The 57,671-nt window shown below is 36.3% G+C and carries 57 protein-coding genes and 2 pseudogenes (1 of these 59 running past the window's edge); 11 read left to right on the plus strand and 48 right to left on the minus strand.

Features of this window, described 5'->3' with window-relative positions; genetic code table 11:
* Positions 1–89: 89 nt before the first annotated feature.
* The 6 genes from BUB77_RS23695 to BUB77_RS23720 form a co-directional block, all read right to left on the minus strand.
* A complete protein-coding gene (locus tag BUB77_RS23695) occupies positions 90–1,037 on the minus strand; it encodes an NAD(P)-dependent oxidoreductase (protein WP_073279534.1) in 948 nt (315 codons plus the stop codon).
* 337 nt (positions 1,038–1,374) lie between these two features.
* Positions 1,375–2,196, minus strand: coding sequence for a WD40/YVTN/BNR-like repeat-containing protein (locus BUB77_RS23700; protein WP_073279536.1), 822 nt, complete (start codon positions 2,194–2,196; stop codon positions 1,375–1,377).
* A gap of 147 nt (positions 2,197–2,343) precedes the next feature.
* A complete protein-coding gene (locus BUB77_RS23705) occupies positions 2,344–2,772 on the minus strand; it encodes a hypothetical protein (protein ID WP_073279538.1) in 429 nt (142 codons plus the stop codon).
* 96 nt (positions 2,773–2,868) lie between these two features.
* Complete coding sequence (locus tag BUB77_RS23710) at positions 2,869–3,165, minus strand: hypothetical protein (RefSeq protein ID WP_073279540.1); 297 nt, start codon at positions 3,163–3,165, stop codon at positions 2,869–2,871.
* Between the two features lie 26 nt (positions 3,166–3,191).
* Positions 3,192–3,401, minus strand: a complete 210-nt coding sequence (locus BUB77_RS23715) for a hypothetical protein (RefSeq protein ID WP_073279542.1) — start codon at positions 3,399–3,401, stop codon at positions 3,192–3,194.
* Positions 3,402–3,909: 508 nt separating this feature from the next.
* Positions 3,910–5,943, minus strand: a complete 2,034-nt coding sequence (locus BUB77_RS23720; RefSeq protein WP_073279543.1) for a glycoside hydrolase family 31 protein — start codon at positions 5,941–5,943, stop codon at positions 3,910–3,912.
* Positions 5,944–6,304: 361 nt separating this feature from the next.
* On the opposite strand from BUB77_RS23720, the gene BUB77_RS23725 reads away from it, so the two are divergent.
* The gene (locus BUB77_RS23725; RefSeq protein ID WP_170866728.1) at positions 6,305–7,183 is read left to right on the plus strand and encodes an AraC family transcriptional regulator; all 879 of its coding nucleotides are present in this window, start codon (positions 6,305–6,307) and stop codon (positions 7,181–7,183) included.
* Between the two features lie 265 nt (positions 7,184–7,448).
* On the opposite strand, the pseudogene BUB77_RS30575 reads toward BUB77_RS23725, so the two are convergent.
* The 5 genes and pseudogenes from BUB77_RS30575 to BUB77_RS23740 form a co-directional block, all read right to left on the minus strand.
* Positions 7,449–7,991, minus strand: a pseudogene (locus BUB77_RS30575) (NAD(P)-dependent oxidoreductase); the annotation flags it as partial.
* Between the two features lie 18 nt (positions 7,992–8,009).
* The gene (locus BUB77_RS31055) at positions 8,010–8,219 is read right to left on the minus strand and encodes a hypothetical protein (protein WP_278277741.1); all 210 of its coding nucleotides are present in this window, start codon (positions 8,217–8,219) and stop codon (positions 8,010–8,012) included.
* 233 nt (positions 8,220–8,452) lie between these two features.
* A complete protein-coding gene (locus tag BUB77_RS23735) occupies positions 8,453–8,776 on the minus strand; it encodes a multidrug transporter (protein WP_073279545.1) in 324 nt (107 codons plus the stop codon).
* A 949-nt stretch (positions 8,777–9,725) separates the two neighbouring features.
* On the minus strand, positions 9,726–9,884 hold the full coding sequence (locus BUB77_RS30095; RefSeq protein WP_170866729.1) for a hypothetical protein: 159 nt from the start codon (positions 9,882–9,884) through the stop codon (positions 9,726–9,728).
* An 879-nt stretch (positions 9,885–10,763) separates the two neighbouring features.
* Entirely contained in the window at positions 10,764–11,999 is a 1,236-nt protein-coding gene (locus BUB77_RS23740) for an L-lactate MFS transporter (RefSeq protein ID WP_084124656.1), read from the minus strand.
* Between the two features lie 146 nt (positions 12,000–12,145).
* Between BUB77_RS23740 and BUB77_RS23745 the strand changes: the two genes are divergently transcribed.
* From BUB77_RS23745 to BUB77_RS23755, 3 genes are all read left to right on the plus strand, one after another.
* The gene (locus tag BUB77_RS23745) at positions 12,146–13,018 is read left to right on the plus strand and encodes a LysR family transcriptional regulator (protein WP_073279546.1); all 873 of its coding nucleotides are present in this window, start codon (positions 12,146–12,148) and stop codon (positions 13,016–13,018) included.
* A 181-nt stretch (positions 13,019–13,199) separates the two neighbouring features.
* Entirely contained in the window at positions 13,200–14,030 is an 831-nt protein-coding gene (locus BUB77_RS23750; protein ID WP_073279547.1) for an SDR family NAD(P)-dependent oxidoreductase, read from the plus strand.
* A gap of 64 nt (positions 14,031–14,094) precedes the next feature.
* Positions 14,095–15,135 carry a Gfo/Idh/MocA family protein gene (locus BUB77_RS23755; RefSeq protein ID WP_073279548.1) on the plus strand — a complete coding sequence of 347 codons (1,041 nt, stop codon included), beginning with the start codon at positions 14,095–14,097 and terminating at the stop codon, positions 15,133–15,135.
* Positions 15,136–15,306: 171 nt separating this feature from the next.
* Here the strand turns inward: BUB77_RS23755 and BUB77_RS23760 are convergent, their stop codons facing one another.
* The 10 genes from BUB77_RS23760 to BUB77_RS30105 all read right to left on the minus strand — a co-directional run bounded on the left by BUB77_RS23760 (position 15,307) and on the right by BUB77_RS30105 (position 24,326).
* Positions 15,307–15,573, minus strand: coding sequence for a PhzF family phenazine biosynthesis protein (locus BUB77_RS23760; RefSeq protein WP_073279549.1), 267 nt, complete (start codon positions 15,571–15,573; stop codon positions 15,307–15,309).
* A 6-nt stretch (positions 15,574–15,579) separates the two neighbouring features.
* The gene (locus tag BUB77_RS30100) at positions 15,580–16,545 is read right to left on the minus strand and encodes a sensor histidine kinase (RefSeq protein WP_170866730.1); all 966 of its coding nucleotides are present in this window, start codon (positions 16,543–16,545) and stop codon (positions 15,580–15,582) included.
* Positions 16,546–17,167: 622 nt separating this feature from the next.
* Entirely contained in the window at positions 17,168–17,872 is a 705-nt protein-coding gene (locus tag BUB77_RS23770) for a response regulator transcription factor (protein ID WP_073279552.1), read from the minus strand.
* Positions 17,873–18,179: 307 nt separating this feature from the next.
* The gene (locus BUB77_RS29590; RefSeq protein WP_139241303.1) at positions 18,180–19,421 is read right to left on the minus strand and encodes a S8 family serine peptidase; all 1,242 of its coding nucleotides are present in this window, start codon (positions 19,419–19,421) and stop codon (positions 18,180–18,182) included.
* Between the two features lie 407 nt (positions 19,422–19,828).
* Entirely contained in the window at positions 19,829–20,698 is an 870-nt protein-coding gene (locus tag BUB77_RS23785) for a PhzF family phenazine biosynthesis protein (RefSeq protein ID WP_073279554.1), read from the minus strand.
* A gap of 29 nt (positions 20,699–20,727) precedes the next feature.
* A complete protein-coding gene (locus BUB77_RS23790; RefSeq protein ID WP_073279556.1) occupies positions 20,728–21,084 on the minus strand; it encodes an ankyrin repeat domain-containing protein in 357 nt (118 codons plus the stop codon).
* Between the two features lie 253 nt (positions 21,085–21,337).
* Positions 21,338–21,682 carry a DUF7716 domain-containing protein gene (locus BUB77_RS23795; protein ID WP_073279558.1) on the minus strand — a complete coding sequence of 115 codons (345 nt, stop codon included), beginning with the start codon at positions 21,680–21,682 and terminating at the stop codon, positions 21,338–21,340.
* 349 nt (positions 21,683–22,031) lie between these two features.
* Positions 22,032–22,610 carry a Crp/Fnr family transcriptional regulator gene (locus BUB77_RS23800; protein WP_073279559.1) on the minus strand — a complete coding sequence of 193 codons (579 nt, stop codon included), beginning with the start codon at positions 22,608–22,610 and terminating at the stop codon, positions 22,032–22,034.
* A 10-nt stretch (positions 22,611–22,620) separates the two neighbouring features.
* Entirely contained in the window at positions 22,621–23,571 is a 951-nt protein-coding gene (locus BUB77_RS23805; protein WP_073279561.1) for an aldo/keto reductase, read from the minus strand.
* 596 nt (positions 23,572–24,167) lie between these two features.
* Complete coding sequence (locus BUB77_RS30105) at positions 24,168–24,326, minus strand: hypothetical protein (RefSeq protein ID WP_170866731.1); 159 nt, start codon at positions 24,324–24,326, stop codon at positions 24,168–24,170.
* A 149-nt stretch (positions 24,327–24,475) separates the two neighbouring features.
* On the opposite strand from BUB77_RS30105, the gene BUB77_RS23810 reads away from it, so the two are divergent.
* Complete coding sequence (locus BUB77_RS23810; protein ID WP_073279563.1) at positions 24,476–25,123, plus strand: Type 1 glutamine amidotransferase-like domain-containing protein; 648 nt, start codon at positions 24,476–24,478, stop codon at positions 25,121–25,123.
* Between the two features lie 21 nt (positions 25,124–25,144).
* Here BUB77_RS23810 and BUB77_RS30110 read toward each other — a convergent pair whose 3' ends face one another.
* From BUB77_RS30110 to BUB77_RS23825, 4 genes are all read right to left on the minus strand, one after another.
* Positions 25,145–25,309, minus strand: a complete 165-nt coding sequence (locus BUB77_RS30110) for a M78 family metallopeptidase domain-containing protein (RefSeq protein ID WP_170866732.1) — start codon at positions 25,307–25,309, stop codon at positions 25,145–25,147.
* Positions 25,310–25,780: 471 nt separating this feature from the next.
* On the minus strand, positions 25,781–26,452 hold the full coding sequence (hypB, locus tag BUB77_RS23815; RefSeq protein WP_073279565.1) for a hydrogenase nickel incorporation protein HypB: 672 nt from the start codon (positions 26,450–26,452) through the stop codon (positions 25,781–25,783).
* A 4-nt stretch (positions 26,453–26,456) separates the two neighbouring features.
* Positions 26,457–26,807: a hydrogenase maturation nickel metallochaperone HypA/HybF gene (locus BUB77_RS23820; protein ID WP_073279567.1), complete on the minus strand. Its 351-nt coding sequence runs from the start codon at positions 26,805–26,807 to the stop codon at positions 26,457–26,459.
* Position 26,808: 1 nt separating this feature from the next.
* Positions 26,809–29,463 (minus strand): FAD-dependent oxidoreductase, encoded by a 2,655-nt coding sequence (locus tag BUB77_RS23825; protein WP_073279569.1) that lies wholly within the window; start codon positions 29,461–29,463, stop codon positions 26,809–26,811.
* Positions 29,464–29,681: 218 nt separating this feature from the next.
* Here BUB77_RS23825 and BUB77_RS23830 point away from each other — a divergent pair, with 218 nt between their 5' ends.
* Positions 29,682–30,227, plus strand: a complete 546-nt coding sequence (locus BUB77_RS23830; RefSeq protein ID WP_073279571.1) for a TetR/AcrR family transcriptional regulator — start codon at positions 29,682–29,684, stop codon at positions 30,225–30,227.
* Between the two features lie 512 nt (positions 30,228–30,739).
* On the opposite strand, the gene BUB77_RS30920 is transcribed toward BUB77_RS23830, so the two are convergent.
* The gene (locus BUB77_RS30920) at positions 30,740–30,871 is read right to left on the minus strand and encodes a Fic family protein (protein ID WP_084124658.1); all 132 of its coding nucleotides are present in this window, start codon (positions 30,869–30,871) and stop codon (positions 30,740–30,742) included.
* 151 nt (positions 30,872–31,022) lie between these two features.
* Here BUB77_RS30920 and BUB77_RS23840 point away from each other — a divergent pair, with 151 nt between their 5' ends.
* Positions 31,023–31,472, plus strand: coding sequence for a DUF1569 domain-containing protein (locus BUB77_RS23840; protein WP_073279573.1), 450 nt, complete (start codon positions 31,023–31,025; stop codon positions 31,470–31,472).
* Positions 31,473–31,583: 111 nt separating this feature from the next.
* Here BUB77_RS23840 and BUB77_RS23845 read toward each other — a convergent pair.
* Positions 31,584–31,670: pseudogene (locus tag BUB77_RS23845) on the minus strand (DUF3852 family protein); the annotation flags it as partial.
* Between the two features lie 56 nt (positions 31,671–31,726).
* Here BUB77_RS23845 and BUB77_RS23850 point away from each other — a divergent pair.
* Entirely contained in the window at positions 31,727–31,906 is a 180-nt protein-coding gene (locus BUB77_RS23850; protein ID WP_139241305.1) for a hypothetical protein, read from the plus strand.
* Between the two features lie 65 nt (positions 31,907–31,971).
* Here BUB77_RS23850 and fliB read toward each other — a convergent pair whose 3' ends face one another.
* The 13 genes from fliB to BUB77_RS23905 all read right to left on the minus strand — a co-directional run bounded on the left by fliB (position 31,972) and on the right by BUB77_RS23905 (position 44,326).
* A complete protein-coding gene (gene fliB / locus BUB77_RS23855) occupies positions 31,972–33,108 on the minus strand; it encodes a flagellin lysine-N-methylase (protein WP_084124660.1) in 1,137 nt (378 codons plus the stop codon).
* Between the two features lie 85 nt (positions 33,109–33,193).
* Positions 33,194–33,469 carry a hypothetical protein gene (locus tag BUB77_RS23860; protein ID WP_139241306.1) on the minus strand — a complete coding sequence of 92 codons (276 nt, stop codon included), beginning with the start codon at positions 33,467–33,469 and terminating at the stop codon, positions 33,194–33,196.
* Positions 33,470–33,700: 231 nt separating this feature from the next.
* Positions 33,701–34,192 (minus strand): GNAT family N-acetyltransferase, encoded by a 492-nt coding sequence (locus tag BUB77_RS23865; RefSeq protein WP_073279579.1) that lies wholly within the window; start codon positions 34,190–34,192, stop codon positions 33,701–33,703.
* A gap of 691 nt (positions 34,193–34,883) precedes the next feature.
* A complete protein-coding gene (locus BUB77_RS23870) occupies positions 34,884–35,450 on the minus strand; it encodes a GNAT family N-acetyltransferase (protein WP_073279581.1) in 567 nt (188 codons plus the stop codon).
* Between the two features lie 361 nt (positions 35,451–35,811).
* Positions 35,812–36,459, minus strand: a complete 648-nt coding sequence (locus BUB77_RS23875; RefSeq protein ID WP_073279583.1) for a DUF5710 domain-containing protein — start codon at positions 36,457–36,459, stop codon at positions 35,812–35,814.
* Between the two features lie 668 nt (positions 36,460–37,127).
* Entirely contained in the window at positions 37,128–38,102 is a 975-nt protein-coding gene (locus BUB77_RS23880) for a hypothetical protein (RefSeq protein ID WP_073279585.1), read from the minus strand.
* A gap of 5 nt (positions 38,103–38,107) precedes the next feature.
* Positions 38,108–38,920 carry a hypothetical protein gene (locus BUB77_RS23885; protein ID WP_073279587.1) on the minus strand — a complete coding sequence of 271 codons (813 nt, stop codon included), beginning with the start codon at positions 38,918–38,920 and terminating at the stop codon, positions 38,108–38,110.
* Between the two features lie 405 nt (positions 38,921–39,325).
* Positions 39,326–41,002, minus strand: a complete 1,677-nt coding sequence (locus tag BUB77_RS23890; protein ID WP_073279589.1) for a recombinase family protein — start codon at positions 41,000–41,002, stop codon at positions 39,326–39,328.
* A 130-nt stretch (positions 41,003–41,132) separates the two neighbouring features.
* Positions 41,133–41,276: a hypothetical protein gene (locus BUB77_RS30120; protein ID WP_170866734.1), complete on the minus strand. Its 144-nt coding sequence runs from the start codon at positions 41,274–41,276 to the stop codon at positions 41,133–41,135.
* Positions 41,277–41,293: 17 nt separating this feature from the next.
* Complete coding sequence (locus tag BUB77_RS23895) at positions 41,294–42,424, minus strand: hypothetical protein (RefSeq protein WP_073279591.1); 1,131 nt, start codon at positions 42,422–42,424, stop codon at positions 41,294–41,296.
* Between the two features lie 315 nt (positions 42,425–42,739).
* Positions 42,740–42,886, minus strand: coding sequence for a hypothetical protein (locus tag BUB77_RS30125; protein WP_170866735.1), 147 nt, complete (start codon positions 42,884–42,886; stop codon positions 42,740–42,742).
* Between the two features lie 13 nt (positions 42,887–42,899).
* Complete coding sequence (locus tag BUB77_RS23900) at positions 42,900–43,517, minus strand: hypothetical protein (RefSeq protein ID WP_073279593.1); 618 nt, start codon at positions 43,515–43,517, stop codon at positions 42,900–42,902.
* Positions 43,518–43,534: 17 nt separating this feature from the next.
* On the minus strand, positions 43,535–44,326 hold the full coding sequence (locus BUB77_RS23905; protein ID WP_073279595.1) for a Rep family protein: 792 nt from the start codon (positions 44,324–44,326) through the stop codon (positions 43,535–43,537).
* Between the two features lie 993 nt (positions 44,327–45,319).
* Here BUB77_RS23905 and BUB77_RS23915 point away from each other — a divergent pair.
* Complete coding sequence (locus BUB77_RS23915; RefSeq protein ID WP_073279599.1) at positions 45,320–46,027, plus strand: hypothetical protein; 708 nt, start codon at positions 45,320–45,322, stop codon at positions 46,025–46,027.
* Between the two features lie 103 nt (positions 46,028–46,130).
* Here BUB77_RS23915 and rlmD read toward each other — a convergent pair whose 3' ends face one another.
* The 5 genes from rlmD to BUB77_RS23940 form a co-directional block, all read right to left on the minus strand.
* Positions 46,131–48,188, minus strand: coding sequence for a 23S rRNA (uracil(1939)-C(5))-methyltransferase RlmD (gene rlmD, locus BUB77_RS23920; protein ID WP_073279601.1), 2,058 nt, complete (start codon positions 48,186–48,188; stop codon positions 46,131–46,133).
* A gap of 121 nt (positions 48,189–48,309) precedes the next feature.
* A complete protein-coding gene (locus BUB77_RS23925) occupies positions 48,310–49,227 on the minus strand; it encodes a radical SAM protein (RefSeq protein ID WP_073279603.1) in 918 nt (305 codons plus the stop codon).
* Positions 49,228–49,821: 594 nt separating this feature from the next.
* Positions 49,822–50,616: a class I SAM-dependent methyltransferase gene (locus BUB77_RS23930; protein ID WP_073279605.1), complete on the minus strand. Its 795-nt coding sequence runs from the start codon at positions 50,614–50,616 to the stop codon at positions 49,822–49,824.
* 158 nt (positions 50,617–50,774) lie between these two features.
* Positions 50,775–53,324: a CoA-disulfide reductase gene (locus BUB77_RS23935; RefSeq protein ID WP_073279607.1), complete on the minus strand. Its 2,550-nt coding sequence runs from the start codon at positions 53,322–53,324 to the stop codon at positions 50,775–50,777.
* A gap of 131 nt (positions 53,325–53,455) precedes the next feature.
* The gene (locus tag BUB77_RS23940) at positions 53,456–53,740 is read right to left on the minus strand and encodes an ArsR/SmtB family transcription factor (RefSeq protein ID WP_073279609.1); all 285 of its coding nucleotides are present in this window, start codon (positions 53,738–53,740) and stop codon (positions 53,456–53,458) included.
* 491 nt (positions 53,741–54,231) lie between these two features.
* Here BUB77_RS23940 and BUB77_RS23945 point away from each other — a divergent pair, with 491 nt between their 5' ends.
* On the plus strand, positions 54,232–54,516 hold the full coding sequence (locus tag BUB77_RS23945; protein WP_073279611.1) for a hypothetical protein: 285 nt from the start codon (positions 54,232–54,234) through the stop codon (positions 54,514–54,516).
* Between the two features lie 146 nt (positions 54,517–54,662).
* Here the strand turns inward: BUB77_RS23945 and BUB77_RS23950 are convergent, their stop codons facing one another.
* Positions 54,663–55,061, minus strand: a complete 399-nt coding sequence (locus BUB77_RS23950) for a hypothetical protein (RefSeq protein WP_073279613.1) — start codon at positions 55,059–55,061, stop codon at positions 54,663–54,665.
* A 563-nt stretch (positions 55,062–55,624) separates the two neighbouring features.
* On the opposite strand from BUB77_RS23950, the gene BUB77_RS23955 reads away from it, so the two are divergent.
* Complete coding sequence (locus BUB77_RS23955; protein WP_073279615.1) at positions 55,625–55,954, plus strand: YerC/YecD family TrpR-related protein; 330 nt, start codon at positions 55,625–55,627, stop codon at positions 55,952–55,954.
* A 45-nt stretch (positions 55,955–55,999) separates the two neighbouring features.
* Here the strand turns inward: BUB77_RS23955 and BUB77_RS23960 are convergent, their stop codons facing one another.
* Entirely contained in the window at positions 56,000–56,608 is a 609-nt protein-coding gene (locus BUB77_RS23960; RefSeq protein ID WP_073279617.1) for a DUF1836 domain-containing protein, read from the minus strand.
* A gap of 198 nt (positions 56,609–56,806) precedes the next feature.
* Positions 56,807–57,671, minus strand: partial view of a family 43 glycosylhydrolase gene (locus tag BUB77_RS29275; protein WP_170866736.1) — the 3' end only. Its footprint extends 5,993 nt past the window's final position; only the last 865 of its 6,858 coding nucleotides appear in the window; its start codon lies beyond the right edge, outside the window; it ends in the stop codon at positions 56,807–56,809.

Consider the following 57,671-nt stretch of genomic DNA (forward strand, 5'->3'; position numbering starts at 1 on the left):
TTTCTCATATGTGAAATGATATCCTTTTTTATTTTATTGTAACATAACGCAGAAAAGAATCAACAGCTAATTATCAATTTGGTTGTACACTAGTATAGCTGATTGAGCTTGCTTTCAGGCTCTTCACCATTCTCTACACGTTTTATATTATTCATAAAGAAATCATATCTTTTTTTATGGAATTTTAGACCGTCAGGCATACCTGCCGTATGGGGAGTAAGTATCACATTACTTAGATTCCGAAGCTCACTATCGTTTGAAAGCGGTTCAGATTCAAACACATCCAGGCATGCGCCTGAAATATCTCTGTTTTTTAAAGCATCTATTAAATCTTTTTCATTGACAATCCCACCGCGGGCAGTATTTATAAAAAGTGCAGTATTCTTCATTTTCTTGAATACCTCTTTGTCAATCAGCTGTTTGGTTTGCGGATTCAGGGATGCATGTATAGTTACTATGTCTGATGTCCTTACAAGATTATCGAAATCCGTCATTTTCACAAAACCGTCAGGTTGTACAACGGCATTTCTAGTATAAGCCAGCACGTTCATATCAAAAACCCTGCAAAACTCAGCTACTTTTTTACCGATAGCACCAAAGCCTACAATTCCAATCGTTTTGCCTTTTAATTCGCTTCCTGTGTAGTCCAATTGATTTTCATCTATCCTGTTTTTCATGAAATTATCAAGAAACGGTATATTTTTATAATAGGACAATATCAGTGCCATTACGTGCTCGGCCACTGCCTGTGCATTCACTCCTGAAGCATTAGCCACCCAAATGCCGAGCTGCGTGCAGGCATCGATATCTACATTATCATATCCTGCACCCGTCTGTACCAATTTTAAATTTTTTGCTAACGAAAGCAGGCTGCGGTCCACTTTAATATGTTCAGGTATGATTACCTGGCAATCTTCAATATGATGCAGCATCTCTTTTCCCGGCGGAATAATTACAATGTCCCAGTCTTTTGGAAAATGACTTGTAATATTTAATTTTGAAATTTGGGTAAAATAACCTACAATCAGAACTTTCATTGCCAAACCACCTTTCATACTCTATGCACACTTCAAAGAAAATCCAATTGATGTTTTCAATTACAAACACGCATCTTCTCCGTTATATACTGTGAGAAAAATCTCAGATTTTCATATTTTGCTCGTTGTTTTATTATACTCCGTCCTCCTCATATAGTCGAGTGTTTTATCCAGCTTCAATGAGTAGCGCTCCAAAGATAAATAGTGCGGCTCCAATAATTTGGCAATATTATGGTGGAACTAAAGATGCAGATATTGCATCAAGCCTTCCATTATAAGATAACAAAATAATAATATAGAGGATGCCTAAAATAGGTACCCTCTTATATTATATCCCTTATTTATTTTTTATTTTAGTCCAATTAATTGCATCTTCTGAATTCCAAACTTCGTTATTATATATGATCTGAAATTCACTAATAGTATTATCTTGTTTCTTAATGTTCCAAGAAAAAGTTTTATCATTTTCATCTAAAGAAATAATGCTCCAATTTTCACCACCGTCATGTGTTATAAACGCTACAGGATCTATATCTTTATTACTTACTGTATCGATACATGAAACAAATATAATACCGTCCTTCATAGAAAAGAATACAGGCAGATTAGCATTAAAAGTAATAGCTGAATACTCAGATGAAGAACTTATATCTTGTATTTCCCATGTAACACCACCATCATTTGTTTTATATAATCTTAGAGTTCCTTTCATTGGGAAATTACTTATTATCCATCCTACCTTACTATTAATAAATAAAATATCCCCTCCAGGCATTGTTGATGAGGTGTCAGCGGAATCAATAATTTTATCCCAATGTACTCCACTATCTGTAGTCTTATAAAGGATAGTATGCTTTTGACCAGCTCCAATTGGTTCGCTATATGCCTTCCACCCTTCATTAGAATTTATATAAACATATTCTTCTGTATTACCGTCAGCATCATGTTTGGATACAACATCTGCAATTCCATGATTTGGCTTCCAATCTGTGTTAGATTTATTCGCATCAGATGCCTGATTTGTTGAACTAATGTTAGGTGATTCGGTTGATCCTATGTTTTGTATATTATCTTTTATTTTATTATTAACTGTAGCTTGATGTCCGCAACTAACTAAGCAAATAACAAAAATTATTACTAAAATTAATTTTTTTTTCATTTTCTCCCCTAAAAGATTTCTTCTTATTTTTCACTACCATAGTATGTAAAAATCGGTACCCCTCAACAATCAATTACTTTTAAGATTAGCGTATTTTTTCATATCAGAAAAGATATAACTGTGAATTAAATATCCGCTAATTTTGTCCTACCTAGTAGTTGGAAATTTACCTTGCATAATTAGTATTGCAATATTAAAAAATGATTTGATATCATCACCAGACTCTTTACCATTAATAATTTGCTTATAGACCTTAGCTATCGGATTCACTTGATTTTGTACATTTTTTGAAAGAGTAAGACCAAACTCAGTATCCATCCAGATATAGTCGCTTGCATGATTGCATCTTAAAACTTCTCCTATGTATATTCCAAAAATATGTGCATATGTATTAGCATGTTTTTTTATTAACCCGTTATCCTTTTCTGAGTTAATATATCTGTCATGATATCCGTCGAGGATTTCATCTACGAAAATAATGCTGTCATCACTAAAATCAAGTGTTCTATTATAGGTTTCAATCCCAATTTTTATAGCAGAATTAATACAATAATCTATTGTTTCTTGGATGTCCATATATCTTTACTCCATTCGATAAAATTTGCATGTGCTAACAATTTTGTAGCAATAAATATAAATAATCCGCAGTTCAAAACTACTCGATAAATATGCTCATTTTGTGTAGAGCATGCCAAAAACTTTTTGAAATCGTTCTGTATTAACACCATCTTTGACCTGCCACCTATTAAACGGGAACGAAAAATCATTGGTATGCTCAACTGGGGCGCGCCAAGTTATATCGGCAAACTTAACATCATAACAAGGATAATTGTTGCTAGGCAAAATGCCACAAATTCCTAAAATATCCAATAAGCTTCCCATTTCACTTTTATTGAACTTAATTATCTTTTTCTTTAAAAGATAATCTCGATATATTCCTGCTTTATTGTGGGATTCTAAATCCTCCATACATTTTAGTAGCTTAATCAGTAATTCTATATCTGATTTGCAACATCTTGCGGTTTTATTTTAAATAAGACAACGGCAAGTTTCGTCAAGGTTTGTTCATGGCTAATTCGCTTAGGATAATCAAACATATATCCTTCTCTTTTAGCTTGTTGAAAGTCATTATCCGAAATAGCGCCGTCTTTCCACCCATTGCTGCTCCAATATGTATTCAATAGAATTTTTAATCCATCATCCATTTTCTCTCACCTCATCTAATATAAATAATAAGAACTTAGATGAAATGCCCATTATTGCTATAACATTTCCCAGTTTCTTTTTAACTCACCTAACAATTAATACCCCTATGATATCATTATTTTACTTCTAACTCATTTTATGACTTACTATAAAATAATTCAACATAAATTTCCTATATTCACCATAAATAATTTTTCTAATTTATTACATATAATAGATTACACTATATATACTGTCTACTGCTTTTAGGCAATACATTAATCATTTTTCGAGTTGCCATTATAAGTGATATAAAATAAGACCGTATTTCTCAATAAAAAGAGAAATCCGGTCTTATTGTAATCATTTTATTAAATAAACGGTCGTGCATCATCATTTATTGTTTCTACCACAATTCGTCATCATTATTATCGTCTCAACGTGCCTTGAACGTTTAAAAAAGATGCCGCTTAAACCTATGCTCCTCCGTCAGTAACTTCATCTGACTATCAGCAATAGCATTGAGTTTTATAAGCCGACCGCCTTGCGTTCAAATACCGGAGTGTATTCGATTGGTGCATCAACTGATACCGTTATGCCACCGGTATACTTTTCTCCGGTAGAGGTCAATATCCACTCACCAGCAGGGAGATATACGTCTCTCTTGAATTCATTCAGATGAAGAATCGGCGCTACAAGATATTTGTCACCAAACATATACTGATCCTGAAGTTCCCAACATTTCTCATCTTCCGGAAATTCATAGAACATGGTACGAACCAATGGAGAGCCATTCGTATGAGCTTCTTCATAAAGCTTTTTGATATAATCATGCATACTAATACGGATATCATAGTATTTCTTCATAATCTTATAATTGTCTTCCCCATAACTCCAAAGCTCATTTGGCTGACCTGTATGGAGGTAGCCGCCACCCCAGTCTCTGTTATCCAGCGGTGGAATGTTGTAAGGGCCTCTGTCCCCGTGCATACGCAGTACAGCTGAATACACAGCGAACTGATACCAACGAATCAGGAGATTTCTGAAATCAGGATCATTTACATCATCTGTCATGAAGCCGCCGATATCTGTCGTCCACCAGGGAATGCCTGCAAGTCCCATGTTCAGACCGCACTGTAACTGATCAGCGAAGGCTTCAAAGGTACTTGGCACGTCGCCGGACCAAACCACATTGCCATACTTCTGGGAGCCGGCCCATGCACTGCGAAGCAGATTAACAACAGGCTTATTTTCCTTACTCATCTCATCATAAAATAAGCGGCTGTACATCTGAGGATACATATTACTGTTACTAAGTGCAGGTCCATCACAGTATCTGTAATTCTCAAAATCATACACACCATAATCCGGCTCAGAGTTATCCAGCCAGAAAGCATCGATGCCAAAATCGTAGTAATTTTTCTTGCATACTTCCCAAACATACTTACGTGTTTCAGGATTAAAAGGGTCGATTTCCACACAGTCGCCTTGATAATCATAGGTCTGCGCAGCGCCGCGCTCTGTCTTGATCAGAAGGCCTCTTTCCATCATCGGACCAAAGTTTTCACTCTTACGATCCACAGAAGGCCATACAGATACGACAACCTTGATTCCCATAGAGTGAAGCTCATCCACCATTTCCTTCGGATTCGGCCAGTACTGTGTATCGAATTTCCAGTCACCCTGTACTGTCCAATGGAAAAAGTCAATGACGATCTGGTCAATCTTAATGCCTTCTTTCTGATACTGACGAGCAACAGTCAGAACCTCATCCTGGGTTCTGTAGCGCAGCTTGCATTGCCAAAGCCCCATCAGATCTTCCGGAAACATATCAGCGTGACCGGTAACTGCAGTATAGTTTTCCAGAATCTGCTTCGGTGCATCTGCCACAGTGATCCAGTAATCCATCTCCCTGGTAGATCTTGCAATCCACTCTGTATAGTTCTTACCAAAGGTTGCACGACCAACAGCCGGGTTGTTCCAAAGGAAGCCGTATCCTAAGGAAGATACAGCAAAAGGAACAGAAATCTGAGAATTACGCTGTGCCAGTTCCAATACACAGCCCTTTAAGTCCATATCATTTTGTTGATATTGGCCCATACCAAAGATTTTCTCACCTTTATTACCTTCAAATTTTACATTCAAGGAATAATCAGTTCCCCCAATGATTCCCTTCCACTCGCGGTTAATCACTTTCAAGCAACGGCTCTCTTTCGAAATGGTTCCATCATACATACGGAAATATTCACGAAGGAACAGCTTGTCATCTTTATAAAATGAAATAATACCCACAAAATTCACAACTACTTTAATACGTCCATTCGTAATGGAAGCAATTTCCCTCTGATCAATGGTTCCATCCCCTACCCAATGATCTTCCCTTTCAATCTTTACACTGCTATCTATATTCTCAACATTTTCTGTCAAAGCCCAGTCATTTCCATTAAACTTGCCAAGCATAGTGGTACGTACTCTGACAGAATCCTTACCCCAAGCTTCGATTCGACCCATTTCGCCATTTTGGTAAAACACCAATGCCCCATTGTCATCTAAAAATTTCATAATACATCCTCCTATATGTCAATTGATTTTTGGGATTACAATGATATAATACTCTATAGACGATTACATTTCTTCTGAAATACTATATATTTTTGATACTATTCTATGATTTAAGTTGTAATTCGGATTGTTATCCATGGAGGTCATGTTTGAAAGTTCCTTTCAAGCTACTTATTAAAGCAGTATCGCAGGCAAGTCTGCGATATGCACGGGGTATGTTTGAAACTTCCTTTCAAATTACTTATTAAAGCAGTATCGCAGGCAAGCCTGCGATATGCACGGGGTATGTTTGAAACTTCCTTTCAAATTACTTATTAAGGCAATATCGCAGGCAAGCCTGCGATATGCACGGGGTATAAATATGAAATATACGATTGTTGCATCTCAAGGTAATAAAGAACAGCGCCAGCACAGTTCCTCATTGGTTCCCTACAGTATTTATGATTGCCATATACCAGATTCTTTTCCCAACGTTCCTATGCACTGGCATAACGAGTTTGAAATTGATTATGTATTGCAGGGAAAGGGCGACTTCATCTGTGGAGACGAACACTTTCCTGTAAGCAATGGGGACGTGATTATGATTTCTCCCAATATGCTGCATGCCGCCTACCCTTCTTCCACCATGAATCTGCATTATATTGCCTTTGTATTTCATGCCAGCATGCTCGGGCTTGAAAGCAATGATCGCAGCAGTACCCATTGTATACGACCTCTTATCACAGGACAACTGCGTGTAAATATGAAATATGACCTGAGCCACCCGGATTATTCGGTCATACACTCCCTGACCGAGACTATCATAAGCTGTGCAAACAAAAACAATCCTTATGACGACCTTTTACTAAAAAGTGTTCTATTACAACTTTACTGGTATTTTGAAAAAAGCGATAATCTGTCTTCCTTTCAGGGTGATGATATTAGTTATTCTTCCCTAATCCGTCCGGCCCTGGAGTATATGACCTATTGCTATATGGATTCCATCACGATAGGCGAGCTTGCCGCTAAATGCGCCATCAGTTCAAGTCACTTCATGAACTCCTTTAAGAAAGCCGTTGGCTGCAGTGCGATTGAATTTCTGACCCATCTCAGGATCAAAGCCGCATGCACAGCGCTGACCGAAACAACAGATGACATATCAACTATCTCCTACAGCTGTGGCTTTAACAACCTGTCTAATTTTAATAAGCAATTTAAAAAAATTACAGGAAGTTCGCCTCGGGAATACCGTAAACGATAAAATTTTACCAGCATCCCAAGCATCGCTCCCAAACCACACCTTTTCCCTTTTCCAAGTCCACCTTCATAATCATAAAATATGCCCAAAAATTCCCATTCAGAATTTTGAACAATACAGTATCAATACAAATAAAAGAAAAGAATATAAAGAATCGGCAATTATGATTCTAAATATTCTTTTCTTTTTCATAGCCTTCAAACTCTCTATATGCCTTGAACTTACGAAAAAGGTGCCTACCAAAGCTGGTACCCTCTTGACAAAAAAACTATAATAGCTGATTGCGTTTGCTTTCAGGCTCTTCACCATTCTCTACACGTTTTATATTATTCATAACGAAATCATATCTTTTTTTATGGAATTTTAGACCATCAGGCATACCTGCCGTAAGGGGAGTAAGTATCACATTACTTAGATTCCGAAGCTCACTGTCGGTTGAAAGCGGTTCAGATTCAAACACATCCAGGCATGCACCTGCAATATCTCCAATTTTTAAAGCACCTATTAAGTCTTTTTCATTGACAATTCCACCACGGGCTGTATTTATAAAAAGTGAGGTATTCTTTATTTTCTTGAATACCTCTTTGTCAATCAGCTGTTTGGTTTGCGGATTCAGGGATGCATGTACAGTTACTATGTCTGATGCACTTACAAGATAATCAATATCCGTCATTTTCACAAAACCGTCAGGTTGTACAACAGCTTTCCTAGCATAAGCCAGCACATTCATATCAAAGACCCTGCAAAACTCAGCTACTTTTTTACCGATAGCGCCAAAGCCTATAATTCCAATCGTTTTACCTGTTAATTCACTTCCTGAATAATTTAATTAACTTTCATCTATCCTGTTTTTCATGAAAGCATCAAGAAACGGTATGTTTTTATAATAAGACAATATCAATGCCATTACGTGCTCGGCCACTGCCTGCGTATTCACTCCTGAAGCATTAGCCACCCAAATGCCGAGTTGTGTGCAGGCATCGATATATAGGCACCCGTCTGTACCATACTTCGAAGAAAAGCCATTTGATGTTTGCAATACAAGCTCACATCTTCGAAGTTATATACTGCGAGAAAATTTGCTGAATAATATCCCTTTTACCACGGGGTATAGGATTTGCCAAATTATTAATCTATTGCCAAAAGTATATGATTTTGCCAAATCGATTACACCTAATGGCAAAATGCCTTTTTTATACTTACACAGCATTACCCTATCACCACCACTGTCTCAACGTTCCTGTAAACCTTCAATACTTCATATACTCTAAACTATCTCTCAACAAAAATTCTTACAGTTTCCTTCAACTCATCACTGAACTCTTCTAGATCTTCAAAGCTAATCGCACTATCACTTATAAGGGAAATAATGTTATAAACAAGGTTCGATCGGCTCATTTCTAATTGAACGCCAGTTTTCTTCCTATCTTCCTTTATTCTCTTGTCCAGGCTCCAAAACTTTTCTGATGGATTAGCGTCTTCACTTAGTAATTCTATATATTCCTTATTGAGCCTGTCCATATAGGCTTCCTGCCAATCAGCAATTTTATTTCTGAAAAGCATCCAGTCCTTTTTTGTAAATCTCTGCTCTTGCAAAGTCCAAAGCCTCCCTCTAAATTCCAACTTTTCAATTCAATTTCACAATAAAACCTTCAAATACTCTTTTGGTTGAAGGTTCTATTCATTACAATTTTCTTTAATTATAAAGATCGTAAGGCGCACTGTCAAATTATATCCAATTTCAAAATATTTATTTTTCAAATATGATTGTGTATAATAACAAAATAAGGGTTAATGGCAATGGTATATTGCCATTTCTATTGTAAGTTGTCATTTGCTCCATTCGCAGTTAAGGCCGATTTGGATAGTTTGTTTTTACACAAAATCTATATATTCACATCGTAAACTGCTGCCTCTGATTTTCCGTCTGCTCCGGCCCCTGCCGATCCAGCTTCATGAGCTGTTCCATGCTGTAATCAAGGACTTTTGTCTTTCTCTCTTAAATCATCACCATGTAAAATTTCTTTTGCACCGGAAGCAGTGCAGGAGTTGCCTCAATAATCGTGCGTATTTTCTCCATGTCAATCCGTGCTGAAACTCTATTCAAAGCAGCATTTCACAGAAGTCCCAAGGTGAAAGGGTTTCTGGTTACATTTTTTATTAGTTTGTGAGATTTTTTGAAAAATGGCGCAAAGATACCCGGTTGCATAAAACAATCGGGCAAGGGGAGTGATTTGTTAATATATCTCAGAATGGCGATAGGCGATACCGTCTATTTCAATTACATAGGTTCCAACACCTTCTTCATCGCATTTTAGAATTAATTAGTTGTCCCCCAACATAAGTGAAGCTGAATCGCCGGAGCATCAAACAAGCAACAGAATAACTGCCAGTAAAATACTGCTGAATAATCTTTTCATATATTTTATGTGTATGCCTATACACAAGGCCTCTAGCTGTATATACCATTGGATAAACTACAAGGCGTTTTCTTTAGTCCTTGCCGGCGTTGTATTGTATAGTATACTACGCGTTACCGACTTCTCTATTCATCTTCTGTAAAGTAGTATCCAATGAATGACATAATTAATCCAATTATTGAAACTACCCAGCCTATAAAGAGAAACGAATCTGGCCCTAAACTGATAGCTATTCCTAACAAAATAATTGCTATCCCCATCAAAATTTTCTTCACAGATTTCATAAATATCCCCCCTAACATAATAATGTAATGTGTAATTAGTTTTCGATTGTGTTATAACAATATGCCGTAAAATATGCAAGCATTCTCCTACTGCTCATTCCTTCACGGAAACTGCGTTCATTCAAATGGTATTAATAACATAAAGTATATCAGAAACAAGATCTAGATTGTTATTATAATCAGGAGGCTAGAATTTTGCATAAACGAATCTTATTTTGCACTGAACTTCATCTAATTTTTGAGCTAAAACACTATAATCCATAAGGAGCATTTGACAATACTTCAATTGAGTTATTCAATAACATGTGAACAGGGCGGTGATATGCGTACATCTCACCGCCCTAATACACAGTTCAATTTCGGCTATCACAGCTATTGGTTCCAGATAACTGGTATATAGCTCTTGCTTTCGATAATTTTCAGCTATGTCTAAAAAAAGTTCATTATTTTCTTCAAAAGTATTTAAACTTAGAAATCGCATGTTAACATGTTTATAAAAGTGTGCAAATTCAACGATTTCTAGGAATCTGTTCGACATAGCAGCACAACGGTTTCCACATGTGTTGAAGCGATGACAAATTTACTTATACTTACGTATTCCGTTACAGATGCTTTTATTGTACCAAATCGCTGGCGCGATGACTAGCCACGGTACATGTTTTCCTCTAATTTTTCTTAAAAATAACATTTCCTTTATTTCAAACTCAACAACTATATATTTTCTAGTCGTGCACCTCCTATAAAGTGTTTCCTTTCTGTTACTTATAAACACATCTTTCACGGAGGACAAACGGCTTTTTAAAAAATGTCAGGGAACCATTTTTAATGATTACCCTGACATTTTTTATAGAGCCACTTTTAAATTTTCCATAACACTCATTACGAAAATGACGGTTTTTTTATAATTTTTCTCATAACAACAGTCAGAATTAATCCTAGAATTGCGACTATTGTTGCAATAATAAAAGGCATATGATATGCTTTGATTCCGCTAGCTTTATTCACAAAGCGTGCAGCAATCTGAGGCCCCAAAAAAGCACCTATGGAATAACCAAAAAACATGATTCCATAATTAATACCTGAATGTTTCATACCAAAGGTCTTGCTCGTTAATGGCGGAAATACAACTAGTACACCACCAAAAGATGCTCCTAAAATAATTAAGAAGAAAATAAAGATTGGTAATGTATAAGAAAAACTTAATCCAATTAACGCAATAACCGTTAGTATAAAAATAATTGCTAAGGTTTCTAACTCCCCTAATTTATCACATAATTTACCAATCACTAAGCGGCCGCATAAATTAGAAAGCAGATTTACCGCAACAAGATTTGCTGCTGCTATTGGAGTCATCTCTAATTGTGTTTGTCCAATAGAAGATAAGGATCCAATCATCATAATACCTGCTGTACATGCAATTGAAAAAAGTAAAAGCAATAGCCAGAATGTTTTAGTTGATAACATTTCTTTTGGTGAATAAGCTATTTGAGCAGCTGCCGCACCTTGCTCCGTTTTGGAAAATCCATCTGGCATCCAACCCTTTTCCGGGACTCTCATTTTCCATCCAACTAGCCAAATGACAATGAGGTAAGCAATCCCTAAGTATATCAACCCATGAATACCAAATTGATCACATAAAATTGCTCCTGCTTTGGCTGTTATCAGAGGACCTATGGATGCAGCACATAACAACGCACCTGATATGGTTCCACGTTTTTCAGGATACCATCTTAAAGCTACATTAAGTGATGGATTGTATAGCAAGCCATTTCCCGCCCCTGCAATTACTCCACAAGTTAAGTATAATAAAGGAATACTTGTCACGAATGCTGTAGTAAACCAACCCAGACCAAAAACCAAGCCCCCAATATACATTAACTTTTTGGGTCCAGATTTGTCCACGACCCGCCCTGAAATAATTCCAAATAACGACATAAAAAATTGATAAATAGTTAACGTTAATACGACTTGAGAAGCACTTCCACCGGTTGCTTTCTGAAGTGGTATCGAGAATACTGAGAATGCAGCGGATGCTGAACATACAAAAATAACAAAAAATGCAGCTGCAAAGACAATTTTCCGTTTATCCATTCCGTTTTTTTCTACATATTCCATAATATACCTTCCTTCTTTGTTTAATTTTTCACATACATCATATAAAATTTATTTATAAAAAACCAATACTTTTTTTGGGTAATTAATAGAAACTATCTATATATTTTGCTATACTTAATACAAAGAAAGAAAAGGAAGGGCTATCAATGAATTTAAATCATCTTTTTTATTTTAGCGTTCTTGCAGAAACTGAAAATTATACCGAGGCATCCCATCAGTTAATGATTAGTCAGCCCTCTTTGAGTTATGCCATAAAAAAACTAGAAGCCGATTTAGAGGTCCCTTTATTTGAAAAAAAAGGGCGTAATGTCTTATTGACTGCATATGGAAAGGAATTACACCAAACAACTGAATTATCTTTAGGTTCAATTACTCAGACAATAGATCGTATCCGGAAGCAATACAAAAATGAAAGCGATACGATTGCTGTGGGCATTATTCCGACTTTAGCAAGTAACTTCTTGCCTGAAATTATTCATAACAGTGAAAAAAATGGATTTGTACTTGAAAATATACAGATTTTTCATGGACATACTTCGGATATTCTAAAAAAATTGAAGCAAGGTGTCTATGACATCGGATTATGCGCCAGACAAGAGGAACCAAGCCTAACTTTTATTCCCATCAAGAAGCAGTCCTTCGTTTTATTCATAAATAAAACCCTTTATGAAAAGCATCCGGATATACAAGAAAATTGGTATGAAATGCCCTTGGTTACATATCGCAAAAATCTTCCGGTCGGCAAAAGTGCGCACAAATTAATTGAAGTTTATACTGAGCAGCCAAATATCATTGAAGAATTTGATGATGAAACTACCATTGGCGGCTATGTTTCCGTTAATCCAAGTATAGCTGTTGTAGCCAAAACCTCTTTGTTAAAGCAATTTGATTTGCCCTCCATCCCGCTGGATGAAGAAAGAATATTCCACACCGTCTATCTTGCCTATTTAACAAAAAATAAAGATTTTAAAAGAATCAAGACTTTCTGCAAGTTAGTGAAACCCTATGGGGATTTTTAACCAGTAACAAGTGATGTTTATGCTGCTGTAAACATCACTCTCTTTTATAATTGATAGAATTTATCTATGAGTATGCGAAAAAATATATTGGACGATGTATAAAGTGTTCTTTAAACTATCCTTGTAGAGATTGTTTAATAAATATCAATTTTTTGTATTATTCATGGAAAGGAATGCTAAAATGATAGTAGAAGATTCATGGTTAGATCTTAAGGGAAAAGTTGCTGTTGTCACAGGCGCCGCTGGAGGTATGGGAGTAAAAATCACGGAAGAGCTTGCTAAACAAGGTGTAAATATTGCGTTAGTAGACATTCAAAAGGATAAAGCCGAAGCCTATGCACAAGAAATAAGTGAGAAATATCCTGTTAAAATAATATCTATTCAATGTGATACTTCAAATGAAAGTGATGTAGAAATGGCTGTACAAACCGTTGTCAAACAGTTTGACAGGGTAGATATTTTAATAAACACGGCGGCAATTCTTCGTTCTTCACTTTTTGAAGAGCTGTCTCTGGCTGATTGGCAAAAAACACTAAATATTAATTTGACCGGTTACTTCCTGATGTCTCAGCATTTTGGCCGTGTTATGATTAAACAAGGGAAGGGAACACTGATTCACATTTCAACGATGTTATCCAAATTTCCTGAAACATATAGTGGTGCCTATAGCGTTTCAAAAGCTGGAGTGAATATGCTTTCAAAGCAAATGGCAGCAGAATGGGGACAATACGGTCTTCGCAGTAATTGCATTCTTCCGTCCTTGGTCAAAACGCCATTATCCAAAGATTTTTATTCTGATCCGGAAGTCTTAAAAGATAGAGAAAGAATAACTGCAAGTAAACGAATTGGTACTCTGGACGATATTGCCAATGCTGTTCTATATTTGGCGAGCGACCGCTCGGAATATACAAATGGCGGTGAGCTGACTGTTGAAGGTGGCCTAGGCATCATGATGGGAGACCAAATTGCGAAACCCGGCGGCCGTAAGGCATATGCCATGAAACATAAATAAGGGAACAGAACACTCCTATGAAGAAATGCACATAAAAATCTTTAACAGAAAGAAGGACAGATATATGACCAATAAGCAAGTAAATTTAGCAGTAATCGGCGCTGGGGCAATGGGGCAGAATCATATCCGCTTTATTCAAGAAGAAATCGGATCCGAATTAGTTGCTATTGCCGATGCATATGAAGGTGCCAAAAATATTGCTGAAAAAGCCGGGGTTCCCTTTTATCAGGACTATACGAAAATGATGGAAGATGTGAAACCCGATGGTATCATCATTGTTACGCCCAATCATTTACATCTTCCCATAGCTCGTGAAGCACTCAAAAGAGGCATTCCTGTATTGGTTGAAAAGCCAATCTCTGATGATTTAGAAGATGCAAAAAAGTTTGCCAAAGAATCCAAAGCAGCGAATGTACCCGTATTAGTTGGCCAGCATCGTCGCTACAATCCTTTTGTAAATGCAGCGAAACAGGTCATTGACAGGGGGGAATTAGGAAAACTAACGGTAGCTTCCTTCCATTACATGATTTACAAAGAAGATAACTATTTCGACGTGGAATGGCGCCGAAAGAAAGGTGCCGGCCCGATTCTTGTGAATCTGGTGCATGATGTTGATCTACTCCGTTACTTAATTGGTGAAGTAGATGCCGTACAAGCATTAAGTTCCTCATCGGCACGTGGCTTTGAAACAGAAGATTCCGCTGTAGTAAATGTCCATTTTAAATCTGGTGCCTTAGCTTCAATGACACTTTCAGATGCCACAGTTTCTCCTTGGAATTGGGAAGCAACTGCCCGTGAAGACGCACAATATCGACCATTTGATGCTGATGCCTATTTTATTGGTGGTACGAAAGGTTCTCTTTCCCTGCCTCGTCTCCATCATTTTGCCTATAATGGAGAACCTTCCTGGCATAAACCTTTAAAATTAGTTATTAACCCGGTGGATCCACAATTACCGCATAAAATGCAGCTAAAACATTTCATCCAAGTAATTCTTAAGAATGAAGAGCCTATTGTCACACCAGATGATAATGTTAAAACCTTGGAAACCCTGATGGCTATTAAACAGGCAACAGAAACAAAGGAATTGGTTACTCTTTCGTAACTGCCATTAAAGCATTGGCCTGTTGAAGGATACACTTCAACAGCCAATGTGTTAGTACTTTCCTTCTGTATTCCGGGATAAAAACTATACATTCCCCTCCTGTTCCATCTAAAAATACCATTTGAATCACACCATCATTCCCTCAAAAATTATTACAACAATTCTCTTATTCTATATTTCGACTTCCGTTAAGGTTAAATTCATCGCTCTCCCTCCGAACTTGACTTCAAAAATTTTATTTTTCTTTATAGCTAAAGACACCTGGATTTCAGATAGCCTTTTCATAGAATAACCTTGTTCAAAAATAATGTGTGAAACTTGCTCCTCGTTGATTTTTCCATAGTGGTACAAATAACAACCAAGTGCACCGCTTGATGTTCCTGTGGCAGATTCCTCCGGGATACCATATAAGGGAGCAAAGTTTTTTTCAAGTGCCATATTCGATTAAGAATTTAACAATTCTACCATAGGAAACTGAATAGTTACTTTAAACATATCCCCATCAATATCGATTTTAAATTCACCATCACATACTTCCGAATATGTTTTCGCAATCGCAAGTCCAAGTCCATTGCCTCCATCACTTCTTGATTCATCTCCCCGGACAAATCTTCCGGTAATTTCCTCCGGTGAAAAATCAATTTCATATGCGGAGGTATTTTGAATGCATAAGACTGCATTGCCTGACTCTAAATATGTTCTGATATAGATTCTACTGCCTGTCAAAGAGTATTTTAACGCGTTACTAATCAGATTTTGGCAAACAAGATATAATTTTGACCCATCCCCATAAATCTCTAAATCTTCTTTCGAATAAACTGTTTTTATATCAAATCCGGAATTCGCAATAATATCCTCCATATCTGCCATTGTCTGCATAATCAATTTATTCAAATTCAATTTCGTTTTATCAATCTTTATATTTCCACTGGAGGCTTTGGATAGTTCAAACACAGCATCGATCATATCGCGCAAATTCTCTGCCTTTTTGTTAAGCTCTTTAACATAATGCCTGTCTTCACTGCTTAAATAATCCTTTGCAGCCAATAAGTCTATGTAGCCTATAATAGAAGTAAGCGGTGTTTTCAAATCATGAGATATATTTGTTATTAGATCTACCTTGAGCTTCTCATTCTTCATTTGCTGTTGCATGCTGTTATATAGATTGATTGAAATGTTTTTTATCTCTTCACCAGTCTCATATAGATATGAGTTTTTAGGGATATTATTTTCAATCTGTTTTTGTCCTTGCTTCATTTTGTGAATTTCATCAACCAGGGAACGGATGTCCTTTACCTTTATCTCCACTTTACATTTCCACAATATCAAGAGAGCTTCAAGCAATAAAGGTATTGCTAGAAGGATAACCAGGTTAAATAGTAAAATTGAATTTTTTCTGTTAATAATCATAATGCTTGCTATGTTTTCATACAGAATGATTCCCAGCTGAAGAAACAGGAAGAGAATATCATTAAAATACATTTTTCTTAAGGAACTTACCCTATTTCTGTTATAGTGCTGAAACAGCTTTATAAGCAAGCTGTCTTCCTTCCAGTACCTTCCTTTCATTTTTACCGTGATTGCTGTAATGATCCATAAATATCCACTTCCAATCAGTATGTTTTGAACAAAGGCTATTACAATTTCCTTGATTATATCACCATAAACTTTCCAAAACTCATAGACACCTACAAAATCTACTTCCTCAAATTGAAATGAAAATACTTGATTATGACGATATAAATAATATATAAATAAAGTATACAAAGCAAAGAGTATAACCGATAATTCTGAGGGTATTTTTCTGGTATAAGAAGCTTTGTCAATCTCCGTGTGCTTTATAAAGTTAAGTAGGAAAATCAGCATCAGTATCTGAAGTACTAATACGATACCAGTAAATATGCTTGGATATCTCCCCACATAGGCATACTCTCTATATATACCAAAACACATACTGCTTTTCATACTGCTTATAACTGCCCAGAATATACCATAAAGGGTTACGTTAATACAAAAGAATACATGATACCACCTACATTTTTTCGATTTTGTATCCAATTCCCCACACCACCTTCAAATATTTTGGCTTCTTTGGATCAATCTCTATCTTTTCACGAATCCGACGTATATGTATCATAACAGTATTCTCAACGCTATAAGCATCCTCGTCGTCCCATACACTTTGATAGATCTGTTCCGCCGAAAAAACTCTTCCGGCATTCTCCATCAGTAAATCCATGATTTTATATTCAGTCGCAGTAAGACTACATACCGTTCCATTAACTTTTATCTGCTTACTGCAGCGGTTAAGCTCAAGTAATCCGTTTCGAAGGATGCTCTCTGTCTCTTCACTCCTGCCATTTTCAAGAAGATAACACCTCCTGATTTGTGCCTTAACTCTGGCAAGTAATACTGGTGTATTAAACGGTTTTTCAATATAGTCATCCGCACCTAACTCTAAGCCGGAGACAATATCACTCTCCTCTGTCTTCGCAGATAATATAATGATGGGAATATTTTTCTTCTCTCTGATTTTTAGCATTGCTGTCAATCCATTCATTTTCGGCATCATAACATCCAGTAATATTAATTGAAGCTCCTGTTTCTGTACAAGCTCCAAAGCCTCAATACCATTATAGGCTTGATGTACAACATAGCCCTCCAGCTCCAAAAGTTTAGTAAGCACCTCAACAATATTTTTATCATCGTCTGCCACTAAGATATTAATCTGATACATAATTTTTACCTTTCCCGGTATTTCGGTAACATTTTATTATGCTCCTTAATTTTCTATAATTATAACCTAATACAGTTTAGCAGAAAGTGGCAAAAAAAAATAGAAATTCAAGAAAAAATATTACTGTAAATGCTTACCTTATAATAAATACTCCCTCTCCTAAGTCATAGAATATGATATCTAATTTTTCCTCCCAATCACTACTTGCTACAGTAGCAGCCGCTTTATTCGTTTACTCGACCAAAACCTCCTAATATTGCTATGATTCATTTCATATTAATTTTAAATATATTATTAATCAATCCCTTTATTTTTGCTCCTTCAGCTTATCTATAATTCCTTGCGGATTAATAATCGTATCCAGTTTGTCATTAGAAACTGCAGTATCCAATGCGATTTTCCAGAAATCTTTATAATCAATATCCGGTTTTACCTGACACGCCAGCGCATACACTCCTGCAAGATATGGTACACTCCAGCTAAGTCCACCACTTTGATAGACAGCATAATCATTTACTCCTGTAGGTGCTGCCACACAACGATTATCCATAGGAAGGCACAGATATTCTTTTTTATAAAAATCCTGCTTTTCTGCCCAGGAAGCTTTACCATATGCAGAAAAATCATTTGGATCTGTTAATTTAGTTTTTTCCATCCCGGTGAATTTAACTCCTTTGATATCCTCTCTGGTGCCCTTTGTCAGTGAAGTTGTAATAACGAATACGCCTTCCTCATTAGCCCTTTGATATGCCTTTTTCAAGTCCTTATAGCCATCACTTTCTTTTTCCTCCATACCCCAGGAGATTGAAATAACACGAATCTTTTCATCTTCCTTCAACGTTTTATTCAAATCCAACAGTTCATTAATGTCCTTGGCAATTCTGCCGGTATAGTTTTCAGTAATAAAATTTTCAGCTTTATAATAAAGGTTAGCCTCCGGTGCAACTCCACAGGTTTTCCCCACTGCGATGGATGCTACTCCGGCTCCATGCATCGCAGCTGAAGAGTTTGTTTTTATTAAATCACTCTCTGAATAATATTTTAATTGTTTTGTAAATTCTTCATGCTTCGTTAATAACTCTTGATCTATGATAGCGATTCCGACGTTTTTTCCTGTTATGCCTTCTTTATGAAGATTTCTTACCCCTAATCCTGGGTCTTTGCATATCTCCATAATCTTATCCGGATTAAAGCCTTCCGGTAAATTATCCGGCCATTTCGTCTTGCTGTCATAGGTCGTTAACAAAAGCTTCTCGAACTCATCAGACAAATCAGCCTGCGATAAATCTGCACTTCTGATTTCAATCTCACCATTATCAGCATTTGGTAATTTTGATACTTTTCCCACAAAATCATCATAATTAGCTTGGGATGGATGCCTTTTGATATAAGGCAAAGATATCGTTTGCTTTTCCTCTAATGTGCTCTCCTTTGATACTTCGCTCAGACTATTTTTCTCTGCAATTTTATCTTTTTGTGAGCACCCGATTGCCTGCATCATTATAGTAATTATTAATATGATGCATAATACTTTTTTTAAACTTTTCATACGAATATACTTCCCTTTCTTTTCTTTTTTCTTGTGTAGTAGAGTTTTTCAAGCTTTCGCTTCTTACCATTAATAGCTTAACAAGAAATACCGATATTTTTTCTACATTATTCTTTCAAATTTCTTTCAATTATCATTTGTAAATTGTTAAGCCCCTACTGATATCTGTACTATTAAAGATACTGACTTGGTTGTTGCATAGGTTGATCAAGCTGAGCTGTCACTATAAAAAAAGACGTGAAAGTTTTCACTCTCATGTCCTCAATTCTAGTGGATTTCTATTATTTTTATCTCATAATTAACTGTTTTTCTTTTGCAACAGGATTATTGTCTCCACATGACTTGAACAGTCAAAAAAGATGCCGCTTGAGCCTGGCGAGGCCTTGAAGAAAGGTCGCTTAGCTCTTCTATATTTCGACTTCCGTTAAGGTTAAATTCATCGCTCCCCCTCCGACCTTGACTTCAAAAATTTTATTTTCCTTTATAGCTAGAGACACCTGAATTTCAGATGGCCTTTTCATAGAATAACCTTGTTCAAAAATAATATGTGAAGCTTGCTCCTCGTTGATTTTTCTATAGTGGTACAAATAACAAGCAAGTGCACCGCTTGATGTACCAGTGGCAGATTCCTCCGGGATACCATATAAGGGAGCAAAGTTTCTACAATAAGCGTTAGCACCATGTAAAGATTTCAAAGAAAAAACATGGTAGCCAACAGCATTGTACTTCTGGCTGATTTCTTTTACTTTTTTCATATCCGGTCTGATTGCATCTAAAATCTCAATGTTTCTTACAGGAACCATAATATCCCGAAGCCCTGTTGATACAACTTGAACCTTCAAGTCTGCTGTAATTTGGGAAGTACTGATGTTCAAGGAATCTGCTACTTCATCTTTATCTATAACTTCCGAAAATATAGGCGCAGATTGATCCATCATAACAAAATTATCGTTATGAATTTCAATGCCAAGTATTCCTGCTCTGGTTTCTTGCTCATACTTACCTTGTTTTAACAAATTTAGACTAGACATTGCATAGAAGGTGGCAATCGTAGCATGACCACATAAGTCCACCTCTTCCTTCGGAGTAAAGAATCTCACTTTAAAATCCGCCGCGTTTGATTGTAATACAAAAGCAGTTTCACTGAATCCAAGTACAGCAGCAATTTTTTTCATTTCTTCCACAGTTAATGAATCTGCATTCATAACAACGCCTGCTGGGTTTCCGCCTTCTTTTGTTTTAGCAAAAGAATTTAATGTGTATACGTCTATTTTCATATATTCCCAACTCCTATACTTCTCTTACTTTATTCGGTTAGTTTCTTTAATAAATCTGCTATTTCATTCTGCCCAAGCTCGGTAGCAAAAGCAATTGCATCCATATTCCTCATAGAAGTACCATTATATAAAATATGAATGTCTATTCCATGCTCCACCAAGAGCTTAACAATGTCCAGATGTCCACCATAAATTGCCCCAAACAGGGGATTTCTTTCAGGTTCACTGACATCAAGCTCTGCTCCTGACAATAACAAAAGCTTGACTATTTCGATATGTCCACCAGATGCTGCTTCAGCGTTGACACCGATTAAATTCTCTACTATTTCTATTTTGCCGTTTTTAATGGCACTTCGTATTTCCTTTGCTAGTGACTTTTGATCCATGGAGTTAAATCCCTTTCTGTTACTTTTTTCACAAACAAAATTACATATATAATAAAACTTTGTGCTCCAGATCAGCCCTCATTTTTTTGTTCCTTCTTTTTTAGAATTGCAAGCGACTTAATAAGTTCTTTCCTAACATCTCCCTTTGCTTTACCATTCATGATAGGATCAAGCATTGAATAGGCATAGGAAGGTGGCAACCCCTTGAAAATTCGGCAATTCCTTCTTCAACAATAGAATCCAGCTTCATGATTTAAAAAGTAATAAAGCAATCATGTTTATGATAATAAATAAAGTTTTTAATATAATCATTCACAGTAGGATTTGTTAATTGATGTTGAGTATTTACAATAATATCGCTAATAACCTGACCAGAAAAAAGCCATTGTAAATTAAGATTGAGTGCAAAACTTGGATAAATTTCATCATCAGTATCATCATCTACATCAATAAGGTCATCTAAGTACACTAATGTATTAATATCAAATTTTACTATATCCTTTTTAGCATATAGATCATGTTCATCTAACATATCAGTATCTAACTTAAATAGCTGCTCCAGACTAATAGGTGTTCTAACATATTTCTCAGTCTCCATTTTATTTTCCTCCTAATTTAGATTAAATAAATAAGCGGTCGTAATCTAACTTACAATTCTTCGCTAAATTCATTAATTTGCCTAGTCTTGTTAAATGAGATCAAGACTAATTTTTGCTTGTACGATTTGTGATTTGTCAAAATCATAATCCAAATACCCATCTTGGTCGAAAAATATACATTCTGTTTATAAAATTCGCAAATAGTCTTTAAAAACTTTTCCGGTGATTCATACAACACATCCGGTTCATCTTCATGATTTACTCTATAAATTTTTTCCGAGCCGCTCTCATCGCAACCATAACATATAAAACCACTAGAATTACAAAAAAGTTTGTATTCCGTTAGGCTTACTTTTCTTCTTTAATTGTTCTGCGAATTCTGCTAAGTGATATAGGTGTTATCCCCAGATATGATGCTATATAGGATTGCTTTACACGTTTCTCTAAATTAGGATAAATCCTCTTAAAATCAATATATCTCTCTGTAGCACTTTGCGTCAAAAAACAACTTTCTCTATATATTTTGTACCGTATACTATTTTGTAATAACTGATTCCATATCTTAATCCAATACACATCCTCTCCAATAAGCCTTTTAACTTTCTCCCAACCCATTACCAAAAATTCACAATCTTCCAAAGTTTCTGCTACATATGGTAAGCGTTCATCAATACCTCCACCAATGCAACCTTCCGTTCCAAAAAATCTGGTAATGTCATTGCCAGCCATATCAATATAATACAATCTTATAACTCCGGATAAAAGAATATACAAATTTTTATTAGAATCCTCAATCTGTGATATTATCTGATTTTTTTCCTTTTTACAACAAGTCATCTGTTCATAGATTGGATAAACTTTCTCTCTTAATAGTTGAATATTATTTGCTTTTTGAATAATCTCAATCATGGTATCTAACTTATCCATATCATCTCTCTTATCTTTCCCAGCCTGCTTTTACACTTACCCCAGTGTTTAAAGCCGCCTGTTCTAATAATTCCATTTCACTCTGCTCCAAAATAATTTTGTCAGCTCTGCTGATACTTTCAATTTGAGAGACTTTAGTAGCACCAACCAAAGGAATCGTACCTTTTTTAATGGCCCAGGCAATTGCAATCTGTGACACGTCCGCATAATGTTTATCAGCAATCTTTTGCATTGTGTTAATTAATGGTTCTATCTTTCCAAGCGTTTCAGCTGGAAATGCTTTCGTCCTTCTGCTCCTACCTTTAAATGGATTTGATACACTGTAATTACCGGTTAATGCTCCTTGTTCTAAAACCATATAAGCAAAAAAACAGGTAGCATTTCCTTTACACCATTCTAATATTCCTTCCCTCTCTGACTTTCTATAGAGAAGGCTGTAATGATTCTGGACTGCATCTAAATGAATACCATGTGCTTCAAGTATTTTCGAGGCTTCTTTTACTTGTTTTAAATTATGATTGGAAACACCAATGTGTTTTACTTTACCAGCTTTATATAAACCAACCGCCTGTTCGATCCATTTTTCTATATTTGATGGATTATGAATCCAATAGATATCAATGATTTCTCGATTGAGTCTTTCCATGCTTTTATTAAATGATTTCATCAGTGCTTTTTTACTCTGTATTGCTACTGGTGTGAACTTCGTAGAAACAATAATATTTTCAAACTGTTCGATACACCTTCCTAAAATAGCTTCCGATGCTCCCATCCCGTATACAGCAGCTGTATCCCATAAAGTCAGTCCATTTTCTATACCACTTTTAAAAACAGGAAATAATTCCTCAAGACCATATGAATTGCCAAAAATCTTATTACCGCCATTAATTCCTGTCCCCCACGACCATGTTCCAATTGCAATGGCTGGTATTGTATCCTTCCCTAATTGCACTGTTCTCATTTTGTTATCCTCCTTTTTAATATTCTAACGCATTGATTGGAGTTTATAATTAACAAATGATAAGAGAATCCATTTTTATAACTTATTTAATTTTGTAATAATATTATTGACAATAAACTACTGATGTAGCGATTCGTAAGTTGTAAGATTGCTTTTCCTAAAGGGCATGATCACCTTTGAAAATCTCATAAACATATTAGACCTATTTTATATTATTCAATGGATTTCACGAATTCTCTGATTTACTACACTTTCCGTGACAGCAAACATACCGTCTCCACATGCCTTGAGGAGATAAAAAAGATGTCACTTGAGCCTATTACCCCCTTAGTGTTAAAATATCTTTCTGAATACAATTTTTTTGACTCTTAATCTACTAGGGGCAATAGTATTCACCAACACTTACAGAAGCTATCTATAATAAATATTATCGTAAACCTTATTTGCATAATCATTTGTAAATACTTTATCATTTATAAAGTTGTTCTTCCTAGCTCTCAAAGCAAAGTATTAGCCATATTTCTATATTAAACGTATTTTTTAATTTATATATGTGATAATATTTTTCCCATCATAATTCAGCTCCCAATCTTAATTTATTCATAAAACAACCATGGTGTAATTTCATACTTTGCCAGATTAATTACTCTTCTTTCAATGTCTTCAGCAAATGGTGGAGAAACAACATTTCCTTTAATTGTTTTTGTTGTTGTATCATCATAACTTATAATACAAATCCAATTGTATTTTTCCATTTTTCAAGAGAAAAATCCTGTTCCCAAAGTTAAAAAAAATTGAAAACAACCTTTTTATGTGTTAAAATATGGTAGGTCAGAAATATTATATACATTGGCATAAGAATTGCTAATGTAGTACAAAGTTTATATTATACGAGGTAATATGTATGGATTATCGCCTGTTTGGCTTTTTCAGTGGTTTCCCCAACTATCGCTTTCCCCGTGAAGTGGCTCAGCGGCTCAGCGAAGAACTGACAAATCGTGACAGCCTTGTCTTTGTGAGCGCTTGGCCTGCGGATTACGCAAGAAATGACAGCGATTCAGATGGTATGTATAGCATGTTCGAGGAATACAACATACCTTTCGCACGGCACTATGTAATTGATAATCGGATGGAAGCTTCACAAGCTAAGCGATTGATTAATGAATCTTCCTGTGTGTTTCTTATGGGCGGTCACCCCGGATTGCAATTTCAACTAATACGAGATAAGGGCTTGGATGCTGCGATTTGTGATACTGCCGCAGCGGTGTTGGGCGTCAGTGCAGGCGCAATCAACATGGCCAAACGCTCGCTTGACACTAAGGAATCTCCAGTCCCATATGATGGCCTGGGTCTGGCTGACATTACCGTCAAGCCACACTTTAAGCTTGAGAATCAGCAGGTATTATCAACCTTATTGCAAATTTCCATGGAGCTGCCCATTTATGCTATAGAAGACGACAGCGCCATTTTCGTGACCGGCGACCGCATCTCATACTCAGGACGAATTCATTGGGTATGCAATGGCAAAATCTGCCCTCTTAGCATACCATAAGCGGTTCGGCATGGAAGGGTGTTATGAGATTAATGTATTTATCCTTGCAACCAATGCGGATATGGATACTTCCAACTTATCTTTTATAAAATATAGTTCTGGAAACGATACATACCCTTTTTTCTTAAGCTCAGTTATTGCGCCTGTAACGACTCCTTTAGGCATAAGTAATGAAGCAGCGAACATATCTGCCTGCACTTCTTTTTGAAGGTTATGTCCATTTCTGCTGTGTAGCAATGGGAATCATATAACTGCTATTCCTGAATTTTTGAAAAAATGCAGGAAGGAGATTTCCGCTTTTTACGGACACCGTCCAAAGCAATTGTATCAGAAGCAACCGTTGTCAGTTATTTAAGGAAAAATATTTTTCGCATTATGGCTAAAAGGCCTAATTTAGTATAACACGATTTATTCAGGAAAAGCAGGAAAACCTCGATATTACAAGAGGATTTGCACACTTCTTAAAGTTATAGAACTTTTACTGTCAAGTTTAGAAAATATATAGTATCATGAACATTTTCCAAATGTTTCATTTGAGAAATGAATATAGCACCGTTTGGTGAATGCAACTATAGAAAAAAGGCATTGCCCTGACAATCTGAGCTGTCATTCTAATGTCATCAATGCCTTTTTCTCTAAACTTTATTTTTTAATTCTTTAGTTCTGCCACTCTTTAACAGCACTTCTAATCCAGCTGATCCATGCATCAAATCCTTGTCCTGTCTTCGCCGAGATAAACAACACCTTTGCCTTGGGATTACGATTGAGGATTCTCTTAATGACAGCATTATCATCAAAGTCAAATACTGCTTTTGTATCAATCTTATTAATCAATATCAAATCACATACTTCAAATATCAATGGATATTTTAATGGTTTATCATCTCCTTCCGGAACAGAAAGGATGGCAACATTCGTTGATGCACCTGTATCAAATTCAGCCGGGCATACAAGATTCCCTACGTTTTCCAGCACTAGTAAATCCAATTCTTCTGTTCCAAACTCATTTAATGCTTGGACTGTCATTTCTGCATCCATATGGCACATCCCACCTGTGTGAAGCTGTATTGCCTTAGCGCCTGTTGCTGCTATCTTTTCCGCATCCACGGTGGCATCAATATCTGCTTCCATAACTCCAATCTGCATCTCATTTTTTAATTTTTCAATGGTACGCATAAGGGTGGTAGTCTTGCCAGCTCCAGGAGATGCCATTAGGTTAATCATAAAAGTTTTCTGCCTCTTTAATCTTTCTCTAATACCATCTGCAGTAATTTCATTTTTTTTATACACGTTTTGCTTGATCTCTAATACTCTAAATTTATCATTCATTGCATTACTCCCACAGAATCTGGATTTCCTTGATAAGAAAATCCCGTCCCGAAAGGACCTCCTTTTCATATTCGTGACAAACCGGACAGAACCCACCATTTTGAACTACATTATAGTCTGCTCCACACGTTTTACATTTTCCAATTCCTTCACTTCTCTCGATAATCAATTTGCAGTCCTCAAACATCGGTTTATCTTCAATCATCAGAGGAAAATAATCTATCATAAAACTAGGTATTATGGAACATAATTCTCCGACATCTAATACAATAGCCGATACTTTAGGGATCTGATTGGCTGAAGCTATTTGCTCTACCTCGTCGACCACTTGCAGCATTACATTTAATTCATGCATGTTATATATCCTTATTTGCTGTATCTTTCACTTTTCTAACAGCAATCTTTCCCGCTCTCTTAACAATGTTTAGCGCAAGTCTTACCGGGAGCTTCTCATAGGACGTGCCATAATGGGAAGATACCTTGGAAAGTGTAATGGCATCGAACTTACATCTGGTGGTACATAATCCACATCCAATACATCTTGTCTGATCGACTCTCGCTGCACCACACTCTAAGCAACGTGATGTCTCCTTTTTGACTTGTTCGTCTGTCAGTATTCCTCGTTCGTCTGCAAAGGTCAGCCTCATCTCTGGAATGCCCTTGGCAGACTGACGGCTTGGTCTGTCATAGCTATCTACTACAATGTTCTCTTTATCAATTTCTATGAATTCCCTGCGATCTCGTCCAATTAATAAATCATGGCCTTTATGTACGTATCGGTGTAATGACTCTGCTCCACTTTTGCCTGCGCTTATAGCATCAATGGCAAATCTTGGGCCAGAATAAGAATCTCCACCAACAAAAATATCTGATTCTGCAGTCTGATATGTAAAACCATCTGCCTTTACTGTCATATTACTATTTAGTTCAACCTTGGTTCCTTCAAGAAGTCTACCCCATTCAATTGACTGACCAACAGAGAGAAGAACATTCTCACATTCAACAGTCACTACGTCATTTTCATCATACTGTGGATTGAATCTTCCATCTGTATCCTTTACAGATAGGCAACGCTTAAACTCAATTCCACACACCTTTCCATCTTTTGTGAGGATTTTCTTAGGTCCCCAGCCTGGATTTATATTTATATTCTCATCCTCGGCTTCTGCAACTTCATCAGCCGATGCTGGCATGATGTCTCTGGTCTCAAGGCAGTATAGGGAAACTTCTTTGCCGCCTGCCCTTAGTGCTGTACGAGCCACATCCACTGCAACATTGCCGCCACCAATGACCACGGTTCTACTTGATAAGTCTACATTCTTTCCACTATTAATGGTTCTTAAGAAATCTACTCCTGAGAGAACGCCGTTTGCATCTTCTCCCTCAACTCCAATTCCTCTTCCACCTTGTGCTCCTATAGCTATGAAAAATGCTTTATATCCCTGATTACGTAATTCTTCTATTGTCACGTCTTCTCCGACGTTCACTCCATACTTAAAGTGTACTCCCAGCTCATCAAGTACCTTGATTTCAGCATCAATAACATCCTTTTCAAGACGGAAAGAAGGGATTCCATAGCGTAGCATTCCGCCTGTTTTTTTCTCACGTTCAAACACTGTTACGGCATGGCCATAAACAGCTGCATAATATGCACAGGAAAGACCCGCTGGCCCACTACCGATTATGGCCAGTTTTTTGCCTTCATAAAATTTCTTCTTTGGCACAAAGCGACTCTCACTGTTGATCTCTTGATTGGCAATAAACTTCTTAACGTCATCGATTGCTACAGGATCTGTGATATTTCCTAAGGTACAAGCCTCTTCACAACGATGATTGCAAATCCGTCCGCAAACAGCTGGTAGCGGGTTCTCTTGTTTAATAAGTTCTAAGGCATCCATATATTTTCCCTGTCCAGCAAGCTTTAAGTATGCCTGAACGGAAATGTGAGCTGGGCAGTTTGTCTTGCATGGTGAAGTGCCCGTCTCTTTAACAATATTCTTTTTATTGGTTCTGTAATCTAAAGTCCATTTATCTTTACCCCATACATGATCATCTGGTGAGATATTTTCAGAAATCTTCACTGGATTCTTCTGACAGATTTTTTGTCCTAATTTCGCCGCATTCATTGGACATACTTCCATACACTGTCCACAGGCAACGCATTTTGACATATCTACTGTTGCTATAAAGTTGGATTTCATCATATTCGGAGTATCCACTAATCGAGCCGTTCTAAATGCCAAACAGGTATCAGGATGACAGTTGCAGATGAACAAGGAATTCTTAGGTCCATCTATATTGGTCACTTCATGAACATAACCCATATCCTCCGCTCTATGCAAAATGTCATAAACCTCTTCCTTTGTCACTCTTCTGGAACGATTGGTTCTGATACATGACTCAGCAAAGTCTCCTACCTGGATGCACCACTCCCCTTCCATATCTGCACCAATATCTCCTCTGATTGCGGCACTACGACGGCACTGACATGCCCCAACGGACAGACTTGGATAATATTTATCTACCCAGTATTTAATTTCTTCAATTTCGATCTTTCGCGGCTCCGCTTCGATGGCCTTTGCAACAGGTAGCGTGATTACAAGTCCATTACCTTTAGGAAAAAATCGTGCAAACCCTTTTGTTAGATTCTCCACATAGTCCGAGAATGCATATGCTATCTCAGGATGCCCCTCGATTTGCTCTTTATTTAAAACCATCAATTCCATACTTCCTGGTGCAAAGATTGGAAGTTTCAGTTTATCTCCTTCGTACTCCAGAACACCGATCATAGCCATCTCATCCGCTAAACATTTTGCCTTCTCTTCCGGCATTTTGGCTCTCTTTGCAATTTCTCTATAGCAGTATGGTGTTCTTACTTTCATTGCCAGACCAATTGTGATCATATCATCTGTCAGAATATGCTCGAGCAACTTGTATTCGGGATCTTCTTCGGTACAGTGAAGATTCAGCATATTGACATGCTCGACGAATTTAATTAGATTTTTTCTCATCGTAATACCTTTCTGTTTTTATTTTGATAATATTTTATCAAAGTAAAAAGGAAGAAAATATACTCTCAAACCAAAGTGGGACACAACCATTAAAAATGTTGCCATATTTTTTAAATATGCAACATTTTTTTGATTCTGTACCATTTAAATGTAGATTTTTCATTTCGTTTAAACTAAAATATAGCTAAAAAGCACTTACAAAGGAGATGCGCTACGATATGACCGGAAAAAAACGTAACTTAAATAAAAACTCTTTTTCAAAAGAATGCCTGTTTACTGCTCTACTTCACTTATTAGGAAAAAAGACGTTATGTAATGTGACCGTTTCAGAACTGGCACAAGAATCCGGCGTCTCCCGCAGCACTTTCTATCGCAACTATGACTCTGTATTAGATGTTGTACAAGATTATCTCACTCTATATCCATTCGGCACTGTTGACGAGAATTTTGCGAAGCCTGCTCTGTACAACTTTAAAGAGCGAATCTATGACTCCCTTACCGCTTTAAAAGAAAACAAGATTCTCCTTGATCGCCTGATGGAAGCGCACTTAGAAATCATGATCTACAATAATTTTGACAAACTGATCAAAGGCTTATGCCGTGAACGCGCCTACGATTTAGGTTATCGCTCCGAATATGAACTGACCGCTTTTAGCGGGATGTATTTCGCAATCTGCTACAAATGGATATCCGAAGGCATGAAAGAAAGTGTGGAAGAAATGACCGCTATCTCATATGATGTATTAAATAATTTCCCCAGATAGATAATTGCAACGAATGGAGTACACTGCGTGTAACGGTTGTGTTTAGTTAAGTTAATGTACTCTAAAGAAATATATATACGATGCAGCTGATGCTCATATAGTGTTCTCGGAACAGTAATCTGAAGCTAGCGGCGGTATTCTTGCCACTGAAAAGGAGCTGCAACGGATGAATAAACTAATTACACCATTGATTAAAAATGGTCAGTCTGCACATAAGGTCTACATACACTACGTAAATGAGCTCATGTGTAGTGAAATAACACTTTACATAATAATTGTGACAGATTAAGAAAGTTCTTCATTAGTAGGGATTTTTAGTTTTTGGCCAACCTTTATAATGTTCGGATTGTTAATATTATCCTTATTGGCATTGAAAATAATATTGTCATGCATTTTTCTAAGTCCCAAGTACATATTGCATATACGATGATATTGCAAAACAGGTATGATTCCAGTCTATGCAACTTTGACATCCTTGAATATTCTGTTTAAATAGTTGATGATATAGCTATTCATCTTAGAAATGTCCTGCCATTACCATCTTGAAACGGAGGGATTCCAACAAATTCCGTAGGGGTCCAAGCTGCCAGTTCAATTGGGTTCAAATCTTTCTTATAAATTAAATCTGCAAAGAATTCCTTTATCCCCCTTCTTTTATGAAGCTATTTATGAAACGGTGACAAATTTTTTTATTCTTTTAATTTTTAGAGTAGAATCAGTTTCTTTTTTTAAGAAAATGAAGTATTATTTAAATTGAATCAGAACAACATATATTTGAAAAGTGAGATAGTATATATGAAAGTAAAAATTAATTCTTCCTCATTGGAGGATGCTGAAGAAAACCTCCTCCGTTTAAAGAATTCCAGAGACGTAAAATGCCCTAATTGGAATGTCAGTGAAATCTGTCAGCATTGCGCGCAGAGCATCAACTATTCTATGACTGGATACCCACAGCTTAAACCGGCTTTGATTCGAGCGACGGTCGGTCGGGCTGCTATTCACAAATTTCTTCGTCAGGGATACATGAAGCATGACCTTACCGCTCCTGTGCCGGGAGGTTCGAAACTTGATGCAAGCCGCAATTCGGAGGAAAGTGTCGACGAATTGCTCTCTACCATTGAGAAATTTCGTTCCTATTCCGGTCAGCTTCTGCCCCATCTATTGTTTGGGAAATTGAGCAAAGACGAATATGACTCATATTTTGCTATGCATATTGCGGATCATCTAAACGAGCTGATTTTTTGATTCGCGCGGCCGAGTGGAGGCAGTTCAGCGGTTTAAACATAATATAAAACCTGTACCCAGCTTTATGAGCAGACATATTCTGAAAATACGTGAATTTACCTGCTCTTTCTGTCACATTTCCAAGATGTCCCAGATATAGAGCGGAGCCGTCAGCGTAAATGCAAGGCAGGTAAATAAAATCGCAGGTGCCGCCCATTCAATTAGAATATCCTATAATTAGAGGTACTTCCCTCATTCAGAATGAGGGAAGTACCTTGAAAGAATTAAAAATTCCTTTACTTAATGTTAATGATAGAGATAGTCCTTTTTATGTAATCGTCAAATGGGAAGATAGAGAAAGGATAGTACAAGATTTATCTGATACTGTTTACCATGAAGAGACTGTATTCAAAAGGTGTTGGAAAGTTTTCTGCAGTCCGGCATCAAAAGTATAACCCCTGTGGCAAAGCATATTGACACGTTCTTTAAGTAATGGCTCGGTGATATCAGATTATTCACCTTATTCCGCTCCAATAAGCAAAGCCAAATATCCCCATTCCCATATTAAGTTTTCAAAGCTTTTATCCAGATATTCAAAGATATCTTCTTGGTCATATCCCATCATTCGTGATATAACAACAATATAATTACGTACCACCGTATAAGACAGTTTTTCTTGTTCATCAAGTAACCAACTTAGAAAGATTGAGTGCCTCATTATCGCATATTCCATAGCAATCCACTGAATCATAACAACCATACTTTCCAAATCCGATTCTGGCATCAGACTATTTGAGAAAATTTCTACAACAAGGTAATTACGAAATAACTTTTCATAAGAAGAAAACTGCTTTTCGAATTTCTTTAATTGTACGACCATTTTACGCTTATCATAGTCTCTCGATAAGTTTTCCGCTATCACAGCTATTGGTTCCAGATAACTGGTATATAGCTCTTGTTTTCGATAATTTTCAGCTATGTCTAAAAAAAGTTCATTATTTTCTTCAAAAGTATCTAAACTTAGAAATTGCATGTTATCTATGGTATCTGATAATTCTTTTAAAACAGCTTTTTCCTTATATTCGTCTATCCCTTTTTTTGATACAGATTCTTTTTGATAAATATCCAGAAGAATATAAAAAATCATCATCACACTTTTTGAAATAGAAAATTGCTGATTTTGTATAATAGTAATCATCATAGTTCGAATCTGCAACAAAATGTCTTCATCCATAATAAACATATTCTTCGTAAAACAAATTTTATCCTGCTGATTCATCAAATCCACAACTTCTGGGCAGCAGGATACCAAAGAATATTCTTTTCTATCTGCATATTCGTGTATCTGCCTTGGGAAAATCGCACAGGTTTCAGACAAAACTCCATCTCCAAAATTCAATACTAGTTTGCAAAGTTTCTGTTCATTTAAGAATGGACACTGCTTCTGTTCATTCAAGGCAATGACGCGTGTGCCATCTTTTTGTTTTACATATTGATCTAAATAACTATTGTTTTGCTTTGTTAAGCTTAAGCGATTCCATTTTATATAAGTCTCATCATCTACTGCAATCTTCCACTCTTGACAACAAGTAAACGAACACTTGTCTGCAATGCAGGTAAAAGTGTCATAGTAGTCCGTTTTGATTTCTTTCTTCATAATCATCTCCTAAAGTACACTGACAAAGTCATTTTGTATACTACTTATTATCTCTGTGCTTCATATAAATCTAGTATATACTATTTTATTGTTTTTTCAAATAACCCATAGACTGTGATTGTTCCAATAATTGCTCCTTGGAGATTGAGGAGTTAATAAATGTCTCATATTCCAAATTCTCTTCATGATCCAAATACACTATGGACCCATCATCTTCATACAAACATATGGGGTCGCCCCAACCAGTTGAGCCTATATATTTGTAACTGCTAAGATCTTCTTCCATCCCATATTTCTCACAAATGGATGGCAAACCTGCACAAAATGATAGTGATGGTGCTGCGCTAACTTTTTCGTTCATTCTTATTTTCGACTTAATTTTACTACTGTCTCAACGTGGCTCGAGAGGACATATTGATGTCATTATAACCCTCAGTCGGTGGAAACATATTGATTAATTTTAAATCCATTGTTTATTTATAAACCGATTAATGATTCTTATAAAAAACGGCATATCTCAAAATCTGATTATCTAGAATTTTTAAGATATACCGCTTCCTTTCAATCGTAGTATAAAATAACTTTTATTTTATTATAGTTTGCGTTTGAGCCAGTAATAAAATTCATCCGTTTCATGCGTCTTTTCAAACCCAAGCTTCTCGAGTACACATATAGATGCAATATTATCTTTTTCTGTTTCTGCAATGACACCTGCAACTCCCATTTCATTGAGTGCCCAAATGATAAGACGTCCACTTCCCTCAGTTGCATATCCGCAACTTTGCATATTATCACATATGCCATAACCTATCTCCACATAATCGAAATCATTAGGTGTACCTTTAAATAGGCCACCGCCGATAACTCTGTTATCTGACTTGTCATAATAAGTCCAAGTCCTGTACCAGATTAAGTCCTCTTTCTTAAATTTGCCCTCATCGGCAAGCGCGTTGTGATAACGATATGCACCACAAAAGTCTTTAGCCAGCTCATCACCATTTTCGGCAGCCAGGCACATGGCCTCGTAAGTTTCACAAATCAATAGTAAACGTTCTGTTTCCAATTTTAATTTTAAATCACACATATATGCTCCTTCTCATTGATCTTTGCTAATTAATAGTTTTTAAATACTGCTAATATTGCAGATATTTAATCAAAATCCTCCACGCTGAAGGTATTAGATTGTCCCTAACTTATGAGACATTCAAGCAAAAAGCCATAGTATATACTTATATACTATGGCAGTAAGATCAATGAAAAGAATCAGCCACATCTATAAAAGGATATACTTCTAGCCATAAAAATGGGTAAAAATTATATTCTTTTTTATTGACATGGCATTCCCTCGCTTTAATAATTATATAATATTTATACCATAGAATTATTTTCGAGTCAAATGTATTATTTCCAAATTGCTTCCATTATATTGACATATAACCTGTCTCCTCAACTCGATCAACATTACCCGTTATCTAATCTGTCAACTCAACCCTATCCATTTTTATGAGGTGGATATGTTCTCCCAAACAATAAAAAATAAGGGTTTCTCGGCACAGGAACCTCCGCTCTCATACTACTGCGAAAATCCCAATGCTTGGAATCCCTTTATTTTAAGCCTTTTTAGTCCGATCTATTTCTGCACCCTTGATATCAATACCACTGTCTCCACGTGCCTTGAGGCGTCAAAAAAGATGCCACCCTCTCTGGTACCCCTTGGCGGTGAGTTTTTGTTATTACGCGAATTCGACATAATGAGATTCAATGCTTCGTGGAAATCACTTCTCATTCTTAATGAATTCCTTTTTTGTAATCGCATAACAAATTTCCGAATCAGTATTTTCTGCGGATAATTCAAATCTTCGAACCGTAGGAACTCTTTTCATGATAGTTTTTTCAAGTACTCGCCCAGATTTAGGATTATCTTTTCTATGATATGCTTCAAGTTTATTAAAATCCGAATTAAAAAACATAAACTCTATCACAGCATTTAATGCTTCTAAGGCATATCTGTTTCCCCAATAATGTTCACCAATGCAATACTCTATTTCTGCCGTTGCAACTTCTTCATATACTCGACAAAATGCAATCTGTCCAATATTTACATGGTTCTCTTTTAAATTAATTGCCCATTTATAAAAACCATCGTCTTCGTAATTCAAAATCCACTTATTAAGAAATTCCTGCACTTGTTCCATAGAAGAATAGACCGGTTCTCCATAGTCTAACTGAATGTTAGGATTTGATGCCCAATTGTTATACACCTCAATTGCATCATCACATTTAAATTTTCGCAAAATTAATCGTTCCGTCTTAATGGTCTGAGTCCCTATATGTCTGAACATGTTTTTGCCTCCCTTATTAAGAGCTAGCAGATACCACCAGCTACAAACTATCGTTCTTTTATCTTCTCGAGGGTATCTCATGACACGGTTTCCATAGCTATGCAAAACCTACTATTTGCCAGGACTTATTGCCTTTCAAGCAGGCCGACGCTTTCTACATGCCTTGAGGAGATAAAAAAGATGACCATTGAACCTAGTCCCACTCCTTGACAGCAGGGTAATGTTTAAACATTTAACCATATATTGATACCATTCCGAACAATACCGAGTATATTTCAACTCCGTATGAAATATACTGTATACCCGAATCAGCTACTGTTATCAGCCACCAAATCAATAATAGAATGCAAAATCAATCTTACTATTTCATTTGAAAATCTTGAATCTGAGCAAACTTTTTTATTAATGAATCAGCTGAGCTCCATCCAATATCAGCTTCAGTAACAATATCATGTTCTAACTTTACCTTATAAAGTTTTAATGCTTGAGCTTTTTCACGGGAATCGATGAAAAATGGACTGTCAACCTCTTCATACAGGAAAAACTGACCTTGCAATGCCTTACAGTGTGAACAATGGTTTGCCATGTAGGAGTCTTGTACCGCATGTGAATACCCCATATGAAATCCATATTTGTCACACAGGAAACTTAGTATTTCTTCACTTATCGGTGAAATCATAGATGCAATATGTATTTCATTATCACTCCATTCAAAATTCTGATCTACATTGGCAAAAACAGTTTCATCAATCAAAGTACAATATTTTTCTACTCCGAAAGCAACAACCTCCGTATCTTTGCCACATTTATAGCATTTTCGGGTACCAACAACGATATAGAAGTGATCACATAAGATATAAACCTCTTCTTCGTCTTTGAGAATCCACTTAAGAAATTTCGGATAATCCTTCTGGTTTCTTACATACCACTTTTTTCGTTCAGCATCCCACCAAGCCCCTAATTGTTTCGCTTCATCCTTTTCTTGAAAAGGAACATCCAAATAAATCACTTTATATGACCTCCAGAATCATTTATTATTATCGTATTCTTTAATTACGTATAAAGACAGAAGAATTAAAACTCAATATCCTAAAAAGTATACTTATTTAATATTATATTTATCACATAACAAATTCTCATATATGCAAATTCTAAATTAAAATAATCTCTGGTGTTCTTACATCTATCAATTTTCAAGGATTAGTAGGCAAATGCTTTAACAATGCCTTGAGGAGATAAAAAGATGCTGCTTAGACCTATCTCCCCCTTGGTGAGAGGGTATATTTTAATAACAGTTGTATTAGTTCCTTGCTTCTTGCAAAGGGAAATATAGTCATCATAAGCAGCTTCTATCTTTTTACGAGCACAACTATATACTTCTATATCCTTTCAATCAGGCAGCATACTTCTGAATGCCTTGAGTGCGTAAAAAAGATGTCGCACCCCTCTGGTATCCCCTTGGCGGAAAGGTATACTTCAGAAACAGCCGTCTGGACAGGTAATTTTTTGTAGGTTTGGCGACTGATTGTGCGTTACATCTCAAGGTGAACTGTAAGCAATAAAGCCCTCAAAAGCGTATTGACCTCTTGAAGGCTTTATTCGGTACAATTAACTATTCTTGTCAGATTCCTCAATAACATCAGAAACAAGTCAAGACAAAAATCTAGCGCACCAGATTTAGAAAGTATATGTAAAACCTTGAGTATAGCTGTGAATGCTCCGTATTGTTAACAGGACTAATTCAATATACATCTTTGCGCTATGAGTTGTTAAATCCCAACGTTCCATTGTTCGCGCTTCTCTGCTATGACCTGCCATATTCCTAATATCGGCAATGGCAAGGCCTATGTTTTGCTGTTTATTATGTATCTTGTTATGATTAACATTTGACGCATCCCTGTTATTAAACAGTGCGTTTATAATTTCGGCAATACCATTTTTACGACTTACATCAATACCTACCGTAGGAGCTATTCTTCTAAGAAAATCTTCAAATGCCCGCCCTGCGCATTCTATAGAACCTCTTGCATCTGCTGAGCATTTTTTGTATGCGTCAACTAGTTCTTCAACCTCAGCGGAAGTTAATGTTGAAAATATGTCAGCACTTAGCGTATCACTTATATATATCCTAATCGCCATGTCATCAGCGAGGTTTAAATTTAATGTGTTGATTACTGATAACTGCGTTCTTATTGTTTCCTCTAAAGTAATGACATTCGCTGTGATTGTGAAAATACCTGTAGCAGTTCCCCATGATATAAATAAGTCTTTTAGAAAGTTGTGCTCTTTTCCTTCAAACTTATAAGACACATATACTTTTCTCGCAGATTCCTCGAGTGCCGCACCGTTCAAGTGATATTGAATAAATGTTATGAATGGCTCATACTCTTGTATGAATTTCCTCATTACATTCAGTTTTAATTCATTATTTGGTGTCCTGCCTAATGAATTAGCAAATGAATTTATATTTTCTTCTTCATCTATAATACTTAATAGCTTACATATTGCAAGGCAGCTTCTTACATAAGCCTCACTTTTACTTGTAAAGCGTCGCAATTCTTCAATATTTGACGAAGAGTTATTGTTTATATAGCATAACACATCAGCAATAAGCAGTAGAGGAACATTGTGGCTTGGAAGTCTAGTGGACATAATTTTTAGTCCTCCTCAAACTTACCATAAGCATATTTAAAGAAAGTCTTAATTTTTTCATCAGACCAATCGCTCATATCAACATTAATACTGATGTTTGGCATATTAACTGCACTTAAAGGCTTTTTAATTAGACTTACATTTTTTTCATCAGCGATGCTAACAGCTGGTGGATTTTCTTCACCTTCTTCCACAGATGAGGTATCAACTATACTTGCTTCAATAGTTTCTTTTTCTTGTGAATTTGTAGTCGTTTCAGGCTCAACAATAGGGTTTCTAGTAGCTTCTTGGCCCAAGCCTGAAATCTTAGCCTTAATATCTGTTGCCCATTCTATACGAGTTGAATTTTTACCTCTGCCAATTACGTATTTTCCAAATTCAATAAAATCAATTATACTCATAAAGAGTTTTGCTGCGTCTTCCATGTTTCGCTGTGTTGAACCATAATGAGCTTTGCCCCAAAAGTTTACTATTTCATCAATTTCAGTTTTGGTTACATCATCTTTTTTTAGCAAGCTAAATAGAAAGACTTCATAAGGAGGATAGTTCTTTAGTATTTTGATTATCTCAATTTTTTTATCGCTACCTTGAGAGTATGCAACTTCACGTCCCTCATTGGTAAAATCAAGGCTTTCATTTTCAATAAGGCTAAATGCTCGTAACGCTGATTTTGTATTTATGTATGCTGAATCGCCCTTTCCGAAAATTGCCTTTGCTTCATCTTCGTTTTTGTTCTTTCTTTTCAGTGTGTCTATGAGTGAGAGTATATTCTCTACTGTGGTATAAGCTGGTAAATTGTTATTGCTTCCTTTAGCCATAGAAGTTTCCCCTTTCATGTACAATTAATAACAATATCTTACATCAAGTATTTTTATTATTCAACAAAAAAGTGGTTCTACTACCACTTTTTTCAATTGATTATTGTTCCTATTGATATTTAGTAACCTTATTTTGTTTGTAAAACTCATTATCACACAAATATTTGCTATTACTCAACTAAATAATTGCTGTTTAGCCGCTCGCCAAAGTATTTTATAAAGCTTATCTTCTGCCATGTCCTGCAGTTGTACTGGTAACAGGCGTATATTTTTACCATCAATTATTTTGTCATTGATGAGTAAATGCCTAAATATTTGCATATCCAGTCGATATGTTCCCAAATACAAAAGCCATTGAATATCATCTACACACCCAATGGCTAAAACTATTGATACAACTAGGTTTCAACGTCTTTCCAGCCTTACCACGCATTCAACGTGAGTATCATTGTCCAAACTAATTTCCATGCTATCCGAAATGATAGGGAGCTTGAAAACGATGGACTTGAGCCATTGACCGTTAGTCTGTTCTTTTTCGAATACATTTATTTCTTTTATTAAAGTAGTAAGAAGGTCTCTTTTGTCATAATCTTCCATTATACCGTATAGTTTATTAAAGCAGATAAGTGTATTATATATATTTTGGCTTGTCAATATCTCTGCTTCAATAGACTTTTTTCTACTCTTACAATCTTTTAAACTAGTTTCGATATCGTCTATTTTATCATACTGCTTGTCTAGTCTATCTTGTAAGTCAGACAGCTTTCTATCGTAATGCTTATCGTCATAATCCAAGGTATCAATTTGATTTTCTAAGCTTCTTTTAGTACCGATATACTGTCCTAACTGTTTCTGTAAAACAGCAATTTCTTTTTCGACTTCCGCAGTGTCCGTTTTTATATTAATTTTCTCTTGCATAATTTTAGCAAATTTAGGATTACTAATCAATTTACTAATTATTTCTGCAACGGCATCATCTAGCGTATCCTCCGCTAACTGCTTGTTAAAGGTGCATTTATTCCCCCTTACAGGTATTCTATGCTTACAACCATAGTAGTAATAGTCTTTATAATGGCTTCCATCCTTTTTTCGCTTTACAGATTTATTTCCATACATACCACTATTGCATATAGGACACCGGAGAAGTCCAGACAAAAGATGTATTTTCTCGTCTTTCCCCTTGTTAACGTGTTCGTATAGCTTAGCCTGTTCTATTAACTTGTCCTGTGCCTGTTCCCATGTGTCTAAATCCACAATGGCGGTATGGATGCCGTCAAAAACCATGTAATCATTTTGTTTCACGATATGGAATTTATCCCTAGTTCCTGTAACTTTCTGGTTACTTCTACGACCATAAGCAATTTTTCCAACGTAAACTGGATTAGCCAATATCTGCCGGACTAGGTGGGCAGAAAATAAGGGACTGTTACCGTTTTGTCGTTCTATCTTCTTAATTCCATTTTGTTCTAAATACTTCGCAATTCCGTTTGCACCCATGCTTGTATTAACGTATTTGTTAAAAATTATGCGAACGGCTTCGGCTTCTGTTTCCTCAACTTCCAATTTGCCGTTAACTAATTTATAACCATATGGAGCAAATCCGCCGTTCCATTTTCCTTCTCTGGCTTTCTGCTTACGTCCTTCCATTGTCTGCACAAGTATATTCTCCCTCTCGATTTCGGAAACTGCCGACAATACGGATATCATCAATTTTCCGGCATCCTTCGAACTGTCAATGCCATCTTCCACACAAATTAAATTAACATTATAGTCCTGCATTCTCTGCAAGGAACTTAAAACATCTGCGGCATTTCTGCCAAATCGAGATAGTTTAAATACTAAAACATAGGAAACACCGTCTTTGTTGGTTTCTATATCCTCTAACATTTTAGAAAATTCTGGACGTCCGCCTATATTTTTGCCACTTTTTCCAGCGTCTTCGTATTCGCCGGCAATTAGGTAATTAAAAGCATTTGCATATTGGTAAATTCTTCCTTTTTGTGCATCTAAGCTGTAGCCGTCTACTTGCATGGATGTGGAGACTCTTGTATAAATGTATACTTTAACTTTATTATTTGCCATATTATCTCTCTCCTTTTTAGGTTTGGACATTAATCGCACTATCTAACTATTATATTAACAAATATTATAGTAATTTGCAATGTAAAATATCGCTGTTACGATACTTTTGTGTTAAAAAAAGACCAACAATCTAAACTGCTGGTCTTTGCGGTATGTCTGGTACATCCTGTTTATCTGGTAGTGGTGGTTCTGACAAAGCATCTAAATCAATCTTATCTGCATATTTTTCTAAAAGACTTCCCAAAAGGTCAGCCAGTCTATCCATATCATCCATGTAATAATCTCACTTTCCTAAAGGCTCATTTGATTTTCTTTGCTTTTTCTTTGGTGAGGGGCAAGGCTTTCATTCAGCTGTACATTAAGTTTATTAATGCTATGCAAGGAACTGCCAAGCGGTTTAGCTTTGTATTTCTGAAATTCTTCGTGTTCAGCAGTATTTAGATTATCGTATATCATTTTGGCTCTTGTAAGATACTGTGTTGCTGTGGCTTGCATATCGCTTATTTTAATCTTTTTTTCTTCCAACACTAAGGATTTATTATGTACATCAGTTTCAGCGTCAAAAACGGCTTTTTGAGCTTCTGAAAGGGCATTGGCTTTTTCCTTTATCTGTTCTTCTTTTTTTTCAATCTCTCGTTGTTTGTCAGCAAATTTTTGGTCTATCATTTCTTCTTTTGACATATTGTGTCGGGCATGGGGGACTGGGATGGTTTCAATATCCAAGCCATATTGCTTACAACAATCTAAAAAGATATTTCTTGCCATTTTATCGAATATCTGTTTACGGTTATTGTAACGACCTTTCTTTTTATTCGGTTCAGGGAGTGCTATGCCTGCCTGTTCAAGTGCCTTTTCTTGACCTATGCATAAAACACCATCATCATTGGTATAATGCCATACCCTACGCAACTGGATATGGGGCGGCGCAGTCTCATCAATATGAAAACTCATATTCATAACGGTAAAAGGATTCCCATGTAATGCATTCCACTTATTCAATTTTTTAATATAAAGATTAAACACCTGTAAAAAGGTTTTTTCGTCACAAGGATTTTCTACTTTTCCAATTTGCATATGTAATTCTTCCGGCAGATTAGAATCCATTTTGCACCATTCCTCAAAACTTTTGCAACGCTTGTATTGCCTACGGTCAATATATTTTTGGTTTGTATTTTGATACTGTTGATAAAACTTTTCTGTGTAAAACTTCTCTTCCACCTCTTCATAAGTCATTTTATTTTCTCTTTCGCTATGCCTATAAGTACCATCATAGATGTTGTAATAGGCATTATAAGGAGTTAAGTCAGCGTTGATATTATGTGCCTTTTCATAGTCATAATTGCGGTCATTATGACGGTTTGAAAAAGCCCCATATCGTCTTGACTTTCTACCACTGTGATGCGTTGCTCGTTGCTTCTCCATTAGTGTCCGCTCCTTTCTGTTAATAATCGAACATTTATTTGCTGTCTGTCTGCTCCAACTAATACCCCGTACTACTTGGAGCAAGCTCCAAGTATACCACTCCGCTCCGCTTCGTTCGGGGGGGCTTTAGGGAACTGCATTCCCTCGCGACGCTCACCCTTGCCTACCGCACTTCTTATTTATCTAACCAGTATTCTTTACTGGTTAGATAAATAATCCGTTTGGTCAAAATTCTATATCATCCTTTGATTTCTTGATTAAAAAATTGATATCCGCTCCAGAATCAACATTATATTGATTGGATGCTTTTGCAGATTAAGGTTCTAACCAACGCATTTGAAAGTAGTTATCAATTTGTTGTTCATAGAGGTTATCAGCGTCATTTACCTCTTTTTCACGTTTTTCTTTTAGATATTGGTTATATAAATAATCACACAGTTCTAACTCTTCTTCGTATGGCATATTTTTTCTCCTATTAAAATTCCGTTTGATTATTTTTGCGTCTCATGTTGGAATCGAATCCGCTATCTTCGGTATCGGTATCTGTATCTAAAGCCGAATTATCTAATGTTTCTCTTTTTGTTTCTGGTGCCGAATTGTTTTTATTATTAGAGAGGTTTAATATATTTTGCAACCAATTATCTAAAGCTTCAAAGCAGTCCAGTTGTGGCTCTGTTAATAATCCTATGTACTTTTCTTCATCCAAAAAATTTGTAACAGCATCTTTAAAATTTTTAAGTTTTGCATAATTAAATTTGTAAATTTTTATTTTAAAAATGCTATTTTTAGGAATTTTTGTTGTTCCTTTAATTAAATATTTAATCCAGTTCCGAAAGATTATAATTATTTCTAATACCTCTTTCTCTGCTTCTATGCTATAGCTAATAAAAATTAAGTCTTCTAATTCTTTAACAAGATGCTTCTTACTATTTAATTCTATACTTTTTATTTCTTTTTTTATCCCCTGTCTAGCAACATTAGACAGAGATAAATTATTTTGCAGACACACATCTTCCATATTTTGTCTTTCATTTTTATTTAATCTTATGTGTAAAAATGTGTCTTTTTTCTCTTTAAACTTAGGTCTTCCCATCTTTTTATTCTCCTTTTTTAATTTCCGTTTTTTGTCTTTTGCGGTTGGTGGCGAATTCCCCTTTGGTAACTTTCTTCTATGTATTTAATCTTGGCAGAAGACCTTATAGAGAAAGGTAAGTTATCGTAGAAATTTTGCCATGCGGAAACTCTGTCCATAGGCTTAGAATTTAAACCTAAGTTATAAGCCGTTTGGTCTAGGGCGGTTAGGAACTCTAATGTTGGCTTGGGACTTTTATCCAAATTTAATTTTCCATTTATTAGGCTTTCTATTTCGGTTTTGGATAAATTTGCGATAAATTCTTCTGGTTTGTACTCTGCTTTTCCATCTTTTATAGCTTGTGCAGAATTGTGTAATAAATATATTGCATTTTCCCTGTAACTTCCGCCTAAGCTTTCGCAACCTTTTTTAAAAAGGGTTGCGTCCTCTGGGTTTCTAAAGTGTATGTCTAGCATATTTAGTAAAGTAGAAATATGTATTCTTTTTTTGTAATTCTTAAACTTAATTATAAAATGTGCATGTGGCTTCTCCACAGAGGGTAGGAATGGGTCTTCTGCATCTGCCACAACATCCCGGGAGTGTATAATGGCAATAATAATAATTTCATTTTTGTCAAAATTTTCTATTATATTGTTAATAAGCTTCTGCATTTCTGCAACACTTTCTTCCATTTCTGTAAGCGTCTGGTCTGCTTTAACAAACTGTTCTAAGTAGACCTTAAGAGTAACTGCATTAACGGTGTTTCCAATGCTAAGGTGGTGTTTCTTAGATTTTTCCTGTCCTTGTTCCTTTTCCTTTTTCTGTCTCATTTTAAATTGTTCCTTTCTTTTGAAATTATTTCGCTTAATTGTTGCAATTATTGTATCACATTTATTTTTGTATAGTCAATATAGCTAGTTATTAGCTCATTTCAATCAATTAATGGCACACTTTTAAAAAATAATGTCGCAATGTCGATATTTTTTTTAGATTTTAATGGCACGCCATTAGTGTAAAACTGCTTATTTTACTATTTGTTTGAAATCGTTAAATATCTATAAACTTTATAAAGTAAAAATAAACTAGCTTGTTCCATACTGTTCCCGAATTTGTTTCCCATTCCTTCCGATTTGCCGTAGCTGGAAGGAATGGGAAGAGCGCACGTATGGCGGATTTTTTGGAATTCGAAATTTTTTTGTTCCCTTTGTTCCTTATATATTTTTGTCTGTAACACCTTTAAAGCCTTGTTATTACTGTATTTGTAGCTTGTTCCATATTTGTAATAATAATTTTCTAAAAGGTACTTAATAATAAACTTTCTTAAGAAAAACGGAACAATGGTACATTGTCGAGAAAAAGACCGTAAATACAATGTTTTTCTGTTCCGTTTTTTCAAATTTTTGTTCCGCTTTTTTTGTAAAAAACGGAACAAAAAAAGAGACATTCTGTTTTGACTAGAATATCTCTTTACAACGTTTTTGATTTCTTTTTATTTTTCCATATCTTTTAAAACATAATCACAAGCCTGTATTACGAACGAAGAAAAAGAAGTATCTTTGTCTTGGATAGCCTTGTTTATACGTTCTATTAAAGGGATTGGAAAACGTATAGTCTTGTTTTCGGTCTCTTTTCTGTTTGGTTTTAATTGAAAGCCCACTGCACTACCTCCTTTAGTTAAAATGGTAATGCATAATGACCAATAATGAAGCATTGCATTTTGTATTGCATATTTCATTGCACCGTAAAAAAATTTGTGGTAAAATGTGCAATGGTATATTATAATTTTAATCGAAATGCAAATGAAAAGAGAGGATAACAAGATTATGAAAAAGAAGTTAATGGTATTATTAATGGCAACAACGATGGCTATAGGCATATTGGGTGGTTGTGGGAAAGATAGTAAAACAACAAGCACAACAGGCAATTCAAATTTAAAGCAAATCACAGTCTCAGAAATGCTTGCAGACCAGATGAAAGAAAATGACGGAAAGGTTTATATGTTCACGGACACAATATCATCTTCATTTACCGTTGAAGGTCTGTTGGCAGAAGGTAGCTTAAAGCCGCATCTTTTTTGGATATATGATGGTTCTATTTTAAAATCAATGGTGAGTAGTGCACTCCCTGATACTTTTGCTGAAACATTATCAAATATAGCGACATTAAGAGAGAGCGAATCATACAACGTGGGATTATATGTTCTTACGAGAGATAGTCTTGACGGTAAATTTTACGAAGAGAATTTGCAAATCACTGATAAAGAGAACGGTATGACAAGAACTGGTCAGGCTCTAAAATTTTATTGTGAAAACGGTTATTCCTATCATATAACCATAGATGGCGAATCATATCTTGTGTTAGAGCAACGAGAAAAGACTTACACAGGCAATCGTAATTATATGATAATAAAGGATACTGACTATTCAAAAGACAAGAGTATTATGTTTGACACAGAAGTTAATTCAAACAAATCTTTCACAGATGATAACGGAGATGTAAAAGTGGTTGGTGCACCGGTTGTAATTGAATAGTGCAATCCAGATTATTCAATCTACATATACCCACTAGTCTACAGACAGAGCAATAAAACCCCCGGCTATTCGCCGAGGGGTTTTAATTTACACAAATTATCTTTTACAAAATCATTTTGTAATATCTTAGTGCATTTTCTATAGCTTCTTCTTTTTCTAATGGCACTTGCGGAATTTTAGATTTTCCTTCCCCAACATTAAAATTGGCTCGTTCTGTAATACCGTGTTTTCTCTTTACCTGTGCTATATAGAGTTGCGATACTTTAAGTCCTGTATTCTCTAAGACATATTCCTTGATTTCTGCATAGGTTGCCTTACTTTCTGCCTGTGTTAAATCCATTTCATCAAGCCTAATTTCAACCTCAATCTTATCACTTGACTTTAGTTTGGACAACAAGACAACCGTCTCAACATGATTTGTCCAAGGAAACATGTCCACTGGTACAGCCTTTTCAGCCTTATACCCTTTCTTTACCAAGTATTCTATATCTCTTTGTAAGGTCACCGGATTACAGGATATATAAACCACTTTGGCAGGCTTTAGAATAGCTAGCGAATTCAGGAATTTTTCATCACTTCCGGCTCTTGGGGGATCCATGAAAACAACATCAACAGTCTCATTTTGCTCAGCCAGCTGCGCCATGAATTCACCTGCATCTTTTAAATAAAACTGGATATTGGAGGTTTCATTTCGTTTTGCATTTACCCTTGCATCTGCAACGGCATCCTTATTTAACTCCACTCCAATTAATTTTGATGCTTTATCCGAGGCTATCAGACCTATCGTTCCAATACCGCAATAAGCGTCCAGTATTGTTTCTTTGCCCTTTAGCTCTGCCATGTCAATTGCAAGGCGGTAGAGTTTTTCTGTCTGGGTGGGATTTACCTGGTAAAAGGATTTAGGGGATATACGGAATACCTTCTCACAGAGAGTATCTTCTATAAATCCTTTTCCGTAAATTATGTGTTCCTTTTCTCCTAAAATCATGCTGGTGTTCTTATCATTAACATTTACTATAATCGTAGATATTTCCGGGTGGAGCTGTCTGATGGCTTTTACAAAGTTGTTTTTTGAAGGAAAGATTGGGGAACCAATTACTAATACTACCATGATTTCCTTGCTATGATACCCTGTGCGGATTAGAACATGGCGCAGCAATCCATAACCGGTATCTTCATCATAGGTTTTGATTTTAAAAGATTTCAACAGGCCACGAATAGAGGCAATAATCTCGTCCGCTTTCTGATTATGAATCAGGCAGCTTTCGATTGGTACAACCCTATGGGTTCCCTCCTCATATACGCCTGATATAGCATTTCCTCTTTGGTCCCTGTCAAATACAACATGAACTTTGTTACGGTAATGGGCCGGGTCTTCCATTCCAACTATGGGCTTCACGGGACAATATCCGCTTAATAGTTCCGTTACCAGTTTTTGCTTTTCTATTAAATGCTCTTTGTAGCTTTTCTCATAAATTTTACAGCTGCCGCAATCTCTTCTGTAAGGACAGGTCCCTTCCGCATATTTCTTTCCTTTATTATCTGATGCCACAGACTTTCTCTTAGTATTTTTATCTGTGTATTTACCAGAATTTTTTCCACCCTTATCTTTCACGTTATATTCCAGGTTATATTCTGTTTTATGATCAGTCCAATATTCCTTGCTTTCTTTTCTGCTTACTTTTCCATTTTCTTTGATTTTAATTGAATTGAATTTTTTTTCACTACTATTTTCAGTTCCTTCATTTTTAATTTTTCTATTGTTTCTGGCTTTTACTTCATTTTGATTTTGTCTCTCACTTATATCCATCCTACTGTTTTGAATTTGTCTTTCACTTACATCTTTGCTTCTATTTTCGTTTTTCCTTGCATTTACATCCTTATTTCTATTTTCGTTTTTTCTTACATTTACATCTTTGCTTCTATTTTCGTTTTTCCTCGCCTCTTCATCCTTACTTCTATTTTCGTTTTTCCTTGCATTTACATCTTTACTTCCATACTTCCCTTTAACTTCAGCACTTTTGCTCTTTCCTGCATATTTCATATTTTCATTATCCAATCTCTGTAGTTTTATATCCATTTTTTTATCACTTTTCTTAGCAGCTTTTTCATGAACCCTTCTATCATTTCTTGCGGATTCTATTTCATTTTTTTGTATCATATATCTTTCCTTCCATTTCCGGTTATCTGTTAATTGATCATTTCCTCATCCTAATCAGGATTAGGCTTTGATTAAAATATATACTGCATTACTTTGATAGCAGACTAAGTCTCTTATTAGGCTATATTCCCTGATAATCAAATGCAGGAATGAAGCTTTCCGATGCTGTTTCACCTTCCTGAATAAATCCATTTTCGACACCTAAGTCTAATGCGTAATCCACCAAAGCTTCATATTCTTTCTTTGTTACTCTCCGATTTATTTCCGGATATTCCTTTACCTGTTCAAGGGGTGTATATTGATTCATTATGCTGATATAGATGGTGTCTCTATAGGTATTATATAAGTATTTTATAACCTTTTTGGAATCGGACAATCCACCGGGCAGCAGTAAATGCCTTACAATTACACCCTTTTTCATAATATTCTCTTCCAATACTGCTTCTCCGGTCTGACGGACCATTTCTTTTAAGCTCTGGGAAGCAATTTCAAAGTAATCTCTACATCCGGAATAGCGGTATGACAGTTCCTGATCAAAATATTTAAAATCCGGCAGGTAAATATCCACACTTCCTTCCAGCAGCTTAAGAATTTCCACACTTTCATATCCGCTGCTGTTATAGACAACCGGAATACAAAGTCCCTTCGCCTTTCCCTTTTCAATAGCCTTTACAATAGAAGGTACATAATGACTGGGGGTGACCAGGTTGATATTGAGAGCTTTTTGCTCCTGCATCTCCAGAAAAATATCTGCCAGTCGGTCTATCGATATTACCTTTCCTGCCTGATTTCTGGATATATCGTAGTTCTGACAGTACACACAGCCTAAGGAGCAGCCGGAAAAGAAAACTGTTCCGGAACCTCTTGTACCGGATATGCAAGGCTCTTCCCAATAATGGAGTGCCGCCCTTGCGGCCGTTATCCCTGCTCCGGCCCTGCAATACCCCGTTTTTCCCTCTGACCGGTTGGCATGACAGTTTCTTGGGCATAGTGTACAATCTCTATAATATTCAGCTTCATTGATTGGATTTATGTTCATTTTTTACTCTTCTCTTATTCCTAGCATATACAGCTTATTTTACCTTATACCAGGTGTAAATACAATTATAAAACATATTTACATTTCAAGCCAACAAAAACATATTTGCATTACAAGCTAACAACATATTAATTTTAAGCAAACAACATATTAATTCCTACTCAGCAAAATATGACCACACTCCGTTTTCGGCAAGGTCGTGGCACAGCAAAAATCCAGCCAGTCAAAAGCTTAAGAGTAGAGATTTTGCACCAGCAAAATTCTACTCGGCTTGACTGACTGGATAGGTGCAGCGGCCCGAAACCCAGGCAATTATACAAGGGCAGCAAAGTCGTCTAATTACCCTTGCCGGATTATTCTTTTTTGCAATAAATAAAACTAGTACATCGTTTTCAAATTGACCAGACCGGTTACTTTTTTAAACCTCCGGATACAACCTCCAAAAGCCTCGGCATAGCTCCAACTACGCCTGTGTTTTGAATGTTACCTCTGAACGTTTATCCTGCGTACTCAGTCCAATTATTTACAAAACGATGTACTAGCAGCTTCACATTGGAAAACTGGGCTGAACAAAGAAAATGCTTCTTATCTCCCCTAACTCTTTTCTGCAATTAACGTAAATGATAGCGGAAATCCCTTTCCATTGTAAACTTCAGTCAAACCTATATCATAATCATTTTCATTCAGATGAATTGTCTTCATTCTGTTTTCTGACAAGGAATTAATAATGTCAGCCATAGTATGCGAATAGCTTGTAAATGTCTTTGAATTATATTCTTTTGACATATATCCCATTCCATTATTTTCAATCCAGGGCTCTTTTCTGAAATATGAATACGTCAATTTATTTAACTTATCTCCATCAAAGCAATCCTCCCCGGGCAATGGCAGCATGTTCATCAGAGGATGAAAGTCATTCAGCAGTAACCGGCCGTTCGGTTTCAGGCATTTCCCCACAACATCAAATAGCTCTGATAAATCCTCAAACCATGTGATTGCGCCAATTGTAAAAATAACAAAGTCAAATGAATTATAGTAGCTTGAAGAGATATCAAGAATATTGCAAGACTCAAACTTGCAGTTTTTAATATCTGCCTTTTTAGCAGTTTCAATGGCCTGTGCAATAATGTTTTCAGCGATATCAAATCCTACGCCATTTTCGGCTCCCAGTTGCATTAAGGACAGTAGCTCACGTCCATTGTTACAGCAAAACTGTGCCACACATTTACCTGTAAAATCAGTATCCAATAATATTTTCCTGACATCTGGGTTAAAAAAAGGCAGCCGTTCATTTTTCAGTTGTACGTAATTTTCGTCACCCCAATTGGGATGCCTGTGCTCAAACGCCTCTTCCCAAGCTGCCTTATTACCATCAAAATAGTTCGCCATTTCAACCCCCTCCTTTCATCAATATTTTATTATATCGCATAAGTGCTATAAACGAAAGCTATTCTATCATTGTATCTTTCCTCAATACCATATTCTCTATATTCCTTTTCTACTTGCTCTCTGTTTGATTTTACTTTTATTTATAGTCAACCAGCCCTTTAAATAAACAGATTTACATTAGATTCCTCAGCTTCTCCCAGGTAGTAGCCAACACCGCCTATTTTCACTCCGTCTATAAGCTCTTCCTTCCGAAGGCCCATAACATCCATTGACATCTGGCAGGCTACGATTTCCACACCGTTTCCGATAGCAGTACTGATAAGGCTTTCCAGGGATTCCACGTTTTTATCCTTCATGACCTTGCGAATCATTTTAGCTCCCATTCCCATCATATTCATGTTGGAGAGCTTTAGCTTCCTGCTTCCTCTGGGCATCATCTTTCCGAACATCTTATCCATAAAGCCTTTTCTTAATTTCACTTTTTCAGGTTTTCTAAGGATATTAAGGCCCCAGAAGGTAAAGAACATGGTTACTTTTCTTCCCATGGAGGCAGCGCCGTTTGCTATGATAAAGGAAGCTATCGCCTTATCCAGTTCACCGCTGAATACGACCATTGTCTTGTTCTTTCTCTCGGTATCAACAGGTACTGACTTTACTGCATTATCTGCTGCTCCCTTCTTTATAACAGCGGTAATACCTCCCTTTTCCCTCTGACGTGACAGCAGCTGGTTACCTGTATTTTTACACCAGGCATTCACATCTTCATAAAACCCAGGATCAGAGGCATGGGCTTCCAATACTTCTCCACCCTTTAACTGGTCCACTGCTTCTTTTACCCGGAGCAAGGGACCGGGGCAGCAAATTCCGGTACAATCCAGTTTCTTATCAATTGTTATCTCCATACCTTTCCCATCCCCTTCTGTTGCTTTTATATTATTATCTTTTTCAATGGATACACTTTCCTGGATATTGACAGCTGTTTGATTCCTTATAGGAGTTATGGTTTGGGATTCGGAAATGCCAGCGGCTCTTACTTCTGCTCGTTCATTGACCTGCTCCGCTTCCTTCTGATACAGGTAATCCTTGGCACTTAAGTAACCGCCGGTAACATTTAAGGCCTGATAACCGTTTTGCGTAAGTATCCTGTCGGCTATATATCCTCTTAAGCCTACCTGACAATACACAACAATCCTTTTATCCTTATTAAGTTCTCCCAGGCGGTTTCTTAGTTCATTTAAGGGAAGATTAATTGAACCCTCCATATGTCCAAGCTCGTATTCCTCTGTATTTCTTACATCCAGAAGTACAAAATCCTCCTCATCCTCCAATACCTCATCCCAGGTAGTCATGTGGCTGAAGCCTTTTCTTACATTTTCCGCTGCGTATCCTGCCATATTTACCGGGTCCTTTGCAGAAGAAAAAGGAGGCGCATAGGATAAATCCAGCTTTGTCAAATCCTCTGTGGTTCCCTTAAGGCTCATCACCGCAGAAATTACGTCAATGCGCTTATCAACCCCTTCGTAGCCCGTGGCCTGTGCTCCAAGAATCCTGCCCTCCCTATCAAACAGCAGCTTCAAAGAAATGTTAAAGGCTCCTGGATAATAGGAAGCATGGGACATAGGGTACAAATGCACCGTCTTATACTCAATTCCTGCTGCCTTCAGTGTTCTTTCATTGGCTCCGGTCCTTGCCGCCGTCAGGTCGAACACTTTAATGATGGAGGTCCCTAAAAAGCCATCAAAGGTTGACTGAAGTCCTGCAATATTATCTGCAGTAATTCTTCCCTGCTTATTTGCCGGACCTGCTAAAGCCACGGCAGTCTTTCTTTCAGTTACAAAGTCAATTCCCTCTATGGCATCTCCCACTGCGTAAATACCCTCTATGTTGGTTTGAAGCCTTTCATTCACCTTGATATGACCTCTTTCACCCAGTTCAATTCCGCTGGTGCGTAGAAATTCCGTATCCGATCTTACTCCCATGGCAAGGATAACCAGCTCTGCTTCCAATACTTTACCGCTTTTAAGGTGTACCTTTACACCTCTGTCCGTATCTGAAAATCCCGTAATACCATCATTTAAGTACAGGTTAATACCGTTTTGAGACAACTCACGCTCTGCCGATATAACCATATCCTCATCAAAAGGAGCCAGAATATGCGGCGCGGCCTCTACAAGGCATGTCTCAATCCCCTTTTCCTTCAGATTCTCCGCCATTTCCACACCGACAAAGCCACCGCCGATTACAATAGCGCTGTGGGGGTTCTTCTCCTCTACAAAGGCTTTTATTTTATCCGTATCGGGAACATTTCTCAGGGTATGGATACGGCTGTTGTCAATTCCAGGAATATTCGGCCTTAATGCCTTTGCTCCCGGTGAAAGGATTAGATTGTCAAAGCTTTCTTCGTATACTCCTCTGTCCTTGCTTTGTACGGTAACACATTTTTTTACCGTATCTACAGAGATAACTTCACTGTTTATCCTGACATCAATACGGAATCTCTCCTTCATTGCCTGAGGTGTCTGTACCAGCAGTTTTTCCCTTTCTTGTATAGTATCTCCTATATAGTAAGGAAGACCGCAGTTGGCATAGGAGATGTAGCCATCTCTTTCAAACATGATAATTTCAATACTTTCATCCAGTCTTCTTAAACGTGCTGCTGCAGAGGCTCCTCCTGCAACGCCGCCTACTATCAATACTTTCTTAGCCATTGTTATTTCCCCGCCTAAGGGCTTATCCCCTTAAGTGCTGCCATATTATATCCGCTCAGAAGAATCCTTATGGCATCCTTTCTTCTTAAATTTCCTTCTGAACTTACTCCTTCAATAAACATACCATTGACTTATGACGCCTGAATCAATATTCTGATTAATTCAGCAACCTTCTCATTACTGATTCTGTAAAAAATCTCAAGTCCTTCTCTTCGTCCCTCAATTATCCCTGCTGCCTTCAGCTTCTGCAAATGCTGGGACACTGTGGACTGAGGTGTCTTTAAACAGGATTGCATATAGCTGACATTACATTCTCCCTTCTCAAGCAGTCCGTTGACGATGCAAAGACGCACCGGATGAGCAAGCACTTTAAGCATTTCTGCCGCTTCCGCATAACGATTAATGTTATTATCCATTGAAACCTCTCCTATACTTTTTATTATTGTTAAATTAAATCTGCCGGTACAGGCAGGCTATTTTATCTGTTTGATTTGCAAATCATTATATTCATATATTACGATATATAAATATATATGTCAAGATTTCAATTTTGTTTCCAAAAATCTTTATAATTTATAAGATAAATTCGCTATACTCTTTTTATTTAATGATATCTTTTTAAAGATAATAAAATACCTCCTGAAGATAACAAAATTACCTTTAAAGATAATAAAATACCTCTTGAAGATAACAAAATTACCTTTTAAAGATAATAAAATACCCCTTAAAATCATTAATAGTCTTTTAAGAGGTTGATTGCAAATACTGCAGCACTGCAATATTTTTTTGCCTGTATTAACTTATTTTCTCTTTTTACTCTCTTTTCCTATCCTTAACCTTATCCTTTCATTCCCTCTTGAAATCAGAACATATGTTTGTTATTATTATTTAAAGGAGGTGTCCGTTCATGCCATTTATTGAAAACGCTAATTCCAATAACCCCATCATTTTATCCGGCCTGCCTGTAAGTGTTGCTGTCGTCTACAATACCCTGGGTGATTTTAAGCCCTTATATATCTGTGTAGTGGACCTATATAATAATGCTTGTAAGACTAAGGTTGAATATATAAAGGATATAAAAAATATTAAAGGCGGCATTTCATTCTGCTGTGTCTATAAGTCCGGCGATATTCTAAAGGAGGTTATGCTGCTATACTATTTAAATTCTCACATTTGGTTGATTGAATCTTGATAACCATTAAAGCATCCGCTGCTTATACGGCCTTCCCAGTGGGGTATAAAAATGCATTGAAACGATTTTCACAAAACTTAGTATATTTTTATACTCCAAGTATCCCTCCAATAAACATGACCTTCTGACACCCGAATCAATATTAATTATTTGCCGTCCAAAATATCTTCTAATTCTCTCAAAATTTCTTTTCTTGGCATTGTATGAACAATATCCGTAAGCTTAATTAATTCCTCATCAAGAAAGGATTTATCCATTGAATGCAAGTAATGTACAACTTTTGGAATCTCTTCTTCCAGCTTCCTAAAATACCTTTTTTCTTTAATGTACCAATACCAGCTAAGGAAAAGCCCTATTATTGCTATAATTGTCATTATTATTGCGACAGTTGGATTTTGAGCATCCTTGAACAAAAAACGGTTCAATAGAAGATTCAACGGTGGCCCAGAACATATAACAGTAGTCCATACCGGTAAAAACAGCCTTGGCTTTACTGCTTTTATTAGTTCCTTACTAATTTTTGATTCATCCTTCACTTCTTTCATTTATATATTTACGCCTCCTTATAAAGCATTCGTTGCACTATACTCTACAAGTATTTACGAAATCTCTTCTGAGAATTCCTATGTTCTTTAGAATTCTTATGTTCTTAATATTTCTTATGTTCTTTGGAATTCTTATGTTCTTGATAATTCTTATGTTCTTGATAATTCTTATGTTCTTGATAATTCTTATGTTTTTGATAATTTTTATGTTCTTGATAATAACATGCTATTGTTTTTATGAACCTAGAGCCAGCAGCATATCCATTAATACCGGTTGAATATTGATCTTCACAACAAACTTCATCCTTCCTTTTACATTTATAAATACCACTTTCTTAATTTCAAATACAAAAAAACTACCAGCAGACGCTGATAGTCAGTAATCCATATAAATAAAGGCAGCCAAAATGTAGTCAAAGTCATAAACAGAGAAATATTATAGCCTTAAAAAGCAGTGTTTATCGGCTTTTTTCCATAAAAAATAACCCTTTACTTTAAAACTGCGTAGTGTTAAAATGATAGTATCAAAGTACCTAAGAATACAGGAAGCAGGAGAGGAAAAATTGAGTAAAAATATAAGGACCCATGCTGTGGATTATTTATTTGAAGCTATCTTGAGTCTGAAGAGCCAGGAAGAATGCTATACTTTCTTTGAAGATATCTGCACGGTAAATGAACTATTATCGCTGTCACAGCGTTTTGAGGTTGCCAGGATGCTGCGCGACCATAAGACCTATTTGGAGATTGCTGAAAAAACAGGCGCCTCAACAGCTACCATCAGCCGAGTGAACCGTTCTTTGAATTATGGCAAGGATGGATACGATATGGTATTTTCAAGAATATCCGATTTTCAGGAAGATGACATTTCTGATGATGAGATAACAAACGATTAAAAAATAAAAGTCTGACTTAAAGGCTAACCCCCTAAAGTCAGACTTTTATTGTTTTTTCTCCATTTCTTTTGCCATATCATCTATCAGCTTTTCAATCATTTGTTTTTTCAAATAAACATCAAAGCCCAGCATACAGATAAATGAAAAGACATTCAAGAATTCTTTATCTTCCTTGGATTTTACCTCTTTGAAGGTTTCCTGGGATTTTCGGTACTTTCTGATAACATCCTTTAACAGGTTATCCATCTGTTCTTCTTCATACTGAAAGACCTCTTTATAAATCTCTTCCAGTCCGATTTCTGAATTTCCCCCATAGTACTTCTCGGTAAGCGGATTGAACATTTGCTGGATATCGTTAATGCTGAGAATATTTTTGAAGTAATAAATAAAAATCAGCATCAGCATGTGCTCTTTGGTATATTTCTTCTTATTTGGCGGCGGCAGCAAATCATTCTTCGTATAGTTATTGATCATGGTTTTTGTAAGCAGCTTATCCTCATTGTAGCGTTTAGAGAATTTCAAATGCTCATCCATAAAGGTTGTGACCTGATCCATATATAAATCTATATTAGGAATATCGTCCGGAACGACATAATCCAGCTTCTTCATACCCTGTATAAGAGTCTTTAAATACTTATCATCACTAAACTCCATTACAATCACCTCATCTTCCATTATATAGTATTAAAAACTTGATGTAAACAAATTTTTACCATACAGTGTGAAAATAATTATACAAATGAATTAACATGCAGTTCCATATTAGTTGATTTTTAGTTTCCTCTTCCAGGTGTAAAAAGGCTGAAATAAATGGCATCTTTAAAACTGGAAGAGGTCAAAATTTTATCGTTACTATTTTACTGTAATTTTTGTCTGAAAGGTTTTTGTTTCTCCATTGTACAGCTTAATGGTTGTCAGAATGACTGCCGTACCTTTTCCCTTGGCAGTAATCTCTCCTTTGGAAGTAACGGCTGCTGTTCTTGGATTTGCAGAACGGTAAGTTACCACAAGGGCTCCTACTGCATTTCCTGAAGTTTTCTCAGCAAAGGTGGTTACTTGCTCAAGGGTGCCTGGCAATGTCATTTTAATTTTCACAGGTGTCTTCGAATTGATAGACAATGTGGTTTTTTCCGGTGTAACCTTTATCTGGTCTGACAGAGCTGTGACAAAACTTTTATCTGCTTTTTCAGGAAGGACTACATAATCGGAACAATGTTTAATCTGTATGGTAAGGAAGCCGCTGCTATCCACCTTATATCCGGAACTATATGGTAAGGCATCCAGCTTTTTTGACCTGGCATTGTAATAATATACATATGCCTTTTCTCTGTCTTTCTTATGGGACCTTTCCGCACCTATATAAATCTTAACGGCAGCCTGTGCAGGTAAAATGCCGTTATTTCTAAAGCTGATTACCACGCCTTTTTCCTTTGCTGAACCTTTACCATTCTTTCCTGCCAGCAATTTGCTCACCTGAACGTTCTCTGCCACTTTTTCCACTGACAGGGATAAGTTAAGAGCTTTGATATCCTTCTTGTTTTTATTCAGCTCCCTGCCATGAAAGCTCCAGGTGTAAAGCTCTCCTCCCTTTTCATCCCGGACCGTAAGGCTGATATCTTTTTTCCCGGCTGCTGCTGCCTGTAACATTTCTTTTGGCATCTTAATATCGATGAGAGGCATCTTTTTATCATTCAAAAAACTGCTGTCCAAGGTTACG

Origin of the sequence: Anaerocolumna jejuensis DSM 15929 (assembly GCF_900142215.1) — a bacterium.
In the GTDB taxonomy this organism is placed as follows: domain Bacteria; phylum Bacillota; class Clostridia; order Lachnospirales; family Lachnospiraceae; genus Anaerocolumna; species Anaerocolumna jejuensis.

Excerpts from the sequence above, each read along its gene's own strand:
- BUB77_RS23710 (WP_073279540.1), bottom strand. The coding sequence starts at position 3,165 with ATGGAGGATTTAGAATCCCACAATAAAGCAGGAATATATCGAGATTAT.
- BUB77_RS23705 (WP_073279538.1), bottom strand. The coding sequence starts at position 2,772 with ATGGACATCCAAGAAACAATAGATTATTGTATTAATTCTGCTATAAAA.
- BUB77_RS23810 (WP_073279563.1), top strand. The coding sequence starts at position 24,476 with ATGGATTATCGCCTGTTTGGCTTTTTCAGTGGTTTCCCCAACTATCGC.
- BUB77_RS23900 (WP_073279593.1), bottom strand. The coding sequence starts at position 43,517 with ATGGGAAGACCTAAGTTTAAAGAGAAAAAAGACACATTTTTACACATA.
- rlmD (WP_073279601.1), bottom strand. The coding sequence starts at position 48,188 with ATGATACAAAAAAATGAAATAGAATCCGCAAGAAATGATAGAAGGGTT.
- BUB77_RS30125 (WP_170866735.1), bottom strand. The coding sequence starts at position 42,886 with ATGCCATACGAAGAAGAGTTAGAACTGTGTGATTATTTATATAACCAA.
- BUB77_RS23925 (WP_073279603.1), bottom strand. The coding sequence starts at position 49,227 with ATGAACATAAATCCAATCAATGAAGCTGAATATTATAGAGATTGTACA.
- BUB77_RS29590 (WP_139241303.1), bottom strand. The coding sequence starts at position 19,421 with ATGAAAAGTTTAAAAAAAGTATTATGCATCATATTAATAATTACTATA.
- BUB77_RS23740 (WP_084124656.1), bottom strand. The coding sequence starts at position 11,999 with ATGGAATATGTAGAAAAAAACGGAATGGATAAACGGAAAATTGTCTTT.
- BUB77_RS23745 (WP_073279546.1), top strand. The coding sequence starts at position 12,146 with ATGAATTTAAATCATCTTTTTTATTTTAGCGTTCTTGCAGAAACTGAA.
- BUB77_RS23805 (WP_073279561.1), bottom strand. The coding sequence starts at position 23,571 with ATGAGAACAGTGCAATTAGGGAAGGATACAATACCAGCCATTGCAATT.
- BUB77_RS23785 (WP_073279554.1), bottom strand. The coding sequence starts at position 20,698 with ATGAAAATAGACGTATACACATTAAATTCTTTTGCTAAAACAAAAGAA.
- BUB77_RS23950 (WP_073279613.1), bottom strand. The coding sequence starts at position 55,061 with ATGAAAGAAGTGAAGGATGAATCAAAAATTAGTAAGGAACTAATAAAA.
- BUB77_RS23960 (WP_073279617.1), bottom strand. The coding sequence starts at position 56,608 with ATGGAGTTTAGTGATGATAAGTATTTAAAGACTCTTATACAGGGTATG.
- BUB77_RS23890 (WP_073279589.1), bottom strand. The coding sequence starts at position 41,002 with ATGGCAAATAATAAAGTTAAAGTATACATTTATACAAGAGTCTCCACA.
- BUB77_RS23830 (WP_073279571.1), top strand. The coding sequence starts at position 29,682 with ATGACCGGAAAAAAACGTAACTTAAATAAAAACTCTTTTTCAAAAGAA.
- BUB77_RS23770 (WP_073279552.1), bottom strand. The coding sequence starts at position 17,872 with ATGTATCAGATTAATATCTTAGTGGCAGACGATGATAAAAATATTGTT.
- BUB77_RS23795 (WP_073279558.1), bottom strand. The coding sequence starts at position 21,682 with ATGGAGACTGAGAAATATGTTAGAACACCTATTAGTCTGGAGCAGCTA.
- BUB77_RS23800 (WP_073279559.1), bottom strand. The coding sequence starts at position 22,610 with ATGGATAAGTTAGATACCATGATTGAGATTATTCAAAAAGCAAATAAT.
- BUB77_RS23935 (WP_073279607.1), bottom strand. The coding sequence starts at position 53,324 with ATGGCTAAGAAAGTATTGATAGTAGGCGGCGTTGCAGGAGGAGCCTCT.
- BUB77_RS23945 (WP_073279611.1), top strand. The coding sequence starts at position 54,232 with ATGCCATTTATTGAAAACGCTAATTCCAATAACCCCATCATTTTATCC.
- BUB77_RS23915 (WP_073279599.1), top strand. The coding sequence starts at position 45,320 with ATGAAAAAGAAGTTAATGGTATTATTAATGGCAACAACGATGGCTATA.
- BUB77_RS23715 (WP_073279542.1), bottom strand. The coding sequence starts at position 3,401 with ATGGATGATGGATTAAAAATTCTATTGAATACATATTGGAGCAGCAAT.
- BUB77_RS23700 (WP_073279536.1), bottom strand. The coding sequence starts at position 2,196 with ATGAAAAAAAAATTAATTTTAGTAATAATTTTTGTTATTTGCTTAGTT.
- BUB77_RS23885 (WP_073279587.1), bottom strand. The coding sequence starts at position 38,920 with ATGGCTAAAGGAAGCAATAACAATTTACCAGCTTATACCACAGTAGAG.
- BUB77_RS23895 (WP_073279591.1), bottom strand. The coding sequence starts at position 42,424 with ATGGAGAAGCAACGAGCAACGCATCACAGTGGTAGAAAGTCAAGACGA.
- BUB77_RS23825 (WP_073279569.1), bottom strand. The coding sequence starts at position 29,463 with ATGAGAAAAAATCTAATTAAATTCGTCGAGCATGTCAATATGCTGAAT.
- BUB77_RS23790 (WP_073279556.1), bottom strand. The coding sequence starts at position 21,084 with ATGGATCAAAAGTCACTAGCAAAGGAAATACGAAGTGCCATTAAAAAC.
- BUB77_RS23860 (WP_139241306.1), bottom strand. The coding sequence starts at position 33,469 with ATGAACGAAAAAGTTAGCGCAGCACCATCACTATCATTTTGTGCAGGT.
- BUB77_RS23755 (WP_073279548.1), top strand. The coding sequence starts at position 14,095 with ATGACCAATAAGCAAGTAAATTTAGCAGTAATCGGCGCTGGGGCAATG.
- BUB77_RS30100 (WP_170866730.1), bottom strand. The coding sequence starts at position 16,545 with ATGATTATTAACAGAAAAAATTCAATTTTACTATTTAACCTGGTTATC.
- BUB77_RS30095 (WP_170866729.1), bottom strand. The coding sequence starts at position 9,884 with ATGAAATCTGTGAAGAAAATTTTGATGGGGATAGCAATTATTTTGTTA.
- BUB77_RS23750 (WP_073279547.1), top strand. The coding sequence starts at position 13,200 with ATGATAGTAGAAGATTCATGGTTAGATCTTAAGGGAAAAGTTGCTGTT.
- BUB77_RS23695 (WP_073279534.1), bottom strand. The coding sequence starts at position 1,037 with ATGAAAGTTCTGATTGTAGGTTATTTTACCCAAATTTCAAAATTAAAT.
- BUB77_RS23905 (WP_073279595.1), bottom strand. The coding sequence starts at position 44,326 with ATGAGACAGAAAAAGGAAAAGGAACAAGGACAGGAAAAATCTAAGAAA.
- BUB77_RS23930 (WP_073279605.1), bottom strand. The coding sequence starts at position 50,616 with ATGGCGAACTATTTTGATGGTAATAAGGCAGCTTGGGAAGAGGCGTTT.
- BUB77_RS23840 (WP_073279573.1), top strand. The coding sequence starts at position 31,023 with ATGAAAGTAAAAATTAATTCTTCCTCATTGGAGGATGCTGAAGAAAAC.
- BUB77_RS23880 (WP_073279585.1), bottom strand. The coding sequence starts at position 38,102 with ATGTCCACTAGACTTCCAAGCCACAATGTTCCTCTACTGCTTATTGCT.
- fliB (WP_084124660.1), bottom strand. The coding sequence starts at position 33,108 with ATGAAGAAAGAAATCAAAACGGACTACTATGACACTTTTACCTGCATT.
- BUB77_RS23865 (WP_073279579.1), bottom strand. The coding sequence starts at position 34,192 with ATGTGTGATTTAAAATTAAAATTGGAAACAGAACGTTTACTATTGATT.
- BUB77_RS23725 (WP_170866728.1), top strand. The coding sequence starts at position 6,305 with ATGAAATATACGATTGTTGCATCTCAAGGTAATAAAGAACAGCGCCAG.
- BUB77_RS23870 (WP_073279581.1), bottom strand. The coding sequence starts at position 35,450 with ATGTTCAGACATATAGGGACTCAGACCATTAAGACGGAACGATTAATT.
- BUB77_RS23760 (WP_073279549.1), bottom strand. The coding sequence starts at position 15,573 with ATGGCACTTGAAAAAAACTTTGCTCCCTTATATGGTATCCCGGAGGAA.
- BUB77_RS30110 (WP_170866732.1), bottom strand. The coding sequence starts at position 25,309 with ATGTTCGCTGCTTCATTACTTATGCCTAAAGGAGTCGTTACAGGCGCA.
- hypB (WP_073279565.1), bottom strand. The coding sequence starts at position 26,452 with ATGAATGATAAATTTAGAGTATTAGAGATCAAGCAAAACGTGTATAAA.
- BUB77_RS23940 (WP_073279609.1), bottom strand. The coding sequence starts at position 53,740 with ATGGATAATAACATTAATCGTTATGCGGAAGCGGCAGAAATGCTTAAA.
- BUB77_RS30105 (WP_170866731.1), bottom strand. The coding sequence starts at position 24,326 with ATGGAAAAATACAATTGGATTTGTATTATAAGTTATGATGATACAACA.
- BUB77_RS23820 (WP_073279567.1), bottom strand. The coding sequence starts at position 26,807 with ATGCATGAATTAAATGTAATGCTGCAAGTGGTCGACGAGGTAGAGCAA.
- BUB77_RS30120 (WP_170866734.1), bottom strand. The coding sequence starts at position 41,276 with ATGGATGATATGGATAGACTGGCTGACCTTTTGGGAAGTCTTTTAGAA.
- BUB77_RS23720 (WP_073279543.1), bottom strand. The coding sequence starts at position 5,943 with ATGAAATTTTTAGATGACAATGGGGCATTGGTGTTTTACCAAAATGGC.